The organism is Trinickia terrae (genome assembly GCF_005144415.1).
Taxonomy (GTDB): Bacteria; Pseudomonadota; Gammaproteobacteria; order Burkholderiales; family Burkholderiaceae; genus Trinickia_A; species Trinickia_A terrae.
Genome location: NZ_SWJE01000001.1, coordinates 115343 through 173013 on the forward strand (window position 1 = coordinate 115343; position 57671 = coordinate 173013).

At 60.2% G+C, this 57671-nt stretch carries 47 protein-coding genes and 3 pseudogenes (2 of these 50 running past the window's edge); 34 read left to right on the forward strand and 16 right to left on the reverse strand.

Going from position 1 to position 57671, the window contains the following annotated elements; genetic code table 11:
• The 4 genes from FAZ69_RS00465 to FAZ69_RS00480 form a co-directional block, all read left to right on the forward strand.
• A protein-coding gene (locus FAZ69_RS00465; RefSeq protein ID WP_136891994.1) for a heavy metal translocating P-type ATPase crosses the window boundary here: on the forward strand, nucleotides 1–1473 show its 3' portion. 966 nt of this gene lie to the left of the window's left edge; only the last 1473 of its 2439 coding nucleotides appear in the window; the start codon falls outside the window, past its left edge; it ends in the stop codon at nucleotides 1471–1473.
• A 2-nt stretch (nucleotides 1474–1475) separates the two neighbouring features.
• Complete coding sequence (gene cueR / locus FAZ69_RS00470) at nucleotides 1476–1940, forward strand: Cu(I)-responsive transcriptional regulator (RefSeq protein WP_136891995.1); 465 nt, start codon at nucleotides 1476–1478, stop codon at nucleotides 1938–1940.
• Between the two features lie 129 nt (nucleotides 1941–2069).
• Nucleotides 2070–3596 (forward strand): GMC oxidoreductase, encoded by a 1527-nt coding sequence (locus tag FAZ69_RS00475; RefSeq protein ID WP_136891996.1) that lies wholly within the window; start codon nucleotides 2070–2072, stop codon nucleotides 3594–3596.
• Between the two features lie 447 nt (nucleotides 3597–4043).
• Entirely contained in the window at nucleotides 4044–5180 is a 1137-nt protein-coding gene (locus FAZ69_RS00480) for a branched-chain amino acid ABC transporter substrate-binding protein (protein WP_136892471.1), read from the forward strand.
• Between the two features lie 105 nt (nucleotides 5181–5285).
• Here FAZ69_RS00480 and FAZ69_RS00485 read toward each other — a convergent pair whose 3' ends face one another.
• Nucleotides 5286–5762 carry an Lrp/AsnC family transcriptional regulator gene (locus FAZ69_RS00485; protein ID WP_136891997.1) on the reverse strand — a complete coding sequence of 159 codons (477 nt, stop codon included), beginning with the start codon at nucleotides 5760–5762 and terminating at the stop codon, nucleotides 5286–5288.
• 180 nt (nucleotides 5763–5942) lie between these two features.
• Here FAZ69_RS00485 and FAZ69_RS00490 point away from each other — a divergent pair, with 180 nt between their 5' ends.
• The 3 genes from FAZ69_RS00490 to FAZ69_RS00500 all read left to right on the forward strand — a co-directional run bounded on the left by FAZ69_RS00490 (nucleotide 5943) and on the right by FAZ69_RS00500 (nucleotide 9775).
• Complete coding sequence (locus FAZ69_RS00490) at nucleotides 5943–7172, forward strand: diaminopropionate ammonia-lyase (RefSeq protein WP_136891998.1); 1230 nt, start codon at nucleotides 5943–5945, stop codon at nucleotides 7170–7172.
• Between the two features lie 34 nt (nucleotides 7173–7206).
• Entirely contained in the window at nucleotides 7207–8370 is a 1164-nt protein-coding gene (locus FAZ69_RS00495; RefSeq protein ID WP_136891999.1) for a M20 aminoacylase family protein, read from the forward strand.
• 67 nt (nucleotides 8371–8437) lie between these two features.
• Nucleotides 8438–9775, forward strand: coding sequence for a Zn-dependent hydrolase (locus FAZ69_RS00500; RefSeq protein WP_136892000.1), 1338 nt, complete (start codon nucleotides 8438–8440; stop codon nucleotides 9773–9775).
• Nucleotides 9776–10076: 301 nt separating this feature from the next.
• Here FAZ69_RS00500 and FAZ69_RS00505 read toward each other — a convergent pair whose 3' ends face one another.
• From FAZ69_RS00505 to tehA, 3 genes are all read right to left on the reverse strand, one after another.
• Complete coding sequence (locus FAZ69_RS00505; RefSeq protein WP_136892001.1) at nucleotides 10077–11063, reverse strand: cytochrome d ubiquinol oxidase subunit II; 987 nt, start codon at nucleotides 11061–11063, stop codon at nucleotides 10077–10079.
• A gap of 37 nt (nucleotides 11064–11100) precedes the next feature.
• Nucleotides 11101–12495 carry a cytochrome ubiquinol oxidase subunit I gene (locus FAZ69_RS00510; protein WP_136892002.1) on the reverse strand — a complete coding sequence of 465 codons (1395 nt, stop codon included), beginning with the start codon at nucleotides 12493–12495 and terminating at the stop codon, nucleotides 11101–11103.
• A gap of 311 nt (nucleotides 12496–12806) precedes the next feature.
• Nucleotides 12807–13817 (reverse strand): dicarboxylate transporter/tellurite-resistance protein TehA, encoded by a 1011-nt coding sequence (gene tehA, locus FAZ69_RS00515; protein ID WP_169708515.1) that lies wholly within the window; start codon nucleotides 13815–13817, stop codon nucleotides 12807–12809.
• 436 nt (nucleotides 13818–14253) lie between these two features.
• Between tehA and FAZ69_RS00520 the strand changes: the two genes are divergently transcribed.
• The 4 genes from FAZ69_RS00520 (at nucleotide 14254) to dsbG (ending at nucleotide 17652) form a co-directional block, all read left to right on the forward strand.
• On the forward strand, nucleotides 14254–14511 hold the full coding sequence (locus tag FAZ69_RS00520; protein ID WP_136892003.1) for a heavy-metal-associated domain-containing protein: 258 nt from the start codon (nucleotides 14254–14256) through the stop codon (nucleotides 14509–14511).
• A gap of 148 nt (nucleotides 14512–14659) precedes the next feature.
• Nucleotides 14660–15052 carry a CopM family metallochaperone gene (gene copM, locus FAZ69_RS00525; RefSeq protein WP_136892004.1) on the forward strand — a complete coding sequence of 131 codons (393 nt, stop codon included), beginning with the start codon at nucleotides 14660–14662 and terminating at the stop codon, nucleotides 15050–15052.
• A gap of 487 nt (nucleotides 15053–15539) precedes the next feature.
• Nucleotides 15540–16730, forward strand: coding sequence for an MFS transporter (locus FAZ69_RS00530; RefSeq protein ID WP_136892473.1), 1191 nt, complete (start codon nucleotides 15540–15542; stop codon nucleotides 16728–16730).
• 163 nt (nucleotides 16731–16893) lie between these two features.
• Nucleotides 16894–17652, forward strand: a complete 759-nt coding sequence (dsbG, locus tag FAZ69_RS00535; protein ID WP_136892005.1) for a thiol:disulfide interchange protein DsbG — start codon at nucleotides 16894–16896, stop codon at nucleotides 17650–17652.
• Between the two features lie 14 nt (nucleotides 17653–17666).
• Here dsbG and gcvA read toward each other — a convergent pair whose 3' ends face one another.
• Nucleotides 17667–18581 carry a transcriptional regulator GcvA gene (gcvA, locus tag FAZ69_RS00540; RefSeq protein WP_136892006.1) on the reverse strand — a complete coding sequence of 305 codons (915 nt, stop codon included), beginning with the start codon at nucleotides 18579–18581 and terminating at the stop codon, nucleotides 17667–17669.
• A gap of 227 nt (nucleotides 18582–18808) precedes the next feature.
• Here gcvA and FAZ69_RS00545 point away from each other — a divergent pair, with 227 nt between their 5' ends.
• The 7 genes from FAZ69_RS00545 to FAZ69_RS00575 all read left to right on the forward strand — a co-directional run bounded on the left by FAZ69_RS00545 (nucleotide 18809) and on the right by FAZ69_RS00575 (nucleotide 23901).
• Nucleotides 18809–19330 carry a carboxymuconolactone decarboxylase family protein gene (locus FAZ69_RS00545; protein WP_136892007.1) on the forward strand — a complete coding sequence of 174 codons (522 nt, stop codon included), beginning with the start codon at nucleotides 18809–18811 and terminating at the stop codon, nucleotides 19328–19330.
• 327 nt (nucleotides 19331–19657) lie between these two features.
• Nucleotides 19658–19939 (forward strand): hypothetical protein, encoded by a 282-nt coding sequence (locus FAZ69_RS00550; protein ID WP_136892008.1) that lies wholly within the window; start codon nucleotides 19658–19660, stop codon nucleotides 19937–19939.
• A gap of 60 nt (nucleotides 19940–19999) precedes the next feature.
• The gene (locus FAZ69_RS00555) at nucleotides 20000–20344 is read left to right on the forward strand and encodes a carboxymuconolactone decarboxylase family protein (RefSeq protein WP_136892009.1); all 345 of its coding nucleotides are present in this window, start codon (nucleotides 20000–20002) and stop codon (nucleotides 20342–20344) included.
• Between the two features lie 77 nt (nucleotides 20345–20421).
• Nucleotides 20422–21099 carry a cupin domain-containing protein gene (locus tag FAZ69_RS00560; RefSeq protein WP_136892010.1) on the forward strand — a complete coding sequence of 226 codons (678 nt, stop codon included), beginning with the start codon at nucleotides 20422–20424 and terminating at the stop codon, nucleotides 21097–21099.
• A complete protein-coding gene (locus tag FAZ69_RS00565; RefSeq protein WP_136892011.1) occupies nucleotides 21093–22256 on the forward strand; it encodes a flavin monoamine oxidase family protein in 1164 nt (387 codons plus the stop codon). The genes FAZ69_RS00560 and FAZ69_RS00565 overlap by 7 nt, the downstream gene beginning before the upstream one ends.
• Nucleotides 22257–22278: 22 nt before the next feature.
• On the forward strand, nucleotides 22279–23316 hold the full coding sequence (locus FAZ69_RS00570) for an alcohol dehydrogenase (protein WP_136892012.1): 1038 nt from the start codon (nucleotides 22279–22281) through the stop codon (nucleotides 23314–23316).
• Nucleotides 23317–23475: 159 nt separating this feature from the next.
• The gene (locus tag FAZ69_RS00575; protein WP_136892013.1) at nucleotides 23476–23901 is read left to right on the forward strand and encodes a nuclear transport factor 2 family protein; all 426 of its coding nucleotides are present in this window, start codon (nucleotides 23476–23478) and stop codon (nucleotides 23899–23901) included.
• Between the two features lie 16 nt (nucleotides 23902–23917).
• Here the strand turns inward: FAZ69_RS00575 and FAZ69_RS00580 are convergent, their stop codons facing one another.
• Both FAZ69_RS00580 and FAZ69_RS00585 read right to left on the reverse strand, forming a co-directional pair.
• On the reverse strand, nucleotides 23918–24190 hold the full coding sequence (locus tag FAZ69_RS00580; protein ID WP_136892014.1) for a hypothetical protein: 273 nt from the start codon (nucleotides 24188–24190) through the stop codon (nucleotides 23918–23920).
• A gap of 96 nt (nucleotides 24191–24286) precedes the next feature.
• Nucleotides 24287–25183 carry a LysR family transcriptional regulator gene (locus FAZ69_RS00585; RefSeq protein ID WP_136892015.1) on the reverse strand — a complete coding sequence of 299 codons (897 nt, stop codon included), beginning with the start codon at nucleotides 25181–25183 and terminating at the stop codon, nucleotides 24287–24289.
• A gap of 125 nt (nucleotides 25184–25308) precedes the next feature.
• Here FAZ69_RS00585 and FAZ69_RS00590 point away from each other — a divergent pair, with 125 nt between their 5' ends.
• From FAZ69_RS00590 to FAZ69_RS00630, 9 genes and pseudogenes are all read left to right on the forward strand, one after another.
• Complete coding sequence (locus tag FAZ69_RS00590; protein ID WP_136892016.1) at nucleotides 25309–26547, forward strand: MalY/PatB family protein; 1239 nt, start codon at nucleotides 25309–25311, stop codon at nucleotides 26545–26547.
• Nucleotides 26548–26840: 293 nt separating this feature from the next.
• A complete protein-coding gene (locus tag FAZ69_RS00595) occupies nucleotides 26841–28250 on the forward strand; it encodes an amino acid permease (RefSeq protein WP_136892017.1) in 1410 nt (469 codons plus the stop codon).
• Nucleotides 28251–28402: 152 nt separating this feature from the next.
• A complete protein-coding gene (locus FAZ69_RS00600; protein ID WP_136892018.1) occupies nucleotides 28403–29200 on the forward strand; it encodes a transporter substrate-binding domain-containing protein in 798 nt (265 codons plus the stop codon).
• A 48-nt stretch (nucleotides 29201–29248) separates the two neighbouring features.
• Entirely contained in the window at nucleotides 29249–29908 is a 660-nt protein-coding gene (locus FAZ69_RS00605; protein WP_136892019.1) for an amino acid ABC transporter permease, read from the forward strand.
• Between the two features lie 55 nt (nucleotides 29909–29963).
• Complete coding sequence (locus FAZ69_RS00610) at nucleotides 29964–30689, forward strand: amino acid ABC transporter ATP-binding protein (protein WP_136892020.1); 726 nt, start codon at nucleotides 29964–29966, stop codon at nucleotides 30687–30689.
• A 215-nt stretch (nucleotides 30690–30904) separates the two neighbouring features.
• Nucleotides 30905–32455 carry a GMC oxidoreductase gene (locus FAZ69_RS00615; protein ID WP_136892021.1) on the forward strand — a complete coding sequence of 517 codons (1551 nt, stop codon included), beginning with the start codon at nucleotides 30905–30907 and terminating at the stop codon, nucleotides 32453–32455.
• Nucleotides 32362–33351: pseudogene (gene asd / locus FAZ69_RS00620) on the forward strand (archaetidylserine decarboxylase); the annotation flags it as partial. The gene FAZ69_RS00615 and the pseudogene asd, both read left to right, overlap by 94 nt.
• 44 nt (nucleotides 33352–33395) lie before the next feature.
• Nucleotides 33396–33565, forward strand: a pseudogene (locus FAZ69_RS00625) (transposase); the annotation flags it as partial.
• A gap of 339 nt (nucleotides 33566–33904) precedes the next feature.
• A pseudogene (locus tag FAZ69_RS00630) lies at nucleotides 33905–34249 on the forward strand (protein mobD); the annotation flags it as partial.
• Nucleotides 34250–34988: 739 nt separating this feature from the next.
• Here FAZ69_RS00630 and FAZ69_RS00640 read toward each other — a convergent pair.
• From FAZ69_RS00640 to dapA, 8 genes are all read right to left on the reverse strand, one after another.
• Nucleotides 34989–36539 carry a methyl-accepting chemotaxis protein gene (locus FAZ69_RS00640; RefSeq protein WP_169708516.1) on the reverse strand — a complete coding sequence of 517 codons (1551 nt, stop codon included), beginning with the start codon at nucleotides 36537–36539 and terminating at the stop codon, nucleotides 34989–34991.
• 185 nt (nucleotides 36540–36724) lie between these two features.
• Nucleotides 36725–37414 carry an SDR family NAD(P)-dependent oxidoreductase gene (locus FAZ69_RS00645; RefSeq protein ID WP_136892024.1) on the reverse strand — a complete coding sequence of 230 codons (690 nt, stop codon included), beginning with the start codon at nucleotides 37412–37414 and terminating at the stop codon, nucleotides 36725–36727.
• Nucleotides 37415–37450: 36 nt separating this feature from the next.
• Nucleotides 37451–38236 carry a DeoR/GlpR family DNA-binding transcription regulator gene (locus tag FAZ69_RS00650; protein ID WP_136892025.1) on the reverse strand — a complete coding sequence of 262 codons (786 nt, stop codon included), beginning with the start codon at nucleotides 38234–38236 and terminating at the stop codon, nucleotides 37451–37453.
• A gap of 139 nt (nucleotides 38237–38375) precedes the next feature.
• Nucleotides 38376–39575, reverse strand: coding sequence for a sialidase family protein (locus tag FAZ69_RS00655; RefSeq protein WP_136892026.1), 1200 nt, complete (start codon nucleotides 39573–39575; stop codon nucleotides 38376–38378).
• A 60-nt stretch (nucleotides 39576–39635) separates the two neighbouring features.
• The gene (locus FAZ69_RS00660) at nucleotides 39636–41060 is read right to left on the reverse strand and encodes a sodium:solute symporter family protein (RefSeq protein WP_136892027.1); all 1425 of its coding nucleotides are present in this window, start codon (nucleotides 41058–41060) and stop codon (nucleotides 39636–39638) included.
• 71 nt (nucleotides 41061–41131) lie between these two features.
• On the reverse strand, nucleotides 41132–43450 hold the full coding sequence (gene pdxA, locus FAZ69_RS00665; RefSeq protein WP_136892028.1) for a 4-hydroxythreonine-4-phosphate dehydrogenase PdxA: 2319 nt from the start codon (nucleotides 43448–43450) through the stop codon (nucleotides 41132–41134).
• Nucleotides 43447–44616, reverse strand: a complete 1170-nt coding sequence (locus FAZ69_RS00670) for an iron-containing alcohol dehydrogenase (protein ID WP_136892029.1) — start codon at nucleotides 44614–44616, stop codon at nucleotides 43447–43449. The genes pdxA and FAZ69_RS00670 overlap by 4 nt, the downstream gene beginning before the upstream one ends.
• A 70-nt stretch (nucleotides 44617–44686) precedes the next feature.
• Nucleotides 44687–45574 carry a 4-hydroxy-tetrahydrodipicolinate synthase gene (dapA, locus tag FAZ69_RS00675; RefSeq protein WP_136892030.1) on the reverse strand — a complete coding sequence of 296 codons (888 nt, stop codon included), beginning with the start codon at nucleotides 45572–45574 and terminating at the stop codon, nucleotides 44687–44689.
• A 471-nt stretch (nucleotides 45575–46045) separates the two neighbouring features.
• Between dapA and araD the strand changes: the two genes are divergently transcribed.
• From araD to FAZ69_RS00700, 5 genes are all read left to right on the forward strand, one after another.
• Nucleotides 46046–47860, forward strand: coding sequence for an L-arabinonate dehydratase (gene araD, locus FAZ69_RS00680; protein WP_240702046.1), 1815 nt, complete (start codon nucleotides 46046–46048; stop codon nucleotides 47858–47860).
• Nucleotides 47861–47876: 16 nt separating this feature from the next.
• Nucleotides 47877–48611 (forward strand): ribonuclease activity regulator RraA, encoded by a 735-nt coding sequence (locus FAZ69_RS00685; RefSeq protein ID WP_136892031.1) that lies wholly within the window; start codon nucleotides 47877–47879, stop codon nucleotides 48609–48611.
• Between the two features lie 67 nt (nucleotides 48612–48678).
• Entirely contained in the window at nucleotides 48679–50004 is a 1326-nt protein-coding gene (locus tag FAZ69_RS00690; RefSeq protein ID WP_136892032.1) for an MFS transporter, read from the forward strand.
• Nucleotides 50005–50118: 114 nt separating this feature from the next.
• Nucleotides 50119–51186: a LacI family DNA-binding transcriptional regulator gene (locus FAZ69_RS00695; protein ID WP_136892033.1), complete on the forward strand. Its 1068-nt coding sequence runs from the start codon at nucleotides 50119–50121 to the stop codon at nucleotides 51184–51186.
• Nucleotides 51187–52717: 1531 nt separating this feature from the next.
• The gene (locus tag FAZ69_RS00700) at nucleotides 52718–53977 is read left to right on the forward strand and encodes an MFS transporter (RefSeq protein WP_136892034.1); all 1260 of its coding nucleotides are present in this window, start codon (nucleotides 52718–52720) and stop codon (nucleotides 53975–53977) included.
• Between the two features lie 24 nt (nucleotides 53978–54001).
• Here FAZ69_RS00700 and FAZ69_RS00705 read toward each other — a convergent pair whose 3' ends face one another.
• On the reverse strand, nucleotides 54002–55210 hold the full coding sequence (locus tag FAZ69_RS00705; protein ID WP_240702047.1) for a LacI family DNA-binding transcriptional regulator: 1209 nt from the start codon (nucleotides 55208–55210) through the stop codon (nucleotides 54002–54004).
• A gap of 200 nt (nucleotides 55211–55410) precedes the next feature.
• Between FAZ69_RS00705 and FAZ69_RS00710 the strand changes: the two genes are divergently transcribed.
• Nucleotides 55411–56715 carry an extracellular solute-binding protein gene (locus tag FAZ69_RS00710; RefSeq protein WP_240702048.1) on the forward strand — a complete coding sequence of 435 codons (1305 nt, stop codon included), beginning with the start codon at nucleotides 55411–55413 and terminating at the stop codon, nucleotides 56713–56715.
• Nucleotides 56716–57671, forward strand: partial view of a carbohydrate ABC transporter permease gene (locus FAZ69_RS00715; protein ID WP_240702049.1) — the 5' portion only. Its footprint extends 7 nt past the window's final position; 956 of the gene's 963 nt are visible here — the first part of the coding sequence; its start codon is at nucleotides 56716–56718; its stop codon lies beyond the right edge, outside the window.

Here is a 57671-nt window from a genome sequence, read left to right on the forward strand (position 1 = left end):
CGGATTCCGGTGGATGGCGAAGTCATCGACGGCCGTAGTCACGTCAACGAGTCGCTCATCACCGGCGAAAGTCTGCCGGTGGCCAAGGCAGAGGGCAACAAGGTGACCGGCGGCTCGGTCAACGAGGAAGGTCTGCTGGGGATCCGCACGATGGCCATCGGTGCCGAGACAACGCTCGCTAGGATCATCCGCATGGTGGAGTCGGCGCAGGCGGCGAAGGCTCCTATCCAGCGCATCGTTGACCGGGTGAGCGCCATCTTCGTCCCCGCAGTCCTCGCCGTTGCACTGTTGACCTTCGGTGGCTGGCTTCTGTACAGCGGCGACGGGGAGCAGGCCGTGATCAGTGCGGTGGCGGTGCTCGTCATTGCCTGCCCGTGCGCGCTGGGACTCGCCACGCCAACGGCGATCATGGCCGGCACCGGCGTTGCCGCACGCCAGGGCATCCTGATCAAGGATGCCGAAGCGCTCGAAGTGGCGCACTTGGTCACTGTCGTGGCCTTCGACAAGACGGGCACGCTGACCGAAGGCAAACCGTTGCTCGTCGCGATCGAAGTGGCCGACGGTGGCGATCGGCATGACCTCCTGCAGCTTGCAGCTGCGCTGCAGAAAACCAGTGACCATCCGCTCGCGCATGCGGTGATGGAGAGGGTCGGGAATCAACGCCTTGCTGTGCCGCCGGCGCAGGAGGCGCTGGCGTTGCCTGGCCGCGGAGTGCAGGCCATCGTGCGCGGCCGGCACCTTCTGCTCGGCAGTACGCGGTTGATGAACGAGGCGGGGGCGGACCCGGGCGTGCTGCTGACTATGGCCGAGCAGCTCGAGGCCGAGGGGAGAACCATCTCCTGGCTACTGGAACGGAACGAAAATCAGGCTCGCGTGCTGGGACTTCTGGCCTTTGGCGACACAGTCAAGCCCGCTTCCTACGCCGCCATCGAGAGGCTGCACGAGCTGGGCATCCGGACGGTGATGCTGACGGGCGACAATCAAGGCAGCGCCCATGCCGTGGCACGGGCGCTCGGCATCGACGAAGTCCGCGCGGAGTTGCTCCCGGGCGACAAGGCAGCCATCGTGCAGGAACTGCGCAACGAGGGCAACGTCGTGGCGATGGTCGGCGACGGATTGAACGATGCGCCCTCCCTGGTGGCGGCGGACGTTGGCCTGTCGATGTCGACGGGCACAGATGTCGCGATGGAGGCGGCGGGCATCACACTGATGCGTGGCGATCCACGCCTTGTGGCGGATTCGTTCGACGTCTCGCGTCGTACGTACGCGAAAATCAAACAGGGCCTGTTCTGGGCATTTGCATACAACGTACTGGGCATTCCACTTGCAGCCTTGGGCATGCTGAGCCCGGTCATCGCTGGCGCGGCCATGGCCTTCAGCAGCGTGAGCGTTGTCACCAATGCGCTGATGCTGCGCCGCTGGCGGGGCGCGGCGATCAGCGCTAGCGCAGCACGCCCGATTCAAGGATCTTGACCATGAACATCGGCGAAGCAGCTTCAGCTTCTGGAGTCTCAGCGAAAATGATTCGACACTATGAAGGCGTCGGGCTGCTGCCGCCTGCGAGCCGCACGAGCACTGGCTATCGGCAATACAACGACAAAGACGTGGGTAGGCTGCTATTTATCCGCCACAGCCGGGACCTTGGTTTCTCGCTGGAGCAGATCGGCGAACTGCTTGACCTGTGGCAAAACCGCGGTCGCTCCAGCCGGCAGGTCAAGGCACTTGCCCAGGCGCACATCGCGGAGCTAGACGAAAAACTCAAGGAACTCCAGGAGATGAGAGGTGCGCTTGAATCGCTAGTGCACTGTTGCAATGGCGATGATCGGCCCGACTGCCCAATCATCGAATCGCTCGCATCGGAAGCGGCCGTGCGAAGCCGTGCCACCACGCACGCCCCCCAAAAAATGGGTGCGGCCAAGCGCCGACAGTTCGACCGTTAGTCCAGGGTCTTCATGAATCGGAGCGACTGCGGACGATGATGGCGGGCAAGAATTTTTGTGTGCGCGCCTAATGGCGGAACCGGGGTTGGTTCGAGCGCATGTCCAGAATCATGAGAGATAGGTGTGGCCATGAAAGAACAAGTGGAGATTTTGGTAATAGGAAGTGGTTTTGGCGGCTCCGTTGCGGCGAAGCGCCTTTCGGAAGCGGGGCGGGATGTAGTGATGCTGGAGCGCGGCCCGTGGAGAGATACAGTTCCAATTCGATCTGTGGGAATTGAGGATGTGGCGCCTCTCCCGCAAGGGCGAAAAGCTTTTACTTATGGCTTGCGATCCGTCAGATCCCATTTTTTTAAAGGCGAGATGGTCCTCAATAAAAAAGGATTTGTAGAGGCATATCTCGGCGATGGTGTAAATGTGATTTGCTCTTCAAATGTAGGGGGAGGTAGCCATATATATGCCGCTGTGCTGGGTAGGCCATTCAGTCCAAATTACTGGGATGGCCGCCATCCGGAAATTTCTCAAAAGCACATGGATAAATATTATGACGAAATCCTAGCACTGCTCAATGCGCGGCCCGTATCGCATCATGACATGGTTCCAAACGGCCTTGATCAAACCAACTACAACGGTGAACTATCGAATGCAGGGCTGAGGAATTCGCCTGTTGGAATTTTACTTCCTGAAAAGCCTGGTCAGGCTGTAAAAGTGGTGGATCGGTATGGGGTTGAAAGATGGGAGTGCGACATGCGGAATAATAGCTTCTTGGGATCCCCGTCCGGCGCCAAAACGACTCTGGATTTCACTTGCATTTGGCCAGCAATGCAACATGGCTTAATTGTTCGCGACTTGTGCGAAGTGAAATCAATTCACAAATTGAGAAAGGAAGGTGGGGATAAAATGCGATATGAGGTTCATTATCGCAACCATCGAAGCGGGCAGGATGAACGTGTGCGTGCGGAACACGTTGTCTTGGCTGCAGGCGGTTTGAATACGGTTCGTTTGCTATTGAGAAGCCGAGACGTTGAGCATGGATTGGATGGAATGCCGCGGTTGGGTTTTCGGTTTGGCACGAATGGAGGTTATTTTGGATTTTGGAAAGAAAATAGTTCGAGAGATCTTACTGCTGGGACGCCGCTTTGTGGGCCTTTCAGATCGCGAAACTCGACGAGCAAGTCTGCCCTGATGCTTCGTGCAAGTATCCAGGGCTTGGACGACATACCGATTCCAATGCTGATAAAGAGGTGGTTACGTAAAAACTCGTGCATGGTTGCCTTTGGTGGTGATGGTAGCAATGGATCCATGACAATGGAGCACGGTAAGTTCAAGGTGCGATACAGGAAAAATGAGAACAGTGTTTACATGGAAATCGCCGAGGAAATAAAAAATATCGAAACGGCAACTCATACAAAGGTGTATTCCCTTGCTGCTCCCGTGACGGTTCAGCCAATCGGGGGTGCCTGTTTGAGTACGTCGAATCTGAATGGTGTGATCGGTGCAAATGGAGAGATCTTTGATAATCCTGGGTTATACGTGGCAGACGCCTCCGCGCTCCCGGAGTCTCCCGGAGCGCCACCGAGTCTCTCGATAGCTGCATGGTCCGCTAATGTCGCCGACAGGCTACTGGAATCACTGGGTTGCCATGGTGTCCGCCCGTGAGGGCGACCTAAGAAAGAGGCCGCCATGGTGTGCAGAAGATTTATTTCGTATAACAAATGGAAGTCTAGTCTGCTTCAGTGAAGCTTAGTCTGTCTGTAAAGCCAGGTTGCGGCCATCATCGCACCGTGACCGATGCAGCCTTATGCTGGGCGTCAGACATGACGTTCTATTAGAACGGGGTAGCCAGCACAAGACTGCGCCCGGCGATAACGAATCGAACGCGCCGGGTTTGCGGCTACGCAGCTATAGACATCGCTCGGTACCGTCTCGATAAAAACTATCGCAAATCGTTCATTTTTCGACCGGTTTTTGCAGCCAGTCCTGCATTACCGATATTGTCTACAGTCGCGTGCGAATACGATGTTGTCAGGCTTGCGCAATTTGCAAGGCCTTGCCTGGGGGAGTTTTCCGCCCCGGATTTCCAGCCAACTCATCGTGCGTACCGCCATGCAAATTTCTCGACTATTGGTAGGCTTCTCGTTCCTGACGCTCGCGATGCAGCCCCTCGCGGCTCACGCAGATCTCACGGTAAAAATTGGGCAGATCTCTCCGCTAACGGGCGAACTGGCCCATATCGGTAAGGATGACGAAAATGGTGTGCGGCTCGCCATCGAGGATTTGAACAGCAAGACGCTCCGCATTGGTGGACAGTCCGTCACATTCGTTCTGGATTCACAGGACGATGCCGCGGACCCACGGACGGCAGTCACTATGGCGCAGAAGTTGGTCGACGACCATGTGGCGGGAGTTGTCGGACACGCGAATTCAGGAACATCCATTCCGGCGTCAAAGATTTATTCGGACGCAGGCATTCCGATGATCACCGAGTCGGCAACGAATCCGTTGCTGACGGAGCAGGGATTCAAGAACGTCTTTCGAATGGTTGCCAATGACGTAAGGCAGGGCTCGGTCATCGGTACCTATCTGGTGCATGACCTCAAAGCCCGCAAGGTAGCAATCGTCGATGACCGCACCGCCTATGGCCAAGGCCTCGCCGACCAGATCGACAAGGCCGTCAAGGCAGCCGGCGGAACCGTTGTCGCGCGCGAATTCGGCACCGACAAGACGACTGACTGGAAAGCCGTTCTGACGACCATCAAGAGCCGTCAACCGGACGCCATCGCGTTCACGGGCGGCGATACGCAAGCCGCGGCGTTTGTCCAGCAGATGCGAAGACTGGGCCTGACCGCCACGTTCATCGCAGGCGACGAGTCATGCACGCCTCAGTTCATCAGCCTTGCCGGCTCTTCGATGAACAACAACACTTACTGCACGCTGGCGGGCGTTCCGCCTGCGGATATGCCGCAGGGTCCGGCGTTCTTCAAGCGCTTTCAGCAGCGGTTTGGCGCGGAGGTCCAGCTTTACGCGCCCTATGCCTACGATGCTGTGATGGCGATGGCAGCCGCCATGCAGTCCGCGGACTCGACGGACCCGAAGATCTACCTGCCCAAGCTCCAGGCCGTCAGCGTGGACGGCGTAACGGGGTCGATCAGGTTTGACGAGAAGGGCGATATCCGCAACGGGGCGATTACTGTTCGGCAGTATGGTCAGGGCGTCTGGAAGGACAAGACGGTTGTCCGGTAGCGCAGACAGCGGCTTCGTGCGAATGTCGTCGTCATGTCTCGAGCGCGGCACTGCGTGAGCAGTCGGCCAGACTTGAAGCCGTCTCGCTTCCCACACACAACATTGTCATTCGTCGAGGTCGACCGGCACACCCAGGCCGACCTTGACGCGGTCCATGCTGACTAGCGTCTTGAAGCGCTTCACGTTGTTGTTCGAAAAGAAGAGCTGGCGCGTGAGCTCGTTGTACTGATCCATATCCTTCACCGTCAGGACGAGTGCAAAGTCCCACTCCCCGGCAAGGTAGTAACACTGCTGAACCAGGGGGCACTGCGCAAAGGTGCGTTTCATTGCGTCGAGTTGATCGATCTGCTCGCTTTCCACCTCAACCATGGTGATGATCGTCAGGCTATAACCAACTTTCTCAGGTGCGACGATCGCAGCGTAGCGGTCAATGACGCCAAGTTCCGCCATCCGGCGCAGCCGTCGATTCACTGCGGCCGTGGATAGATTGACGCGCACACCCAGTTCGTTTTGAGGGGTGTGGGCATCGCGTTGGACTTCTGCCAGGAGCTTCCGATCGAAGCTATCTAGTTCCGGATGCATGGTTATCGCAAACTCCCGCCAGAAAGATATTTTTTTGCAGATTGACCGCGAAATCAGGGATCAAATTGATGCGATCGCGCAATATTATTTTGCTCGACAAGGATTGCTGAGACAAGCGATTCGTTCAATGGATTGAATCTGCGGACGGGTATCCGTCCGCCTAACGGGAGCAACATCGACATGCTGATCGCCAACCCTCGATCTTGCCGTGCATCCTATCCAGAGGAATTGCGAGGCATCCTCAACATCAAGTCGGCGCACGAAAGCGGCGCCTGGCTATCTAGCTGGGACCAGATCAGCCGGTCCGCGACGCCGTTGTGGGACCTGCCGGATGCTGCGGCGAGGTTGGGCGTCGCTCAATTGAGCCTCAAGGATGAGTCCTTCCGGTCACCGCTTGGAAGCTTCAAGGCACTCGGGGCGCCCATCGCGTTGATGCGTCTCATCATGCGTCAGTGGCACGCACACGGCATCGACCCGAAAGCACTGGTCACGGGGCAATACGCGCAGATGCTGCCGAATCTGACGGTCATCAGCGCGACCGATGGGAACCACGGGAAGTCCTTGGCGGCAGCGGCCCGGGCTATCGGGTGCTATTGCGTGATCGTGCTTCATGCGAATGTGAGCATCGAGCGCGAAGAGGCCATCGCTGAGTATGGCGCGGAGATCGTTCGCATCAACGGCAACTACGACGAGTCCGTCCAGTATGCTGCCCGGCTAGCTGCGAAGAACGGCTGGCATGTCGTTTCGGACACCTCGTACGAAGGGTACGAAACTATTCCCCGCGACGTCATGCAAGGCTACGGCGTCATCCCGGCAGAAGTGCTCGCACAACTGAACGAGGAACATTCTCGCCCGGCTTTCACACATGTGTTTCTGCAAGGCGGGGTTGGCGGCTTGGCTGCCGGCGTCGCAAGCTATCTATGGGAGCACTACGGTGCCGAACGGCCGAAGTTCATCGTGGTCGAGCCGCAACAGGCCGATTGCCTATACCAGAGCGCGATCGCAGGGCGCGCCTCGAAGGCTACGGGGTCCGTCGATTCGATCATGGCCGGGCTCGCGTGTGGAGAGGCGTCCCCTTTGGCGTGGAAGATTCTCGAACAGTGCGTCGACTATTTCATGACGATCGACGACGAGGATGCTATTGCGGCGATGTGCTCGCTCGCGAAGGGCTCGGATCGGGACGCACCGCTGGTAGTGGGCGAGTCGGGCGCCGCGGGATATGCGGGCCTCACAGCAGTGATGAAAAGCTTTGAGCTAGCGCATGCCACCGGGTTAGGGCCGGATTCGCACGTGCTCGTGATCAACACCGAAGGGGCGACTGCGCCCTCCGTCTACCGACACCTGGTGGGCGAATCCGCTGAGGCGGTCATTGCCCGCCAAGGCGCATGGAAACAGCGTGTCGTTCAATAGGCAACGTAAAACGACAAACGGCGAGGAGTGCACCATGGAACGCTCACTGCAAGAGCAATTGACGAGTTGGCGTCACCGGCTCCATCAGGATCCGGAAACGGGATTCGAGGAGGTCCGGACATCGGACTACATAGCGAACATTCTGAAGACGCTCGGGATGGAGGTCCATCGCGGTATCGGCGGGACCGGGCTTGTCGCAAACTTGAAGATCGGCGAAGGAACCCGGGCGATCGGGCTGCGAGCCGATATGGACGCGCTGAATATTGCCGAACGCGCGCCCGGACGGCCATATGCGTCCTGCAGTCCGGGGAAAATGCATGCCTGTGGCCACGATGGACATATGGCGATGATTCTCGGGGCGGCCCGCCTGCTTGCCGAGCAACGCAATTTCAACGGCACGGTCCGATTCATTTTCCAGCCAGCGGAGGAGCACGGCCGTGGCGCGAAGGCGATGATGAAGGACGGCTTGTTCGAACGCTTTCCGGTGGATGCGATCTTTGGCGCACACAACATGCCGGGCATGCCGGCTGGCAGTTTTTCGACGCGGCCAGGCGGCATCATGGCGAGTGAAGACAATTTCGTCATTCGCATCAAGGCTCGAGGCACGCATGCCGCCCGTCCGCACATGGGCGTCGATCCAATCGTGATCGCATCGCAGATCGTGCTCGCACTGCAGACGATCATCTCACGCAACCTCGATCCCAGCCTGCCGGCCGTGATCTCCTGCACGGAGATCATCACTGATGGATTGCGCAATGTGATCCCTTCCAATGTGACCATCAAGGGCGATACGCGCAGCTATTCGCCGGAAGTCCAGCAGCTTCTGGAGACCCGTATGCGCGAGGTGAGCGAGGGAATCTGCCGGATGCATGGTGTGGAATGCGAGTTCGAATACACGCACGAATTCGCACCGACGGTGAACACGCCGCAGTACGTCGAGGCCGCCGTTGCCGCTGCCGCTTATGTCGTGGGCGCCCAGAATGTCGATGCGAATGTTCAGCCGATGATGATTTCGGAAGACTTCGGTGCATTTCTTCAGGTCGTACCGGGCAACTTCATCTTCATCGGGAATGGCGTCGCGAACGACAAAGGTGGTGTGCCCCTCCACAATGCGACCTACGATTTCAACGACGAGATCTTGCTTACCGGCGCGAAATATTTCGCGGAGCTCGCTCGTCTCACCTTGCCGGCTGACTGAGACGACGGCATTTGCAGTGCCACCGCCCTTTGTCAGCGGACCTTTATCTCAAGCATCGAGAAAGCAAATGAATACTTCTCACGACCCGATAACACCGCTGCAACTGGACGCGGCGCTCATGATTGACCAGTTGCGCGAACTCGGGGAAATCGGCGTCGACGTCGAAGCGGGAGGCCGCACACGCATCGCACTGTCTGACGAGGAGCGAGCGGGGCGCGATCTCGTCGTCAAGTGGATGCGTGAACTGGATCTCGATGTGCAAATCGATCGAATCGGCAACGTGTTCGGTACGCTGCGTTCGGCGTCCGACGGCGGCAGTCAGCGTCCGTTGATGATGGGCTCGCACATCGATACGGTAACGAATGCCGGTGCGCTGGATGGCTGTTATGGTGTGCTGGCGGCGCTTGCCGTGGTACGTGCGTTCCGGCGGGCGGGTGTCATACCGCAGCGATCGATCACGGTTGCCGCGTTCACGAACGAGGAGGGGATTCGCTACCAGCCAGATATGATGGGATCGCTCGTCTATGCGGGCGGGTTACCCGTCGATACGGCGCTGAACACGATCGGTGTCGATGGCACTCGTCTGGGCGATGAACTCGGCCGCATCGGGTATGCCGGCGAACTGGAGCCTGGCGCGATCATCCCCCACGAATATCTCGAACTCCATATCGAGCAGGGGCCGATTCTTGAAGCGGAAAATGTCCGTATTGGCGTGGTCGAGAATCTCCAAGGCATCTCGTGGCAGCAGATCACGGTGCAGGGAAATGCCAATCACGCGGGAACGACACCCATGCAATTGCGTCACGACGCGGGTTGGGTTGCCGCCACAGTTGCAACGTTCCTGCGCGAGCTTGCGGCAGCAACAGGCATGACGCTGGCAACCATTGGCATGTTGCGAATGGAGCCGAATGTTATCAACGTTATTCCGCGCAAGGCCGTGTTCTCGGTCGATCTTCGCGATCCAAATGAACAGCGCCTGCAGGAGGCGGAACGGCACCTCGCGGAATTCTTGACGCAGGCGGCCGAGAAGGAAGGCGTCGCGATCACCACAGAGCGCCTCGCGCGTTTCGAACCCGTCGTATTCGATTCCGGGCTTGTTGACGCAATCGAAGCATCCGCCAAGCGGTTCGGCTTCACGCATCGCCGGATGACTTCTGGCGCCGGCCACGATGCTCAGATGATCGCGCGCATCGCTCCGGCCGCGATGATATTCGTGCCGAGCCGTGGCGGGATCAGCCACAATCCGCGCGAACACACAGACGACGATCAACTCATCGATGGGGCGAACCTTCTACTGGATGTTGTGCTCCGGCGTATTACGGAGATCTCCGACGATCCTTCATTCCCGGCGACAGTCTGTGCCCGCCTGATCGAAGGCGAGGACGACACGCACGCCCAGATCTGATCGGGCAGCAACCCTACATGCAACGGCCGTCCCGCCCCTGTTCCTGTCTGCCGCCTGTACGGCGGTTTCCGCCTCATCAGCTCCCGTTCAGATGGTGTTCGCCAAGGATCAACCGCTTCCGGTAGTCGCCCACGGCGACTGCAGAATCTGGCGCGTTGAACACAGAACCGCTTGGTCTGTCGATCGACTCGCACTTGGCGTAAGCGCAGAACTTCGGGGAAGAATTCAGCGTTGAAATCAACTTCCCGATCATCGAGAATCTGTCGATGAAAGTGATACGCACCCGACTTCCGCACGCGGCTTAGTGCTCAATAGGTACAACCTTGCCGCGGAACGAGTAATACTGATACAGGTTATAGCCAACCATAATTGGGAACGCGAAACCGATTCCGATCATCATGAACACCAATGTCGGGCCGCTGGATGCGGTCTCGGCGATGGAGAGGCGCCCCGGCACAATATCTGGAAACACACTGAGGGCAAGTCCCGCGAATGACGCGAGGAACATGACAATGGATGCCACAAAGGGTTGATAGTCATGCTTCGCTCGAAGCGAATACAGGATCGAGCAAAACGCGAGTGCCGCAATGACGCTCAACGTGACAAGCAAATGGAACACACCCGGTTGCGACCAACGGCCATCCGCCACGGGACTGGCCACCAACGTGCCGATTGACAACAAGACGGCTGCAAGAATCGTGATGATCACGGCGATGATGGCATCGTGCCGGGCACGAGTCTGCACTCTGCCGACGGTCTTTTTCACCAACCAGGTGGCGCCGAGCAACGCATATCCGGACACCACGCCTATCGCCGACGTGACAACAAAGCCGAGACTCAGCGCCCCCGGCAAGAGGCCGGTGATTACCTTACCGAGGATCACCCCCTGGCTGGTCGCTGCCAGCAGACTGCCGACGCCGAACACACGCTCCCATACCGTCTTGCTCGTCGTGGCCGCGTGACGAAACTCAATGGCCGCGCCTCGCATGATCAGACCAGCGAGCATCGCCATCACCGGTATGTAAAGCTCGGAGAGCAGCGTCGCGTAAGCACGCGGAAATGCACCGAACAGTGCGCCCGCCAATGCCACGAGCCACGTCTCGTTCGCATCCCATACGTGACCGATCGACTGGATCATCGGCTCACGATCCGAGGCCGCGGACCTGAAAAGCGTGAGAATACCGACACCGAGATCGAAGCCGTCGGTAACGACATATAGAGCGAGCATCAGCCCAATAAGCGCGAACCAAGCCTGGCTCAGCATATCCTGTGCGGAAAGCGGATTCATTTAGATACCTGCATGGGGGAATCAGGAAGAAAAGTCATCAGTATTCGATTGCCGAATGAGCGACATGGCGCTCCTGCTCGACAGGTGGCAGTAGGGCCAGGTCCGGGCCGCGTTTAAGAAGACGCCATGCGAACACACCGAACGACGTGATCAGCACCGTGTAGAAAATGGCGAACATTGCAGTGCTCGCGCTGACGGTGGAGGCCGGAATAGCTGACACGGCGTCCCGTGTACGCAGCAGGCCATAAACCACCCACGGCTGCCGCCCGACCTCGCGCACGATCCAGCCACACTCGACGGCAAGGTATGGAAGCGGAATTGCAAGCACCCAGGCGGTGAGCAGGCAGCGGCGAGAGAGCAGCTCGTCGAGCTTGTGGAGTGCCTTGCGCAACGCATATACGGTCCAAAGCGCAAGCACCAGAAACAGGAAGCCGATGCCGGCCATCACGCGAAACGCGTAATAGAGCAATGGGAGCATGGGTGGCTGGTCAGCTACCGGAGTGTCCGCTAGGCCCTTGACCTGACCGTGCAGGCTATGAGTACCAAGCAGGCTCAGTAATCCAGGGATTTCAACCGACCAATCGTTATCCTGCTTGGCTTGATCCGGCCATGCAAGCAATGACCATGATGCCCCCGTGCCGGGCTCGTTCGTGTGCCAGTGACCTTCGATGGCCGCCCCTTTCGCGGGCTGCGTTTCGAATACGTCCACACCACTTGAATCACCAAGCCAGATCTGCACCGGAGCAACGAATGCCAGCAGCACAAGCGCAAGTTTGAACGAACGCACAAAGAACTCGGGGTGACGGCGGCGCAGCATGTACCACGCAGAAATGCCGGCGACAACAACAAGCCCCGTCTCGATTGCGGCGAACCACATGTGGGACACGGCCCAGACCATATCGGCGTTGAAAATGGCCTTCACGTAGTCAAAGACAACTAATTTGCCGTCGACAAGCGCGACACCTGCTGGAGTCTGCATCCACGAATTGGCGACCATGATCCAGAAGGCGGAGAGCGTGGAGCCTAGGGCAACCATTCCAGTTGCAAACAAGTGCACGCCCTTTGGCACACGTCCCCACCCGAACATCATGATGCCGACAAATCCAGCTTCGAGCATGAAGGCCATTGCCCCCTCGAAGCCAAGAATGTTGCCAAAAAATTCGCCCGCATAAATCGAAAAAGGTCCCCAGTTAGTCCCGAACTGGAATTCCATCGGGATTCCACTCACGACACCGACTGCGAAGTTCAGCAGCAGGAGCCTGCTCCAGAAGCGCAGATGCTGGTACCAAACGACCTCGCGAGTTCGAATCCATAGGATCTCAACCACGAACAGAAATGCAGAAAGGCTGATTGTGAGTATCGGCCAAAGAATGTGAAACACTGCTGTCATCGCGAACTGGCCGCGTGCTGCTTGTAGGGCATCTAAGAACATATCTTTCCCTGATGAAATAGGCGCAGGTCCACGACCGACAGTGCATGGCCGGAAGGAACCAACACTGAACTTACGAGCGCAATGTCTTCTCTGACTTCGTCGTCGTCACGGCTGGACCAAGAGGATGGCATCGCCAAAAGGAGGTGGGTATATATGCCGCTCGCTGCAGGCGGGCCGATCGCGTTCCTTGCTGCCTTGGGGTTGCGGAAAGTCGGCCTGCCGATGTCACATTCCGTCATAAAGGATCCGAGCAGGTCAGGCGCATAGGCTTAGGTAAAAAACACCGACTCAAACGTTGATGTGCCCACGCGTTAGTCCTGCAGGGGAGGGGATAACCGCCGTGGCGACGACCACCTTGTGACGAGCAGATGAACCGTACGTATGGCGAGGTATCCAATGAACAGGTTGGCGCCGACGAATACTGGCAGCGCTAGTACTTGCGCCGAGCTGACGCCTGCCTGCGCTAACTTCAGACTGCAGACCGTCGCGGCGCCAACGCCGAACGTGTAGGCCCAGTAGGCAGGGCTGAAGGGTTGCGCGCTCAGCCAGGGCCCGAGGCGTAGGCCAAGCGCTAATTGAAAAAGACCGTAGCCCCATAGCATGAGCAGCCAGTGGTCAGGGCGGCCCGGGGACAACACCAACCAAGCCATGGCGCAAACGACGGGCGGGGAGAACTGAATGCCGATCAAGGGGCGTTGAGGCGGGGGTAACGCTGTCGAATGCCATAGTCGCTGTATGATCAGCGATTCGAGGGCCAACCATGAAAACAACCCAGCCCCGAGGAATGGCCAGCCCCAGTCGGGGCAGCCTAACGAACCAAGTGCCGCCGCGCTGAGGAAGTTGCCGCCAACGGTCGGCAAGTACAAGGTCGGTACCGCATCTATCGACTTCTTCCCGCCTTGCCATAGCGTGCCTGTGTGCCATAGGCCGAAGCCCACGTGCCACGCAATGCCTCCAATGGCCAGAAACCACGCCGCGGCAATCGAATATGGAAGGACTGCCATGGCGACAAGCAAGGTAGAGACTGCCATCAATGCAGGTGTACCGCCCTGGACAGGATGCAGAAACTCAGCTCGTACCACCTCGAAGTTCCGGATTGCTTGCCATGAGTAGCCGGTGACGAGTACGACCCAGACCAGCCCGGCGATCGCCATGACAGCTTCGCCTACCGACGGCGGCAGGTGCCATAGATGTGCCGCCGAGCGCCACGCTTGCCCGAGGCCGGTGAGGCCTAGAACTATCCCAAAGTACGACGCTGGAATTGTCGCCTGTCTTATGCGCATGACATGTATCCTCGACAATGCCTCCTCCTTCCAGCGCATGCAGATCCGGGCCACCGTATGAAGTCGCTCACGAATCACCACCTAATGCTGATATTGAACTTTGGCATGATTCTTCTATGCTCCGATCCCGTCGACAAACGAGATAAAGTGTCTTCTGTTGAAAGGAAATCTTTAGCGCAACACTAACGGTGGCGCAAATACTGTGATCAGGGCGAACATGCGACGATGCAAGGTAGCTAGTCTCATTGCTTGGAGCCGTAGCAACGCGTGGCCCGATCAGATGGCCGAGTTATCTCTCCATTTCGTTGGTCCTTCGACAGATATCAGCTTGATCCTTATCATCATTGGAAGGTCAAGCGGACCGCGAAGAACTTTCAGTTGAGTCACGATATTTCCAGCACACCTATTGACATTCCGATGGTGGGAAGGCCGATATTTGCAACGTCTCATCGACCAACCCGGTAGGAGAAATCTCATGATTGCCTTTGAAGTTAATGACATGACCTGCGGCCACTGCGTCAGCACGATTACCAAGGCGCTGAAGTCTGTGGACAACCATGCGCGGTTCACCATCGACCAGACTAAGCGTCTGGTGACGATTGAATCGGCCGATGCCGATCCGAAGGTGCTTCAGGATGCCATTGCAGATGCAGGCTACACGCCCACGCGAATCGAGGAAGGGACTATCGAGGCACCTGATCGGACGAAGAGTTGCTGCGGAGATAGGCAATGAAATCGCGGGTATGTTCAGACCGTCTGGCGATCCGTGGCTCCATGCCCAATCGATAGTCAAAAGCGTCCCGCGCGATAGCTCCGGCCGGACATCGCCTCGTTCCGACGAACGAGGCACGCAGATCATTCGTAAACCTGGAAAGACGAACATGAAGAAAGCGAAATTGGTTTCGCTGCTGTTTTCCTGCGCCTTAACTGGTGCGACTTTCGCCTCCGCAGCTCGTGCGGATGGCATGCAGGACATATCCGGTATGCAGATGGGCAGCACGCTCACGAACAAGGACGCATCGACCCATGCGTATAAGGATGCCGATGCGACGATGATGCGCGAAATGGACGCACCGCCGTATACCGGCAATGCCGACCGAGATTTCGTCGCGCACATGATTCCGCACCATCAGGGCGCAATCGACATGGCTGAGGTCGAGCTGAAGTACGGTAAGGATCCGGCAATCCGCAAGCTTGCGGCGGACATCGTCAAGGCGCAGCGTGGCGAAATCGCATTCATGAAACGCTGGCAGGCTACACACGGCAGCATGTGAATTTTGTGTGAGCGTGTCTCGATTGAGGCGCGCTCTTGCGTCAAACACGTGGGTATGCTTAGCGCTTTTCAAGGTCCATCAGCTTGGAGGCAAGGAAAACTCGCAATGGTTCGTATAGGGGAAGGCGGTTAACATCGCCGGGCTTGGCGTCGGTCGTCTCGCGCGTAGGCAATATGATTATTTCGGATGACCTACGGCAACTTGCTGCACGTATTCCCAATGCGTGCCGTGGGGCTGGCGCTGTCGTGCGGCGGTAAGTGTGACCTGAGCAAAGTTTCTCTTTCAATACCGAATATCTTATCTTCCTTGTCGTCGGCTGCGAAGCCGACGACACTACCTGCAGCGCGGCGCTCGACATGTACCTATGCCGCAGATTCACGCTTGACTCGCAGAGAATGCAATCGCGAGTAGCGTTCCTTCCAGGGCTTCTCACTATGGCCGATGTCATTTGTCGGGCACCCAATGCATCCTCGCGAAATCCACGCTGATGTCCATCCAGAAAATCAATATTCATATCCTGCGCCTCGCGACCGCGCAGGCACTCGCGGGAGCCAATTCGACTGTCGTATACGCCACAGGAGCCATCATTGGCAATATGCTGTCGCCGTGCCCGGAACTGGCCACCATGCCGATCTCCGTGTTCGTCGTCGGTATGACCGTGGCGACGCTGCCGGTCGGCGCGCTGACGCGGCGTAATGGTCGGCAGGCAGCTTTCCTGTCCGGCAATCTGTGCGGCGTCATTGCGGGACTTCTTGGCGCGCTGGCGCTTGTTGTCCAGTCTTTCACGCTGTTTTGTTTTGCGATGCTCTTCGGGGGGGCATATGCCGCGGTTGTGCTCACCTTCCGCTTTGCTGCGGCTGAGTGCGTACGCCACGAAGATCGGGCACGGGCACTCTCTACAGTCATGGCGGGCGGTGTCCTCGCCGGTGTGTTCGGGCCGCAACTGGTAACAGTCACGATGAATCTCTGGTCGCCGCATGCTTATGCGGTTACCTACCTCGCCGCCGCCATCGCAGCCGCGCTTTCAGCCATCGTCCTGCTGGGAGTGAAATTCGAGCACCGCCCCCAAACCACACGCCACGCCTTTGGCCGTCCGATTTCCGAAATTCTGCAGCAGCCTCGCTTCGTCGTCGCGATGCTCTGCGGTGTCGTGAGTTACATGATGATGAACTTCATGATGACCTCGGCGCCGCTCGCTATGGAATTGTGTGGGATTTCGCGCGTGCATGCCAACTACGGCATCGAGATGCACGTCGTCGCGATGTATGCGCCGAGCTTTTTTACGGGGCGCCTGATCTCCCGCTTCGGTGCGACCACGATCACACTCACTGGATTAGCGTTGATCGCATTGGCAGCAGTCGCAGGCTTAAGCGGCTTGAGCATAAATCATTTCTGGGGTGCGCTCGTACTCCTTGGGATCGGCTGGAACTTCGGATTCCTGGGGGCATCGGCCTTGGTACTTAGCTGCCATACGCCAGAGGAGGGAGTTCGTATTCAGTCGATCAACGATTTTGTTGTTTTCGGCGCAATGGTCATCGGTTCGTTTGTATCCGGAGGCCTGTTGAGTGCATTCGGATGGTCCACAGTATCGGGCCTGCTCTTGCCGCCCGTCTTACTTGCGACCATGGGCATGCTGTGGTTGCAAGGGTCACGGCACAAGATACTCGAACAACGATGACGAGGAAGCCCGCAATGGCAGAGTTCATCGTCGAGCTATCGAAGACGAACGCGGACATCTGATTGCGTACACGGTGAACATGACTGTCTGCGCCGCCATTCGGCTTGCGGGTTTGTTACGCGTACGCGAAAGCACAACCATGAAGGGTGTTTAGGAAATACACATGAATCGAACTGCGGCTGCCCTTTTTGGAATTGTGCTTTTGTCGACTTCCGTAGCCTGTGCGGGAGATAACGGCAGTCCTCCCGTAATCAAAGCGCTCGAGTCGAGAGGGGTCACCGGCCTGCACGAATTTAAGGTCAGTGACGAACTGCGTGGTTTTGCCGGGGTCGCTGGAAGCAGTCCCATTGCAGTTTATGTAACCCGGGATGGCAATGCGATATTGGGAACCCGCGTCGATCGCAATGGAACTCCCTTGGATATCCATACCGTTGAAGACCTCGTGGCCGCCCCGATGGGCGACGCCACATGGAAGCAACTTGAGTCAGCGAAGTGGATTCGTGACGGCCGCCAGGACGCACCCCGCACGGTCTATGTAATCAGTGATCCTGATTGCCCATACTGTCATCGTTTCTGGGAAGCCTCTCGTCCCTGGGTGCGGTCGGGCAAGGTACAACTTCGTGAATTGCTAGTAGGCATCATCCGGGCCGATAGCGAAGGCAAGGCGGCGGCAATCCTGAGTTCCAAGGACCCGTCGGCTGCTCTTGAGAGGAACGAGCGGGATTTTGACAAGGGGGGTATTCCGCCAGCTAGTACCGTGTCCGATGACGCGAAACACACGCTGGAAACCAACCTCCAGCTCATGCCGGCATTGGGGTTACAGGGGACGCCGGGCTTGATCTACAAGTCTGTCGACGGAAAAGTAAAGCTCCTTGACGGCCTACCTCAAGGTGAGCAACTTCAAGCCGTGATGGGGCCGTGACGACATAGCCGTGGTCAACACGGTGTCGCTTCCTGCATCAACCATTCGCGAAATGCCACGAGTTTCGGCTGCGATGCACACTCTGCGCGGTAGACGACGTAGTAAGCCAGCTCCGCCGCCAGCTTTACCTCAGGAAATAGCGGGACAAGCCGGCCCGCTGCCACATCATCACAGGCCATAACGCTTCGTGCCAGAGCAACTCCGTGCCCATCAATGGCCGCTTGCAAGACTGCAGCGGAATTGTTGACCTGCATTCCGCGGCTGGTATCAACCTCGGGCGCGCCTGCGCGAAGCAACCAGTCCCCCCAGGAGGCGAATCCAAGGTGGGTGTCCACGGACAGATCGTGTATCAACGCCTTTCCAGCCAGGTCATGGGGGGTTGTCAGGCCGCCGGTCCGAGCGAGCCACGCTGGCGAGCACACCGGATAGATTTGCTCATCCATCAGTTTTTCGGCCACCAGGCCCACCCAGCTTCCACGACCGTATCGCACGCCCACGTCAATGCCTTGTGCGGCGAAGTCCACCAGCTTGAGATTCGTATCGAGCCGGACATCGGTTTCGGGGCATAGCGCATGAAATTTTTCGATCCGCGGTAGCAACCATTTGGCCGCGAACGCAGGACTGGCTGCAACTGTCAACACACCGCCGCGCGATGCTTCCCGCAACCGGCTTAATCCTAGAAAAAGCCGATCGAAGCCAGCCCGGATATCCGGTAGCGCCCGCTCTGCCGTTTCGGTCGGAATCAAGCGGGCACGGCCGCTTGCCCCGCGATGAAACAGTGGTGTGTCGAGCCATTCTTCCAGTGACCGGACGAGCTGCCCCACCGCTGCGGGCGTCACGTTCAGTTCTGCTGCCGCAGATGAAAAACTCTGGTGACGGGCGCTGGCTTCAAAGGCGCGAAGTGCATTGAGGAATACGGGCGCTTTCATGAGAAAGTTTTTCTTTGTCGATTGCGAAGAATATAGCATTTGCCGGCCTGATTCGCCATGGCAATAATGGCTTACGTCAGACGCAAATTTCGATGCCGGGCGACCGCTATACCCTCGGTGGGGTCACGGCGCAGTTGGCAGGAAAGAAAGATTTCCTATTAGTGCTCTGGCGTGGACTCACCCGCCGACACCTGCATGAGTGATGGTTTTCGACGAAGGAACCCAGTGTGAGTAGTGTACGAGTTGCCCCGTGGGAAGACGGCGAATTCGCCCCCTCTGAATTGCTTGCCGGCATGCAGGCTCGTCGGCCCAATGGTGAGCTGATCGGCATTGATCGTGTGCTGTTGAGGAGTGTTCCGCTCGCAACAGGTTGGAACGAGTTACTGCGCCGGGTTCGCGCAGAATTCAGCCTGGAGTTGGAATACCGTGAACTGATTATGTTGCGGGTGGCGGTGCTGAACCGCGCCGACTTTGAGTGGGGTGTCCATTACCCCGCGTACCTGCTGGCGGGCGGCACTGAGGAAAAGTGCCTCGCGCTTAAAGCGCAAAGCGTAAGCAACAATATCTTCGGCGAGAAAGAGCGTGCCTTGATCGCGCTTACCGACCAGTCCACGAAACAGGTTGACGTGGATGCCGAAGTCATCGAGGCACTGAAGCACCTCTTCGGCGAAACCAAGACAGTAGAGGCGGTCGCCACGGTCGCGGCCTACAACATGGTCTCCCGCTTTCTAGTGGCGCTGGCGATCTGAAATTCAGCGTGACCCAGGACGGCAGCAGGTTGAGGTGTTCGCGCTGGAGCCGCTATGCAAGGCAATTCAGACGCACGAGGTGCCCGATAAAGAATTGCTTTCCATCACGGATACTTTATCTCGGTTGTGACCAGATTCTTAGAGGCAGAGAATGGGTTCAACGGGTGGAGAGGGAATTTGCTATAGCTGATAAGGCTGGCTGCGCGCGATAACGGCCAGGATTATCAATGAAACAAAACTCAATTTCGAAGTCCGAATCGTTATTCGGCTGACGACGGCCAGATGGTCGGGCGTCAGGTTTAATCTCCCCTCACCACGGTGTTGAACATGGTTTATCTGCAAATCAATCTGAAAATCGACCCTGCCAACCGGACGGCTGCGGCCGGTGTCTATCAGCAATACAAGGCGCCTTTCCTCAATACGATCGCGGGTGCGAAATCGAAGGAACTGCTGGTGCGCGACGAGGACGTGCAGGTGTTACATGGCTTCGACAGTGTGCAGAACGCCAGGGCTTACCTGGAAAGTGACCTGTTCACCGCCGATGTGGTCGTTGAACTCAAACCGTTGCTGGCTGATGCGCCCGACGTGCGCATCTACGAGGTCGTGTAACACCGTTCTTTGCCGAGGCGACGAATGTCCCGGCTTCTTACCCCACTGGAGCTAATTACCATGATGCAGGATTGGAACGCTTACCGTAACGCATTGCAGGCTCGTGTCGGCGATTTTGCACAACTGAATCCCGACGTGATGAACGGCATGGCAACGATCAGCGGCGCCGCCGAGAAGGGTGGCAAGCTGGAGCCCAAGATCCACGAACTGATCGCCCTCGCAGTGGCGGTCACCACCCGATGCGACGGCTGCATCTCGGTCCATACCCAGAAAGCGGCCGAGCTGGGTGCGACGCAGGAAGAAATCGCCGAAGCACTGGGCGTCGCGATTGCGCTGAATGCCGGTGCTGCGCTGGTCTACTCGGCTCGCGTCCTCGACACCTACGCAACGTTGCCGAACAAGTAATCAGAACCGGGACTGGCCGCTGACGTCTCGCGGACGACAAGCTGGCCAGTCTCCTGTTCGACTCCGGAAAAATGGTCATGCTTGTCAATGCAGACTTCTCGCGCCGAGCGGTTGTCGCAACTCATCAGTATCAATGGACCGCCTCACCGCAGACGGGTGTTGAGCGCGTCATGCTCGACCGGCTGGGCGGCGAGCGGGCACGGGCCACAAGTATCGTGCGATACGCGCCGGGCTCGTCGTTCTCCCGCCATCAGCATCCTGGCGGCGAGGAAATTTTCGTCTTGTCGGGAACATTTTCGGATGGTGACGGACATTACCCGGCAGGGTGGTACCTGCGGAATCCCCCTGGATCGTCCCATCAACCGTTCAGCAATGATGGGACCCTCATCTTCGTCAAGCTCTGGCAGATGTCGCCCGGTGAAGTTCGCGCGGTGCGCATCGACACGCGCGAAGCCGCGGCATGGCGACGCCGACATGGTCGGGATGTCTGCCCGTTGTTCGAGGGCGATAGCGAACGAGTCGTTCTGGAACGGCTTGATCCGAATGTGCCGCTTTTTGCTGGTCAGGTCGAGAGTGCCGAACTGCTTGTGCTGGCCGGTGAACTGCGGGCTGACGGGCAGCCATACCTCCGTGGTAGCTGGATACGCCTGCCTGCAGGCCAATACCCCAATGTTGTCGCTGGTCACGCCGGTGCCGCAGTCTATTTGAAGACCGGCCACCTTATTGACGTTGCGGAGCGAGGGTATTCATGGTGACTGCCAGGATCGCGATCGTCGGAGGTGGCCTTGCTGGTCTGTATGCGGCATTCGTCCTCGAGCGGCAAGGCATCGAGGACTATGTGCTTTTGGAGGCACGCCGTACGTATGGAGGTCGCATCGAGTCCGTGTCTTCGAACGGTACCCTGGTTTCTGGGCCGGGTAGTTCGCAGAATGGCCTGGATCGCTTCGATCTTGGTCCGACGTGGTTTTGGCCCGCACATCAACCCCAACTGGATCGTCTAATCCGGGAACTCGGCCTGGAGCGTTTCGAGCAGTACGAAACAGGGCACATGGTGGTTGAGCGATCGCCGAATCAGCCCCCCGTGCAGATGCGTGGCTATGCTACGTCGCCACAGTCGATGCGCCTGATCGGCGGCATGGGTGCGCTGGTCGAAACGCTATACCGGAATCTGACATCCACACGGCTCAAAAATGATCAGCAAGTGCGACACATACGCCGCACAGGCCATGGTGTTGAACTGGATGCCGAGGATTCGCACGGACAGCTCACGTCCTATTCCGTTGAGCACGTATTGCTGGCGATTCCGCCGCGTCTTGCCGTCGCGACGATCGACTTTCAGCCCGCACTACCAGATAAGTTGGTGCGTGAATGGCGCGATGCGGCAACCTGGATGGCGCCACACGCAAAGTATCTCGCGATCTACGACACCCCATTTTGGCGCGAGCGCCAGCTTTCCGGCGAAGCCAGAAGTGCCTATGGTCCTCTCGTCGAAATCCATGACGCGTCGATGCCGGGCGCTAGTGCAGGGTTATTTGGATTCATAGGAGTGCCGGCCCTCGCACGCAGGAAAATATCGCCGATCGTGTTGCGCGCACATTGTCGCGCACAACTTGAGCGGATGTTCGGTCCGCAAGCAGCCGAACCCAGGGCCGAAGTCATCAAGGACTGGGCCGCGGATGCGCTCACCGCCACGGAAGCCGATCTGGATGGCACCAATCGCCAGCATGGGGCCGCGCCTGCGGCATCGCCTGCGTCGGGCGATTGGCGCGGGCGGGTCGTCGGCATTGCCAGCGAATGGTCCCCCAATTTTTCAGGCTACCTTGCAGGTGCCATCGAGGCGGCAGACTTCGGCGTTCAGACACTGGTTGAAGGACTGCGTAACGAGGAACTCAAGCCAAGCATCGTTGAATAGTAACGACATCGGGAATACGACTATGAAAAGTACCTATAGGGCCATGCAGGTGGCGAAGCCGGGCGCTCTTGAGCTGGTCGAGCGCAACGTACCGATCCCTGGACCGGGCGAAGTTCTGATCGACGTTGAAGCGTGCGGGATTTGTGGCGCCGATGCCGCCGATATAGAGCGAGCCGATCCTACACTGCATCCGCCACGCGTTCCGGGCCATGAAGTCATCGGCCGAATCGCCTCGATAGGCGCTGGGGCGCCCGCGATCTGGAAAGTAGGGCAGCGAGTCGGCGTTGGCCGTTTTGGCGGTCATTGCAACGAATGCGACCAATGCCGGCGCGGGCAGTTCCAGCTTTGCCGTAATCAGCCAGTGGTCGGCGCCACGTGTGATGGCGGCTACGCGGAAATGATGGTGGCGCGCTGCACCGGGCTGGTTTCCATTCCGGACGAACTGAATGCCGAGGAGGCAGCGCCGATCTTGTGCGCTGGATTGGCCACCTTCAATGCACTCAAGAAGTCGGGTGCACAGGCCGGAGATCTGGTCGCGGTGCTGGGCATTGGTGGGCTCGGGCACATGGCGCTGCAATACGCTCGCAGGATGGGTTTCAAGGTCGTTGCGGTCGGCCGTGGCCAAGACATTGAGAGGGACGCGTTGGCTCTGGGCGCGCATGTCTATATCGACACCGACCTGCATGACGCCGCCGCCAAACTCACGGATATGGGCGGTGCGCAAGCCATCTTGACGACGATCGGCAATGCGGCCACGGTGTCTACAGTGATTGGCGGCCTCGCACCGCAAGGGCGACTGATTGTGCTTGGTATCGCCAAAGATGCATTGGCGGTATCGACCCGTCAGCTTGTCAGCGGCGAGCGCAGCATCGCGGGATCGGTCACGGGCTCGCCCTATGAGAGCGAAAGGACGCTCGACTTCAGTGTGCTGAGTGGCGTGCGGCCGATGATCGAGACGATGCCTCTAGAGAACGCGTTTGCAGCCTACCAGCGAGTGAAGCGCGGTGACGTCAAATTCCGAATGGTCCTGGTGATGGGAAAGACGCATAGCGCATCATAACGACAATCTTTTCGGCCGTGATCGATCCATCGCTTTGTCCATTCGCGCCAGAAACGGTGCGGTGTCTTGAGCGTCGCTGTCGTAACCATGTGCCGGCGCACGGAATACGGCGACCCCGTCTATTTGATCCCCTTACTAGTCCTCTTGCGGAGAACCACAATGAAAAAGCTCGCTCTGGCTGTCACCCTCGCGGTTGCATCGACCGCGGCGCTGGCCGACCTGCCGTCAGCCGACGCGAACCAGCACTTCCAGGCCATTGCGTCGGGAGACGTCGCACTGCTGATGCGCGGCTACGCTGACAACGCGCAGTTCAATTGGGTCGGCGGCCCGCTGGACGGCACATACACGGGTGTCGATGCCATTCGCGGCGTCTGGGAAAAATTCACGAAGGCCCAAGGACCGATGAAGGTATCGGTAGATGGAATCGAGGAGGCTTCGAATCCGAAGGGGGCCAGCGTTACGGCCAATGTCGTGTTCGAAGGCAAGCAGCCGATCCGCGTTCGCTATGTGCTGACCTATCGCGACGCCCGGGTCGTCAGCGAAACGTGGCAGATCGATGCGAAACCGGCGAAGAGCGACTACTGAATTCGGCAGGCTGGTTTTAGCTGACGAGCTGTGGCCCAGTCAGACCGGCGAAGACGCCGTCAGCCATAACGAACGACAGCGTGCGCGAGCGGCGGTCCGGCTGCACGCAATCCGCGGCCGCAAAACCGGAAAGATAAGACTGGCTTAACCTGATCTTGCTTGGCGTCGGATGGAGCGCGGTGCTCTGGGTATCATTCGTTCCACTTGCAATGGCGATCTTAGTCTTGACCGTCTCGGCCGAGGCGCGCAGCAGAGAAATTGCGACCTGACGGACGAGGGATACTTCCATGTTTATAGTGGGAAAGGGGGGCGACCGGCCGCATTATCGCTGCTGGTCGACGGTAAGCTTTGCTTCTCCCTTCGGCGGCTTCAATCGCATTTCGCATCACGATCGACTGACACCCATCTCTCGCGCGATCGTCACAAAGCCGGCGATATATGCGATTTCCTCTTCGCCGCGGCGGATACCTAGATTGATGCTCTTGTTGATGCCGCGCTTGCCAAGCCGCACTGCGCGAATCGGCAGATCGGCCCCCTCTTCATGAACGAGCCAATCGGGTAGGACTGAGACTCCGCGTCCTGCGGCGACGAGCTGCAGCACTAGATCGGTCGCTTCCGCGGTTCTATGGTTCTTTGGTTTGCAATGAGCCGGGATAAGGAAGCGCGTATAGATGTCCAGCCTGTCTTCGGTGACGGGAACGGTGATCAGTTCTTCGCCGAGCAGGTCACGAGGTTGAGCGAATGCGCGCGCAGCCAACGGATGGGCTTCATGCACAACCAGGACAAGCTCGTAGTCGATGACAGGCGTAAAGCGGATGTCCGGTAAGTCAATGGGATCAGGTGTAACGAGCAAGTCGATTTCATGACCCTCAAGTGCCGCAACGCCGTCGAAGCGGAATGCCGTACGCACGTCGAAATTTACGTCCGGCCAGGCGGCAAGGTACCGAGGTGTAAGCCTTGAGAGCCACTTTTGGCATGGGTGGCACTCCATGCCGATGCGCAGCGCGCCGCGCCTACCTTCCGCGAAATCGACGAGCATCCGCTCGGCGTGATCGATCTGCGGCAACACACGCTGCGCCAAAGCGAGCAGATATTCCCCGGCCTGCGTAAAGCGGAGCGTACGCCCGCTCTTTGTCCAAATCTTGACGCCATGCCGCTCTTCCATCTTTCGGACCATGTGCGAAAGCGCCGACTGTGTGACGTTGAGTCGTTCCGCGGCTGCGGTGACACTACCTAGCCGATCGAATTCCAGCAGGATGGCAAGCTGTTGGCGGTCTAGCATCCATGATCTCCGTTCATTGTTCCATGAAAACATACCATTTCCGCTCATGGAAGAGCGTTGCTATTCTGACCGAAATTCAAGACCGCGTCCCGTGCGCGCCGTCATATTGAAACAAGGAAGAAATAGTGAAGGCATGCTCCGCAGAGATAAGAAACGACGCTTCGACCGCAAACTTTGCTTGCGTATTCGATCAGGTGGCCGATCGGAAGAATTCGAACTCCATGAAATGGGCGATTGCTGAAAAGCTTCTTTCAGCAGATGAATCCGCTGTGAACCCGTTGCCCATGTGGGTTGCAGATATGGATTTCCGCGCCCCCCAACCCGTGATCGACGCACTTCACGAGGCGGTGGAGCACGGCATCTTCGGCTACCCCGGTGGTGCGACCGACAGCTATGTGGATGCGGTCGTCGGCTGGCAAACCAAGCGGTTCGGCTGGGACGTCGCCAAAGAATGGGTGGTGCAGACTTCGGGCATCATCACCACACTGAAGACTACCGTCCAGGCTTTCTCCTCGCCCGGCGATACGGTGCTGATTCAGCCTCCGGTCTATGCGCACTTCCACAACGACGTTCTGATGAACGGACGTCATCTGGCCTTCGCTCCGCTCGAACGAACGGAGACGGGCTATCGCTTCAACGAACAGATGTTCGAAGCGGCGATCCGGGATAACACGAAGCTTTTCATCCTCAGCCATCCCCACAATCCGACCGGCAACGTGTGGTCCGAGGACGAGCTGCGCGCGATGGGGGAGATCTGTCTGCGGCATGGCGTGATCGTCATCTCGGACGAGATCCATCAGGACCTGATCATCAACCCTGCGAAGAAGCACATTCCGTTCGCTTCGCTTGGAGAGGCATTCGCGCAGAACAGCATTACCTGCACAGCGCCTAGCAAGACGTTCAACCTGCCTGGTCTGCAAAGCGCGAATGCGTTCGTGCCGAACCGGCATCTGCGCGAAGAACTGCTCCGGCAGTACGACAGAAATATGTTCCCGCTGGTGAACACGCTCGGCATGGTCGCCGCCGAGGCTGCCTATGCGCACGGCGAGCCGTGGCTCGAACAGATGCTGAGCTATCTGCGCGTGAACCACGCCCACTTGCGCAACGCCGTCAACGAGATGACTTCGAAGATAAAGGTGCTGCCGGCAGACTCGCTTTATCTGGCCTGGATGGATTGCCGTGGGTTGGGGATGGATGCGGAGGCACTCAACAAATTCATGCTGACCAAGGCGCGGCTTTGGCTCGACAAAGGACAGAAGTTCGGTATCGAAGGGCATGGCTATATGCGCGTCAATCTCGGCTGCCCCCGCTCCACAGTCGACGAAGCCATTAGCCGCCTCTCGGCTGCGGTGGCGGAGATCTGAGGCGTAGCTGGGGACTGCTTAATGGCAGAGCGCATGAATAGCGATGGGCGGGGAGTTTCAGTCGAATGGAAGAAACGGCCACACCCAGCGCTTAGTTTTGCGCGAGATAGGGAGACACGCGCTACGAACGAAAGGCAAAGAAATTCCGTATAAGTTAAGAATGGTAAATAATTTTAGCGAATACGGATTACACGGAGACGGATTGGTGTATGCGCCGGACTCGGGCAAGTCTGGGCGGCGCGCCTGGAGGTTGTTGGTGGGCGCGAGAAGGGTGCTCCATAGGAGGAGGCAAGGTGAGCAACGAGAATCAAATACAGGCGTACGAACGGGAAGATCTCAAAAGAGACCTGAAAAATCGCCATATCCAGATGATTGCGATCGGCGGCGCGATCGGTACCGGTCTCTTTTACGGGTCTTCGTGGGCTATCAGAACGGCCGGTCCCGCGATATTGCTGATGTATTTCATCGCAGCGATCGCGATTTACTTCGTTATGAGAGCGCTCGGCGAGATGGCTGTCGAGGAGCCCGTGTCGGGATCCTATGTCTCCTACTCGAATCGCTACATCCACCGATTCGTCGGTTTCTTGAACGGATGGAATGCGTTCATTTTTCTGCTTGCTACGAGCGCAGCCGACTTGAATGCCTTGGGAAACTACGTTCACTTCTGGTTTCCCGGGGTCCCGATCTGGGTGACGGCTTTGGCGGCCGTATCGATGATGTTTGTAATTAATATTGTCGGTGTGAAGTTTTACGGTGAAGCCGAATTCTGGTTTGCGCTCGTCAAGGTCGTAGCCATCGTGGCGATGATCCTCTTCGGCGCAGGCATGATCTTCTTCGGGTTCGGCAACCATGGAGAGCCGATCGGCTTCCATCATCTGGTCGACCATGGCGGTTTCTTTGCGAAGGGATTGAGCGGAGCAGTCTTGTCCATCGTCATGGTTGCCTTTGCATTCGGTGGAGTTGAAAACCTCGGTTTGGCGGCCGGCGAAGCGAAGGATGTCAAGGCCACGATGCCGAAGGCCGTGAACGCTACCTTTTGGCGACTGCTGATTTTCTACGTCGGTGCGATTGCGGTGCTGCTCACGATCTTCCCGTGGACATCGTTGACTACCAAGGGTAGCCCGTTCGTCGAGGTCTTCACGAGAATCGGCGTTCCGGCCGCGGCGGGAATCATGAACTTGGTTGTCGTTACGGCAGTCTTGTCGGCGGTGAACGCGAGTGTCTTCACGAACAGCCGCACTTTCTACAACCTTTCTTTGCAAAAGAACGCTCCGGCGTTCCTAAGCGTGGTCAACAGCCGCAAAGTGCCTTCGCGTGCCGTGATGCTGGTGTTCGCGGCGATGTTCGTGGGTGTGATTCTGAACTACATCATGCCGGAACGTGCTTTCGAACTGTTCTCTTCGGTGACCGTGTTCGGACTGATCTGTGCCTGGGCGTCGATCCTGATTAGCCATCTGAACTTCAGAAAGTCGAGGGTCAAGAATGGTCAAGAACGCAATATCACCTACAAGATGCCCTTCTACCCGTATAGCAACTACCTCGCGCTGGCATTTATGGCTGCCGTGATGATTTGCATCGCCGTGCTGCCGGATATGCGCATGTCTCTAGTTGTTTCGGGGGTGTGGGTCGTTGTCGTGTTCATTGCCTACAAATTCTATACGAGGAGTGAAACCGCACCTGCTGAAGTGGTCGTGAATTCGTAACGAAAGGAGTGTCGTCGGAAGGTGAGCGCTCGTGGTGCATCGATTAGATTCATGAGCGTTTTATGTGGTGTTTGTAGTACCCGCCTATGGATTGATGAATTCTATTGATCGTCCGTCCATGGCGCTATTCATATAACGTTGGAGACAAAATCGTGAAGATCCGGAAAGCAATTCTTTTTGCAGCCCTCTCGGTATCAGCGGCCTGCGCGTCTTTCGGTGCGTACGCGGAAGACCTGCTCGACGCCGTCAAAGCTCGAGGCACGTTGATGATCGGTATGGAGGGAACTTATCCCCCGTTCGATTATCGCGACTCGCAGGGAGCGCTACAGGGCTTTGACGTCGATGTCGCCAGGGCGCTAGCTGCAAAGCTTGGCGTCAAGCCGGACTTCTATACCGGAGAGTGGTCAGGGCTGATCGGCGGTCTGCAGGCCGGGAAATTCGATGTAGTGGTGAACCAAGTGACCATCACGGAGAAGCGACGTCAATCTCTCGACTTCAGCCCGCCATACGCTTACTCGGCCGTCCAGGTCCTGGAGAAAAAGGACGACAAGAACGAGTATCAAAGTCTCGACGAACTGAAGGGTAAGCGCGTTGCAGTCACGCTTGGTTCGAACTTCGCGGACCTGGCCAAGTCGGTTCCGGGCATCATCGTGCAGACCTACCCTGGAATGTCGGAAGCGCTCAGCGACCTCGTAGGCGGTAGAGCCGACGCGTATCTGAATGACCGGTTGTTCGTGCCTTATCTCATCAAGACCTCAAACGTGCCCATTCGTGGGGGCGGCCTTTTGAAGAACACCAGCGATGAAATCGGTATTCCATTTCGAAAGGGAAATCCGAAGTTCTCGGCTGCGGTGAACGAAGCGCTGACTTCCATGCGGAACGACGGCACGCTCGCCGCGATCTCGAAGAAGTGGTTCGGCGTGGATGTCAGTCATCCGGTCGCTAATTAGCGAATTGCTGGGCAGCCAGAGGCGCGTCGTACGCTGGAGAGTGATGAGATGGATCGATTCGATTTGGTGGTCAATTCGGCCCCTGTGTTATTGATGGGTGCGCTGTTGACTGTGAAGTTCGCGGTCGCAGCGATGGCCTTCGGGCTCGTGGTCGGTGCGCTCACCGCGGTGTTGAGAATCAGCGGCAATCGTGGTCTGGATCGAGTTGCGCAAGCCTACGTCAGTGTCATGCGCGGCACGCCGCTGCTGGTTCAGATGTTCGTCGTGTACTACGGATTGCCCGATGTCGGGGTCTCGCTGTCGCCAACGACAGCGGGGATTCTGACGCTGACGTTGAATGCCGGGGCTTATCTTTCCGAGAGCATGCGTGGCGCGATTCTAGGCATCCCGCGCGGCCAATGGAGCGCATCGCACAGCTTGGGGCTGACCTATTTCCAAACCTTGCGATACGTGGTTGGCCCACAGGCCCTGCGTCTTGCGGTGCCGTCCATGGGCAACACGCTCATCAGTTTGATCAAGGATACATCGCTTGTTTCCGTGATTACGGTGACGGAGTTGCTTCGTTCCGCGCAGGAGGTTATTGCCACGACATTTCAGCCGTTGCCGTTGTACCTCGCAGCGGCAGCGCTGTATTGGGTGCTGAGCTCGCTGTTGGCGGTTGTTCAGAATCGCTTGGAAGGGCGGCTTGCTTTGCAGAGCCGTCACTAGGCGGCGCGAGTATCGCTGTCTGCCTCGAGCAACTTTTCAGATCGGGTAACGCAACATGATCGACATCGATAACGTTTCAAAGTGGTACGGGCAACATCGTGTACTGGATAGCTGCACGACGGTCGTTCAGAAAGGCGAGGTAGTGGTCGTCTGTGGACCTTCGGGATCGGGAAAGTCGACACTCATCAAGACCATCAATGGACTGGAAGGTTTTCAGCAAGGTTCCATAACGGTCGACGGAGTTAGCGTGGGCCACTCGAAAGCGGACCTCACATCGCTGCGCACTCGAGTCGGGATGGTCTTTCAGCATTTCGAGCTGTTCCCACATATGAGCATTCTCCAGAACCTCACGTTGGCGCAGATGAAGGTACTCCGCCGGCCTCGTGAAGGAGCTGACGCGAAGGCGATGATGCTGCTCGATCGGGTGGGGCTCAAATCACATGCGCACAAGTATCCGGGGCAAATGTCGGGCGGGCAGCAGCAGCGTGTCGCTATCGCGCGTGCATTATCGATGGACCCGACGGCGATTCTCTTCGACGAACCGACGTCGGCGCTCGATCCCGAGATGATCAACGAAGTGTTGGATGTAATGATCGAGCTTGCGCAAGAAGGAATGACAATGGTCTGTGTGACGCATGAGATGGGCTTTGCACGCAAGGTCGCGGATCGTGTCCTTTTCATGGATGCGGGCGTTATCGTGGAGGACTGCGTCAAGGACAGCTTTTTCGATACGCCTCGATCGGAGCGCGCGCGGGATTTTCTCGCGAAGGTTCTGCATTGACGCCGACAGTGACTGCGGAAAAGGGCGGCGGGCCCTCGGCGCTACTCGGCAACACGGAAAGTCAAGTGCGCACGCCAATGGGCTGTCAGCGTCAGGGCATCCAGTTTACGATACCCCGCCGATAATCAATGACGATTGGCGTTTTCCAGGGATACCTGAACGCCGAGCCGCCATGGCTTTTATGCATATTCAGAGCTAGATTAATAAATATCACCATGAATACTGAAGTGGAAGTTTTGGTAATAGGAAGCGGCTTTGGTGGATCTGTCGCCGCAAAACGAATTGCCGAAGCAGGTCGCGATGTTCTCATGCTTGAGCGCGGCCCCTGGAGAGACACCGTTCCCAACCGGTCGATGGGAATTAAAGATCTGGTGTCTCTACCGCAGGGCGCCAAAGCCTTCACCCATGGCATACGATCCTTTAGTTCCCATTTATTCAAACGCGATATGGTTCTGAATAAGAAAGGGTTCATCGAAGCTTATTTCGGCGATGGCATCAGCATTGTTTGCTCGTCCAATGTGGGCGGTGGTAGCCATGTTTACGCGGGCTTCCTTGATAAACCGCTGGCTCCAAACTACTGGGATAACCATCACCCGGAAATCTCGCAGGCCGGCATGGAGCGCTATTACAACGAAATACTTGAAGCCCTTGATGCTCGCGCTCTCACACCACAGGATCAAGTGCCCAACCGGATAGAGGAGGCAAACTATAACGGCCTGCTAACATGCCTGGGCAACCCACCGGTCGCAATGCTTATTCCAAAAAGGCCAGGATTTCCTTCCAAGGTTGTAGATAGGAATGGAATCGAGCGGTGGGAATGTGACATGAAGAACAATAGCTTCTTGGGCTCTCCTTCAGGCGCAAAGACCACTTTGGATTTCTCGTTCATCCGGCCGGCCATGCAACAGGGCCTGATCGTCAGAGATATGTGCGAAGCCTTGTCAATACGCCGATTGGCGCAACAAGGTCATGGCGAAATGCGCTATGAGGTCCGCTACCGCGATCATCGAAGCGGGAAAGAAGAAAGTGTCCAAGCGGAGCATGTCATTCTGGCCGCGGGCGGCTTGGGCACCGTTCGGCTACTGCTCAAGAGCCGTGACGTCGAAAAGGGCTTGGCAGGGATGCCAAGGCTCGGCCTCGAATTCGGGGGGAATGGCGATTTCTTCGGAGTCTGGAAGGAAAATAGCAAATCAGATCTTTCAAAAGGCATGCCTATAGCCTCACCGTTCAGGCTCAAGGACTCGAAGAACAAGCGCGTCATTGTCCTGCGCGCGAGCATTCAAGGCCTGGATGATGTACCGGCACCTTCCTTTATCAAGCGTTGGCTACGGAAGCAATCCGTCATTATCGCTTTTGGCGGCGACAATAATAACGGAACCATGGAAATTAAACGTGGCAGATTAAAGATAAAATACAAGTCAAAAGACAACGATATCTATGGTGAGATTGATGATGAACTGAAGAACATCCAAACCATCACCCAGACAAAGGTTTACGCGCCTCGGAATCCCGTCACGGTACATCCCATTGGAGGTGCCTGCCTGGGCACCTCCAACGCAGACGGCGTGGTAGGTGCTAATGGAGAGGTATTCGATAATCCTGGATTGTACGTCGCCGATGCCTCCGCTCTTCCGATGTCCCCCGGAGGTGCCCCCAGTCTGACCATAGCTGCATGGTCCGCCAACGTCGCAGACCGATTGATCGCAGAATTGGAAAATCGCGGCGCACCAAGCGAGGACAGGCGGACGGTGCTGAAAGCTACCTGACGCCCCTCGCAGCGCTGTCAACTTTTCACGTGGTGCGCGAGCGTATTTGGCAATCCCCCCGTCTCAGGGCATCCAACGCGGCGACCTGTCGAATTAGCCATGCTTTATGTTTCAAGCCACTTGTGTCCGAGCGCCTATTCGTCCAATTGCAGCATCTGCTGCCCAAGCTTCTCATCACACGCGTGCTCGGCTTTCTGGCGCAACGGCGCGCCGGTGCCTTGACGCAGTGGGCGATACGCCGCTTCATCGCCCACTACAATGTCGACTTGACGGAAGCCCTGCAGAGGGAACCCGGCGCCTACGCCACGTTCAACGACTTTTTCACCCGTGCGTTGCTGCCCGGCGTGCGTCCTCTGGCGACAGCGCGACTCGTTTGTCCAGTGGACGGCGCGATCAGCCAGTCTGGTCGCATTGAGCGCGACCAGATCTTCCAGGCCAAGGGCAAATCCTTCAGCAGCAGAGCGTTGCTGGCCGGTAATGAGGAGCTGGCACGTCAATTCGATGACGGCCTATTTGCCACCCTCTATCTCAGCCCGCGCGACTACCACCGCATCCATATGCCATGTGACGGCCGCCTGATGTCAATGAGCTATGTACCAGGCGAGTTGTACTCGGTGAGCCCGGCCACCGCGCGCGGCGTCGATGCGCTGTTCGCGCGCAACGAACGTGTGGTGTGCCACTTCGACTCGCCGCACTGCCCGTTCGCCCTAGTGCTGGTGGGCGCCGCCATCGTCGGCAGCATCGCGACGGCGTGGCACGGCGTAGTCAACCCGCCGCGCAGCCACAGCGTGCGTCACTGGGATTATCGCGACAGGAATATCATCCTGATGCAGGGCGAGGAAATGGGGCGCTTCCTTCTAGGCTCGACCGTGGTCGTGCTGTTTCCGCAGGGGCCGCTGCAGCTCAATCCCGACTGGGCGCCGACGCGCGCGGTGTACTTGGGGGAGGCGATGGCGGACTGAGCGTTGGCCAGTCGAGCGTTCGATTGCATGGCTTCACTCGTTTCGATGCCTGAAGACTCGCTACGAACGCTATGCTCATGTCCACGAAGCCTTCCTATCTTTGTTCATTTGCGGTGCACACATGGCCAAACGCACGCTCGGCCAGTGACTTGTGGCCGCTCGAGAATGCGCAGGAGCGTCGAGAAAGGGAAGAACGAGCGCGTCGCCGAGCTGAAGTCAATCAAGGATATCGATCGCTTGTTTCTGATGAATGCGGCCGTGCTCTTGTCGCGGTGACAATCGAGTGGGATATGTCAAGAACGTGGGCTTGAGATGATCGGTTCTTGTGGTGTTTAACGGTCCGATAGGAAGCCTGACCACGAAATTCGACATCGAACCGCGCGCAAATGCAGGGAATTTTTCTCGGGGCAACTCTATTTCGTGAATGGAGCCTCGCCTTGCCTGTCAAGGGATTGCCGCCGATATTCGATTGCCACCGGGGCAACCTAACGGGCAACGTGACAGTTTAGAGTTGCTGCACATCTTCGGGCAGACGTTCCCCGATGCCGTGACGCACGTCGTCCGCAACGGTTACTTCGGCACGCCGGATAAATTCGCGCTGTATCAGGAATCGCAGCTTCGCAAATCGATCGAGATGAAGGGGCGGTCGCTGGACTTCCCCGATCTTGCGGATCGCGTTGCCGATGAGCTGCGCAGTCAGCGTATCTCTATCCGCAAGGCGGCCGAAAATATGCAGATCGGGCTGCGTGCGGAACTCTTTCGCTGGCGCGAGCTGTGCGACGCCATGTTCTCGAAGGTGATCAGCACCGATGGGCCAGACCATGAGCAATAGGCGGTCAAGGCCGGTCGACCCGCTCATCCGCCTATTTCGCGAAGTGTCGGGCGATGTTCCAAACGAAGCCAGCCTTGCTCGCATGCGCCGGGTGTCCGGTGCTCTAGACCTACGTGACAACGACGCGCTATGGGCGATGATTGCCGTGCTCGAATACTACGCACGCCTGTACGAGGCTATGCCCGAACGTATCCGATGGGCAAGCGAGGGAAGCCTCGAAGCCGCGCGCCGGGAAGTTGGCGGTGCGACCGATGCATTGATGCAGCAGCATCAGGATGCGCTTGAACGATGCAAGGCGACGATTCAACTGGCGGAAAATCTGATGCAGGAACATGAGGCGCGGTATCGGGCAGCGCTGGCGAACGTGAATGAGACGGCGATGACGACCTTGATCGAACGCATGACGAATCGGGTGTCGCGCGCGGCAGGTAACCGGCAGATCGGTGCGGCTGCAACTTCGGCACGCGAGCAACGTAGGCGATTGGACGACACCATCAGCATATTCGAGCGGGCAGTCGAGGCGTCGGCGGCGCGTTCTATCGCGCCAAGTAGGCCGGGTGCAACAACGGGCAGTTCTACACACGCGACATCATGGACCGCGCCGCCGATGGTTCCTTCGCAATATTTCGGTGAACACTTGTTCGAGCGTGTCGGACAGCAGGTCGGCCAGTGCCTCGCTGAACACCATCAGCGGGCGAATCTTCAGGATGCCAGCCTCGGGTCCGGTGGTGCTGCCTGCTTAGCTCAGCCGAAATCGCGCGGCGGCGCTCGCCAACTCGACCGACTGCTGCTTCAGCGATTGCGCGGCCGCCGCCGCTTCTTCGACGAGCGCGGCGTTGCGCTGCGTGTCGTGGTCCATGCGTGCAATCGCCGAGTTCACGTGAGCGATACCCGTGGCCTGTTCCTCGCTCGCTTCTGCAATCTGGGCGACGATTGCCGCGACCCGCTGTACGCTGGCTACCACGTCCCGCATGGCGGTTCCCGCGCGCTCCGCGAGCTCGGACCCGGCTTGCGCTTTGCTGACCGACTCGTCGATCATCGTCTTAATCTCCTTCGCCGCGGTGCCCGCGCGCTGGGCGAGGCTGCGCACTTCGCCTGCTACCACAGCGAAGCCACGTCCTTGTTCGCCGGCCCGCGCGGCCTCGACCGCCGCATTCAGTGCGAGGATGTTGGTCTGGAACGCAATGCCATCGATCAAGCCGATGATTTCGACAATCCGGTTCGACGCGCCGTTGATCGACGCCATCGTATCAACCACGGACGCCACGATCTCGCCACTTTTCGACGCGACGCCGGACGCCGATTGCACGGCATGGTTCGCTTCCTTGACGTTGGCGGCGTTTTGCTGGACCGTCGACGTGAGTTGTTCCATGACAGCAGCGGTTTCTTCCAGCGACGCCGCCTGCGACTCGGTACGCTCCGACAAATCGAGGTTGCCCGCGGCGATTTCGTTCGAACTGGTCGCGATCGCATCGGCGCCGCTGCGCATCAGGCCGATCGTATCGACGAGCCCGTTGCGCATGCCGGCCAATGCGCGCAGCATCGCGCCGAATTCATCGCGGCGATGCACGTCGACCCGCGCGGTGAGATCGCCGACGGCGATGCGCGAGAAATGCTGCTGCGCTTCGTGCAGCGGCGCGGAAATCGACCGGTTCAGCCACCACCAGGCCCATGCCGCGCTCAGTAGCGCGACGGCGAGCGCGAGCGCCGTGCCGATCGTGGAGAGCCAGACCGTTTCCGTCGTCTCTCGGTAGCGGGCTTCGCCAAGCGTGTTCTGGTAGTTGTTGAGCGCCGTGTTGGCGTCGTTCATTTTGAGCAGCAATGCGCCGATTCTGCGCAGCTTCGTCTTGTCGACCGGATTGCCGTCGCGGGCCGACAGTGCGGCGATGGCCGGCCGCAATCCCTCGTTCTCGAGCGCGGCGCGCTGCGCGTGCGTTTCGTCGGCAAGCTGTGCTTCGTGTTCGTCGCTCTTCGGCAACGCCGCATATCGGTTCCACCAGTCGTTCGAGCTTTTGAGGTAGGCCTCGGCGTCCTTCAGCAATTGCCGGGCATTGTCGGCGTCCGGATCGGCGCCGACCTGCTCGGCCGCCAGGGCCGAGCGCACCATCAGAATGCTGGCCTTGCTGATCGCGATCGAAGAGCCCAGGCGGTTGTGGTACGTGTCGTCCTGTGCGTTCCTCGCCTGCATCAGGCCGCTCAATCCCAGCCCGCCAACGACGCCGCTCAGAAGTGCGAGGCACCCCAGCACGATGGCCAGACGTGCCTTGACGGTCAATGCGGTATGTCTCAAAGCGTGTGCTCCGTTGAGTAATATCGACGCGCGTTCATCGAGGCGTGGCGTGTGCAAGGGAGGCCACAAACGGGTTTTACGGCATGCGCGACGGTTTGTTAAGGCCTCTTCAAGCTGATGACTGCATGGCGAGCGATGGCGCCGGTACGGTGAGCGAAGCCCGCATCACATCAAGAGGTACTGCGCTAAAGCGAGCTGCCGCCGCAGATCATGATCTGCTGACCGGTGATGGCACCCCCGTTGTCTCCCAGCAGGTATGCGACCATCGACGCCACTTCGCCGACTGTCACGTACCGGCCGATGGGAGGCGTGACGGGCGCGCTGGAGGTGCGTTGTGGGTCCGCCAGCATGGGCGTCTGAGTGGCGGCCGGCGAGACTACGTTGACCGTGATGCGCCGCGGCGCCAGTTCAATCGCCCACGAGCGGGCCATGCCGACCATCGCCGCCTTGGCGGCGGCGTATTGGCTGCGGCCCGCCGCTCCGCCGGAAACGCGGCTGCCGATCAGCACGATGCGCCCGCCGTCATGCATCGCGGGCACGAGCACATTGGCGAGCGCGGCTGCCGCAGCCACATGAATCCGCCACATCGCCTCGCCGCTCGCGTCGTCTAGCGCGCCGAGCCGGGCGGTCTTCATGAAGCCCGCCGCATGTACGAGTCCGTCGACGGCGCCCAACCGGCGGGCGAGCGGTGCGATGGTGCCGGTGTCGCCGAGGTCGGCGCCGACGTGAGTGAAGCGTTCGTGGACGAGATCCGGCATGCTGCGGCTCATGCCGATTACGGCATGGCCGTCGTCGAGCAGTCGCGCCGCGACGGCGCGGCCGATGCCAGAACTCGCGCCCGTCACCACGATGCGTTTTGTCGAGTGGTCGTCCATTTCTCGCCGAGCTGGCGGGCTCCCGTTATGTGCGATTCAGTTCGCGACGGCGATCGGCAGCACCCGAACCGACTCGACTACCAGTCCCGCGACGTTCTCGAACGCATGCAGGCCGGCGTGCAGCGATGCCGCATCCGTAATCAGCGTCCACGGCTTTTCAATGGGCGCCCAGTGCTGCTGGCTGTCGCGATTCAGCTTGTCGGCGGTGACGAGGACGAAGATGCCGGCAGCCTGCCGTATCACGCACTCCTTCAGGTACGCCTGCTCGGCGCTTGCCTCGCAGAGACCCCGGCCAGGCACGACGCCATCCGCTCCCAGAAACGCCTTGTCGACCGTGATGCGGGTCAACGCAAGCTGCGCGATCGGGCCGAATGTGCTCATGCTCGACTCGCGCACTTCGCCGCCGATCAGCGTCACGGGCACCTTGCCCGCGGCGAGGATCGGGACGGCGAGCAGATTGTTCGTCACCACGTGAATATCCTGCCGGTTCGAGAGCGCGAGTGCGAGCGCCGCCGTTGTCGTGCCGCTGTCGAGAAAGATCGTGTCGCCCGCGGCGACGTGGGCGGCGGCCGCCAGGCCGATGGCATCCTTTTCGGCCTGGAAGCTCTGCCGGCGTTGATCGAGCGACTCTTCCGGCGCGTGCACGCTGACCGATGCCGCGCCGCCGTACGTGCGCAGGATGAGGCGTTCGTCGGCGAGCGCGCGCAGATCGCGGCGCACGGTAGCCTCCGACATGCCGAAGTGTTCGCATAGTTCGGCAACTTCCGTCATGCCTGACAGGACGGCCTTGAGCATGGCCTCTCGGCGGCGGGCAACTTTCATGTTCTGATCGGTATCGGGTTCGAGACGCCGCCTGCCGGCACGGCAGGCGACAGCGCCGGCGGCCGGGCGCGAGCGTAGTTTAACCATTTCCGATTGCGGCATTTGCGCCTGTCTGCGTCGCTGAATCGTCCATGTGCGCTCAGATCGTCGCGAGCGCCGTTGCCCAGTCTTCCGTCACGCAGACGTACTTGATGCGCTGGCGAAAGTACGTGTAGGCGATGTGCAGCCGCCCGTCAGCAGACTGGACGATCGACGGATAGGAAAACTCGCGGTTGAGCTTGTCCGTCGAGTTGTTCGTCATGCAGTAGCCGTCGCCTGTCTCCAGATTGCGTGCGATGGGCCACGTGCGTCCGCCGTCGGTCGAGACGGCGAGCGTCATCGGCGCGCGCGGCGCACCCCAGAATGCCGTGCCGCGCGCCGACGCCGCTTGCGTCGCCAGCGTGCCGCTGTCTTCCGAGTCTTCGATGTCGTCGTAGAGCGACGCGCGGCGGCCTGTGCTCTGCGCCGCGCTGCTGTTGTTGAACACGAGGCCCAGGTGGCCGTTCGCCAGCGCGGCGAACTGGATCGACGAGTTGTTGTTCGGCAGATCGAGCGGCTGCGGCTCGCTCCAGGTGCGCCCGTCGCTCGAACGGCTCACGTGGATGCGATCGGCCCAGCGGCTGCGAAAGAGGGCGAGAAGCGAGCCGTCGAGAAGCGGCTGGATGTTCATGTGCACGCAGCCGACGCTGCCCGGCACTTCGTGCCCGATCCAGCTCTCGCCGTGATCGGTCGAGCGCATGACGACGCTGATGTCGTCGTTGCCCGACCAGCGTTCGCCCGGCGCGACGCGGCACAGGAACACCGGGCACAACCACGCGCCGTCGGGCGCGACGACGAGCGGCTGGCGCACGAAGGTGCCCGGTTTGCCGAACAGCGTGTCGATCGGCCCCCACGTGCGGCCGTGGTCGGCGGAAATACGCCGGCGCACTATCGACGTGTTCTGATGTCCCGACAATTGCGCTGTGTAGACGAGCCACAGTTTGCCGTCGGGTGCGGCGAACAGCACCGGGTTCTGCTCGGAGCGCGTGGGGTCTTCCGAGAGGCGCACGGGATCGGTCCAGGTCGAGCTGCCCTTGGCGAGTCGCGACAGGTAGATCGAGATATCGGGCACGCCTTCCTGGGTGCCGCCGAACCACGCGCACAGCAGGTCTCCGTTGTCGAGCGAGAGCAGATTGGCGGCGTGGTTCTGCACGGTTGCTGCCGGCAGGTACGCGTCGATGCGCGCATCGTCGCCGGCGGCGGGGTGCAACTGGCCCGGCATCGTCGTGGCCTGGGCGGGCAAGGTGGACTGGCTGGTCATGATGAAATCCTGATGCGATGAGGCAAAGCGGGCTGAGCGGCGCCGGCGGTTGCGCGGCAATTACGAATCGGGGTGCGCGATGCGTCCGTGTTCGACTTGTGCGCCGTCGCTACCCGCCGAATGGAACAGCAGCTTGTCGATGAACATCACGACGGCCGGCGTGGCGAGTGCGATGTACATGTTGTCGATGCCGAACGGATTGCCGAGCAGATACCAGACGGTGGTGGCGATCGTCGCGACGGCGAGTGCCCAGATGGCGCCGCGGCTGCTGTTGAAGAACGGCAGGTAGATGCCGATCAGCGCAACCACCGTGACGCTGAGCCGCAAGGCGCGCGTGAAGAACGACAGTGCGAGGATCTGCGGCGCGAACAGCACGAAGACGAGCGGCAGGAAGCCGACCGCGAACGAGATCGCGCGCGTGGCGCGCAGTTCGCGCTCGGGCGTCGGGCGATAGCGCGGCACGTAGAAATCCTTGACGATCAGCGAGGCGATCGCGAGCGCCACGGTGCTCACGCTCACGAAGATCGAGGCGACTAGCGAGACCGTCACGACGCCCGAGAGCAGCGGATTCATGTGCTGCAGGAAGATCGGCAGCGCGTAGAGGCTCTTGATGTGCGGGAACAGAAACTTCGCCGCAACGCCGAGAAAGCCGAGTGCGAGCGCGATGGGAATACACAGCGCGCCGGCGATCAGTGTCGAGTTGCGGGCATCGTCGGCCGACTTCGCGCCCGAGATCGCCTGGATGATGAACTGGGTCGAGAAGATCGCGCCGGCCGTGCCGATGATCCACGCGCCGATCGTGCCGCCGCCGAGCAGCCCGTTCCAGGTGAAGTAGTGCGGGGGCATGGCCTGCGTCATCGGCGCGATGCCGCCCGTCATCGAGAGCGCGACCCACACGAGAATGCCGATGCCGACGAGCTTCACGGCGCTGTGCAGGATCGTCACGTAGGCGACGCTCTTGAGCCCGCCCCAAGCGAAGTAGATCGTGCTGACGATCGCCGTGATGAAGGCCGCCGTCGGCAGGTTCACGCGCATGACGGTCGCGATGGCGGCAGCGCCGCTCACATAGTTGCCCACGTTCACAATGAAGAGCGCGTAGATCATGATGGCCGAGACGACGAGCTTGGCGCGCTTGCCGTACTTCTGCGCGATGAAGCCGGAGATAGTGAATTCGCCGGAGCCGTAAAGGCGCTTCGCCATGAACAGGCCGAAGAGCACGAAGCCGATCGAAGCGGAGAGCACCGACCACGCGGCCGCGATCCCGACGTTGAAGGCTTCCTGCGAGGTGCCGATCGTCGACTTCGCGCCGATGTACTCCGACATCAGCAGGATGGCGATCACGACGGCGGGCGTGGAACGCCCGGCGACCATGAACTGCTCGGTGGTCTTGCTGCGCAGGCGGATACTGATCCAGGCCGTGATGACGATGTAGACGGACACCATCGCGACGATGACGGCCGTGTCCCACGCGGTGAAGCGATTCATTGACGTCTCCGATATGTGTTGTGTGCCAGGCTAGTCGTGCCCGCTCGCTGGCTGCGCGCGGGCATGCGGCGTTACGCCGTCTGCGCGGCGGCGCGTCGCGTTGCGAGGTCTTGCGCCTGCTTGAGCGCTTCGAGCATGCTGCGTTCGTCCGCGATGCCTTGGCCCGCGATGTCGAACGCCGTGCCGTGGTCGACCGAGGTGCGGATCACTGGCAGCCCTACCGTCACGTTCACGCCGGCCTCGAGCCCCATCACCTTGACAGGGCCGTGGCCCTGGTCGTGGTACATCGCGACCACCACGTCGAAGTCGCCGCGGCCGGCGCGAAAGAACAGCGTGTCGGCGGGCAGCGGGCCTTCGACGTTCCAGCCGCGCTCGCGCAGCGCCGCCACGGCCGGCATGATCTTCTCCTCTTCCTCGCCGTAGCCGAACAGGCCGTTCTCGCCCGCGTGCGGATTGATACCGCACACGCCGATGCGCGGCTGCTCGATGCCGGCGCGCGCGAGCGTTTCGTGCGCGCGCTCGATCGTGCGCTGCACGAGGCCCGGCTCGATCTTGCGGATCGCGTCGAGCAGGCCGATGTGCGTCGTCACGTGGATCACGCGCAGCTTCGGCGCGACGAGCATCATCGAGACTTCGGGAATGCCCGTGAGGTGCGCGAGCATCTCGGTATGGCCGGGGAAAATGTGGCCGCCCGCGTGCAGCGCCTCCTTGTTGAGCGGCGCCGTGCAGATGGCGTCGAGCTCGCCAGCCGAAGTCAGCTCGACGGTGCGCGCGATGTACTGGTACGCGGCGTCGCCCGCGACGGGCGACAACTTTCCATAGGGAAGCGTGCCGGGAATCAGGCCGAGATCGATGCAGTCGACCACGCCGAACTGGAAGCGCGCGTCGGCCGGGGCGGCGATGGCGCGTACCGCGAGCGAGACGCCCGCGCGGCGGCCCGCATCGGCGAGCCGTCTGGCGTCGCCGATCACGAGCGGGCGGCAGCCGTCGTAGACCGATTCGTGCGCGAGACTCTTCATGATGATCTCCGGCCCCACGCCGGCGGCATCGCCCATCGTGATGCCGATTACGGGACGATATGTCATGGCTTCCTCTTTGCTGGATGGATGCGGCGCCTGGGCATCCGCTTGCGTCGCGGCGGCAAGCCGCCGCCAGGCGCGATACAGGGTGTCGGGCCGGCCGAAGCCGCCCGCCTTGGTGACTACCGGCAGCGCGTGCGCCGCGTGGGTGGCGGCGAGAAGCGGCACGCCGTCTTCGATCTCCTCGAGCACGCGCAGCGTCGTCACGCCCATCGCGGCAAGCAGCATGCGGGCGGTCTCGCCACCTGTGGCGATCAGAGCTGCTGCGTGTTCGGCCGCCGGCGCGAGTCGTTCGGCGAGTTGGCGAGCGAGCAGGGCGCCGTCCGCGACCGGAAGGCGTCCGCTTTGGCTCAGCGCGACGACGGCGTGGCGGCCGCACATCAGCGTGTGCGTGACGCGCGCGCCGAGCGTGAGCGAGACCGGATTGACCGGATCGAGCAGTGAGGCGGCGTCGACTTCGAATAGATCGAGCGAGGCGCCGGTCTCGGCGCGCAGTGTCGCGACCTGCTCGCGCGACACGCTCGACATGCTGCCGGCCACCACCAGCACGCCGCGCGGGTGCCGCGTGGCGGCGAGCGCCGCGGGGCGTTCGGGCGGGCGCGGCGCGACACCGCGGGTCAGTTCGGCGACAAGCGGCTCGGCAAGACCCGCCGACCCGGCCCAAAACACACCGTCGAGCGGCGCCGACGCCGCCGCGATGGCGGCGAGGTCGGCGTCGGTCTCGCTGTCGCAGACCACGGCCTGCGCTGCGCCCCGGCACGCGGCGAGCCGCGCGCGCAGCGCGGCGACGCCTGCGCGCACGGCGCGCAGATCGAGATGGGCGACGCGTAGACCCGCGCGCTCGAGCATGACGCTTACGTCGGCCGTGCCGCCGATGCCTTCGTTGCGCCAGACCTCCGTGTCTTCGACTGGCGTGCCGAACACGAACTGGCGGCCGTCCTGCGTGGTCCGGCCGGCCGCGGGCAGGGCGGGGGCGACGATCGCCATGCCCGCACAGCCGGCGAGGGCGGCCACTTCGGCGGCGACGTTGCCGCGCAGCGTCGAGTCAATCTTCTTGTAGAGCCGGCGGCCTTGCGCGTGAGCGCGCCATGCCTGCGCATTCGCGCGCGCCGCCTCGGCGGGCGCTGCGCGGCGCGTGTCGGTGTCGATCGCCAGCACCTCCAGGTCGCTAGCGGCCTCCGCCTGCCCGGCATCGAGGCACACGATGCTTTCGAGGCCAAGGCGCGTGCACTTCACGGCGCAGTCGGCTGTGCCCGAGAGGTCGTCGCCGAGTATCAGCAGGCGCGGGCGGTGGTTTTGCTGGACATTCATGGCAGCAGGCGGCTGTAGATTGTCTTGATGTCGTCGAGGTTGAGCGGCTTCGGGTTGTTGCCGAGCAGGCGTTTGACCTTGGCAGCGGCGACGGCGAGCGCGTCGAGATGCGTCTCGTCCACGCCGAACGCCCGCAAGTCCTGCGGGATGGCGAGCGCCGCGGTCCATTCCCGCAGGCGTGCGAGGAACTTGTCCGCAGCGGCCTCGTCGCTGTCGCCGTGCCCCGCGATGCCCAGCGCGTGGGCGACCGTGGCGAGCCGGCCGGCGACCGCGTCGAGATTGAAGGCCATCACATGCGGCAGCAGCATCGAGTTGGCGACGCCGTGCGTGATGTCGAACATGCCGCCGAGCGGATAGGCGAGCGCATGCACGGCCGCCGTGCCGGCAGCGGTCAGCGCGAGCCCGCCGTACATCGAGCCGAGCAGCATCGCTTCGCGCGCCCTCAGCGAATGGCCCTGCTCGTACGCTTCGAGAATGTTCGCGCCGATGAGCCGCATCGATTCCATCGCGAACATGTCGCTGATGGGGTTCGCTTTGGTCGAGATATACGATTCGAGCGCGTGAATGAAGGCGTCCATGCCGGTCGCGGCCGTGATCGGCTGCGGTAGGTCCAGCGTGAGCGCGGCATCGAGAATCACGAGCTGCGGCAGCAGATGGCGGCTCACGATGCCGACCTTCAGCGCCTCGTCGGGCAGCGTGACGATCGCGTTGGGCGTGACCTCGGAGCCGGTGCCGGCTGTCGTCGGGACGAGGATCAGCGGCACGCCGGGCGACCGGATGAGATCGATGCCGAGCCAATCGCGCAGCGGCTGCGGGTTGGTGAGCCGGACCGCGAACAGCTTGGCCGCGTCGAGCACGCTGCCGCCGCCGATCGACAGCACGGCATCGGGCGCGAACGGTTCGATCTGGCTGCGAAACACCGTCTCCACGTTTTCGATCGTGGGTTCGGGCTGCACGTCGCGCACGATCAGCGTCTCGACATCCTTCGCCTCGAGGGCGGCGACGACCCGGCCAGCCACGCCATTCCTCTCCATTACCGGTTGGGTGATGAACGCGATGCGGCGCACCGGCCGGTCGAGGAGCGCGAGCTTGTCCGGCAGCTGATCGAGGCTGTGAGGGCCATGCACGACGTGCTTGACGGTCTGGAAGTGATAGATGGGGTTCATGTCGCGGGTCTCTGCTCTTGTCTCTGTTTCGGTCGGGCTGGGGCGCGGGGCGAGCGTCGCGCGGGACGCGTCAGGCCACGCGCGGGTAGATTTCCAGCGCTTTGATGAGGCGCTCGCGAGCGCCGGCGTCGAGCGGCTGGGCAGGCGAGCGCGCCGGGCCGGCAGGCATGCCGAGCAGCGCAGCGGCCGTCTTGAGCACGACCGGCATGGTGCCGAGCGCGAACGCGTCGCGCAACGCTCGCAGCGATTCCTGCGCGCGGCGGGCCGCGTCGACGTCGCCGGCCTGGAAGCTGTTCCAGATCGACATGACGACGCCGGGCACCGCGTTCGTCGTAGCGGCGACCGCGCCGTCGCCGCCGGCGATCAGGGTCCAGAGAATCATCGAATCGGTGCCGGTGAAGACGGCGAAGTCGTCGCGGCGCAGGTTGATGAGTTGCAGCAGACGGTCGAAATCGCCGCCGCTGTCCTTGATGCCGCGAATGTTCGGGATCTCGGCGAGGCGGCGCACGGTGTCGACCGTCAGCGTCACGCCGGCCTTGGCCGGGATCGTGTAGAGCATCACGGGCAGCGAGGTGGCGCGCGCGATACGCTCGTAGTGCGTGTACAGCTCCTGCTGCGACGCGCCGTTGAAGTACGGCGTGATGACGGAGACGGCGTCGACGCCCGCGTCCTGCATCTTCTGATTGAGCGCGATCACGTCCCGCGTGGCGTAGGCGCCGGTGCCCGCGATCACCGGCACGCGCGATCGCGCCTGGTCGACCGCGATGCGCGCGACGCGCAGCTTCTCCGCTTCGGAAAGCGCGATGAACTCGCCATTGGTGCCGAGCACGAAAAGCGCATGCACGCCGGCGTCGATCAGACGGTCGACGAGGGTTCGCAGCCCGGCTTCGTCGATTTCCTCGCCGGCGGTCATGGGGGTGATGAGGGCAGGGACAATGCCCTTGAATGTGACTGACATGCTCGATCTCCGTCAGGTACACGTCGGTGCGCTTGGACAGGGGGTATTCGCTGCCGATGTTGACCTTGTTGTCGTTAGCGTCGCCCTTGCCGCGACGGCTCGCGGACTCGTACGCTACGCCCGCCGGTAGTGCCAGCGCAGCCCAATTGCGATTGAATCAATCATTTTCATGACGAGCCCGTTGCTGCCTCTGCAAAATCCGCTCAATTCGACAAAGGATAAATGATTGAATCGATCAAAATAAGCGAGTGTAAACCCTTGCTTGTGACTGATTCAATCGTTCTGGGCAATGCAAGGTGTCCGCGGAACAGCGGTGAATAGCGGCCCGATCCTTCTTGAGCGTCCATAGGGCCGGCTATCGTCGCTAAGTGAAATCCCTTGGTGACGTCATCGGATGGTAACGCTACCATTTTGGCCATTGAAGCGCTGGCTACCTGCCTATAGCGCGTACGGCGCGATGGTATCGCTACCATGGAGAGATCAGTGTCATCGAATCGAAAAACACCCGAACAGCTTCGCAGCTATCGCTGGTACGGCGTCAACGACCTCCGCTCGTTCGGTCACCGTTCGCGCACCGCGCAAATGGGCTATCACGCGTCGGATTACATGGGCAAACCGGTGATCGCCGTCGTCAACACGTGGAGCGAGATCAACTCGTGCCACACGCACTTCAAGCAGCGTGTGGAAGAAGTGAAGCGGGGTATTTGGCAGGCTGGCGGTTTTCCGGTCGAGATGCCGGTCATGACGCTCGCGGAGCCGTTTCAAAAGCCGACGACGATGCTCTATCGCAACTTCCTCGCAATGGAGACGGAGGAGTTGCTGAAGTCTTATCCGTTCGACGGTTGTGTCCTGATGGGGGGCTGTGACAAGACCACACCCGGCTTGCTGATGGGTGCGATCAGCATGAATCTGCCATCGATATTCCTGCCCGCCGGCCCGATGCTGCGCGGCAACTGGAACGGCCGCACGCTCGGTAGCGGTTCGGACACGTGGAAGTACTGGGCCGAGCTGCGCGCCGGCAAGATCACGGAAGACGAGTGGAAGGGCATCGAGAGCGGCATCGCCCGCTCGCCTGGCCATTGCATGACAATGGGCACCGCCTCGACGATGACGAGCGCCGCCGAAGCGCTCGGGCTGACCTTGCCGGGCTTCTCGTCGATACCCGCGGTCGACTCGCGGCACGCCCAGTTTGCGTCGCTAACCGGCCAGCGCATCGTCGAGATGGTATGGATCGACCAGAAGCCGTCGGACATCCTGACCGCGAAATCCTTCGACAACGCTGTCACGACCGTGCTGGCAATGTCCGGCTCGACGAACGCGATTGTCCACTTGGTTGCTGTGGCGCGCCGCGCCGGTATCAATCTGACGACCGCACGCTTCGACGAGTTGGCGCGCATCACGCCGGTGCTCGGCAATCTGCGGCCGGCCGGCCAATACCTGATGGAAGACTTTTTCTATGCCGGTGGCCTACGCGCATTGCTGGTCGAACTCGGCGAGCTGATCGACGGCTCGCAGATGACGGTCAACGGCGCGACGCTTGGCGAAAACATCGCGGGCGCCGAGATCCATGACGACGATGTGATCCGCAAGCGCAGTAATCCGCTCGTCGCCAGCGACGGTCTTGCGGTGCTCAGCGGCAATCTCGCGCCGGACGGCGCCGTGATCAAACCCGCGGCAATGGAAGCTCATCTGCTCAAGCATCGCGGTCCCGCCGTCGTTTTCAAGGACTATGCGGATATGGCCGCGCGCATCGATTCGGAACAACTGGAAGTCACCGCCGATTCGGTCATCGTGCTGCAGCATGCCGGTCCAGTCGGTGCGCCGGGCATGCCCGAGTGGGGCCAGCTACCGATTCCGCAAAAGCTGCTGAAGCAAGGGGTGCGCGACATGCTGCGCATTTCCGACGCGCGCATGAGCGGTACCAGCTACGGCGCGTGCGTGCTGCACGTGGCGCCTGAATCGTTCGTCGGCGGACCGCTGGCACTGGTGAAGGACGGCGACATGATCGAACTGGATGTTCATGGCCGCCGCTTGCATCTGGAAGTCAGCGACGCGGAGCTGGCCGCCCGCAAGGCTGCATGGCAAGCCCCGGCGCGTCCGTTCCAGCGCGGCTTCGGCGTGATGCACCAATTGCACGTGACGCAAGCGGACAAAGGCTGTGACTTCGATTTTCTCGAAGAACCCGTGAGCGGAGCCGTGCAGCCGGATCAGACACAAACATCCCAGACGGAACATGCCGTGGGCACGCGACCGGCATCGCAGCGCACCGAGCCTGAAATCCACTAATTCATCCTAGCCCTTCATGACCGCATCCGATATCACCGTCAGCGACGCGACACTCGAATTGCTTCGCCACGTCAGTACTGCGACCTTGACCACGCAGCTCTTCAAGCGCGGCTTGCGCAACGTGTTTCTGCAAGGTGTCGCGCCGCTCGTCAAACCGTTGCCTGGGGCGCCCAACGTCGTCGGCCCGGCATTCACGTTGCGCAACATTCCGGCGCGAGAAGATCTCGACCACGTCGGCGTGTTTCAGAACCCGGATCATCCACAGCGCAAAGCCGTCGAAACGGCGCCGCCGGGCAGCGTGCTGGTGCAGGACTGCCGCGGCGATCGCACGGTCGCATCGGTCGGTTCGATTCTTGCGCTACGTTTGGCGAAGCGGGGCGTCGCAGGCATGGTGTCGGACGGACCAGTGCGCGACAGCGGCACGATTGCGGAATTGGGCTTGCCGATCTGGTGCGCCGGCGCGAGCGCGCCGCTCAATCTGGCAAAACACCATGCAGTCGATATGAATGTACCGATTGCGTGCGGTGGTGTGCCTGTCTACCCGGGCGATATCGTTGTCGCCGACGTGGACGGCGTCGTGATCGTGCCGCGGGAAATGGCCGCCGACGTCGCTCGCGACGCGACCGAACAGGAACAGCTCGAGGTGTTCATCGCGCAGCGCATCGCCGAGGGACGGCCTTTGCGCGGCACGTATCCGCCGAACGAAGAGACGCTGGCTGCCTACGCGCAGTGGCGTGTGCAAAAACAATAGTACGTCGATGCTGTTCCGATCCATCGCATAACAAAGGCTCGCACGCATCGCGAGCGCAGGAGACACAGTGACTATCACGACACCGGCGCTCGACGAATCGCGCCTGATCAACCGACTCGCACTCCGTTTGATTCCTCTGCTCGGACTGATGTATTTGGTCGCTTACATCGACCGCTCGAATATCAGCTTCGCCAAGCTCCAGATGCTCGGCAGCCTGGGGCTGTCCGAAGTGGCGTATGGGCTGGGCGCGTCGCTGTTCTTTATCGGCTATCTGATCTTCGAAGTGCCGAGCAACGTGTTGTTGCACAAGTACGGCGCGCCCCGCTGGATGGCGCGCATCATGTTCACGTGGGGCGTCGTCACGTTGTTGCTCGCCTTCACGCGGAACGCGACGATGTTCTACATCCTGCGCTTCCTGCTCGGCGCATCCGAGGCCGGCCTGTATCCGGGCGTGATCTATTACCTGACCTTGTGGTTTCCTTCGCAGCATCGCGTGCGGATGCTCGGCTACTTCACCGTTGGCAGCAGTCTGGGCAACATGGTCGGCGCGCCGATCTGCGGCTGGCTGCTCGACAAGGGCGGTCTTGCTGGCCTGCAGGGCTGGCAACTCGTGTTTATCGCCACCGGCATGCCATCGATCTTATTGACATGCGTCGTGTTGTTCCTGTTGCCGGCCTCTCCGAAGCAGGCGAAATTCCTCTCGCCGGACGAGAAGCAGTGGCTCACCGTTACGCTCGAGGCGGAACGGGCTCAAACGAAGTTGAACTATCGCGCGGATCAGTCGTTGCTGCTCAGTGTCCTGACTGAGCCGCGCGTGATCGGCATGGCCCTCTACTACATGATGCTGTCGATTTCCGTATATGGCGTGAGCTATTGGCTGCCGACGCTGGTGAAGGGCTTCGGGGTCAGCAACACCACTAACGGCTTGCTGAACATCATTCCCTGGCTGATGGCGACAGTCGCGTTGGCGTGGCTGCCATCGAAGCTGCGCGGTGGCAACCGCGCGATCGTTGCGATGCTGGCGACGGCCTTGCTCGGCGTCGCATGCTTTCTGAGCGCCGTGTTTCTGCCCACCAACACGCTGCGTTTTGCGGCTCTCTGCCTCGGCGCGCCATGCATGTATCTTCTGATCCCGTGCTTTTGGACTTTGCCGCCCAAGTTCCTGTTCGGCGCGCGTGCGGCCGCTGGGATCGCCGCGATTAATTCGCTCGGCAACATCGGCGGGTTCATCGCGCAGAATCTGGTGCCATGGGTCCGGCAGGCCACCGGCAGCGTGAAGACGCCAATGCTGATTCCTGCGGCCTGTCTGTTGCTGTTCGCCTTGATCACCTTGATGATCCTGCGCCGTCAGGGCACGCGAGTCGCGCACAACCGCTTATCCGTTGCCGAATAGCCCCCCTTCGTGCATGCATGCCGGCCGAAGCCGCGTTCGATCCGTTTCGCGCCCCGCCGCCCGAGACCGGCGGCGGAATACAATTGATGCGATACGTTCATTCCAGCCACTGCCATGCCGAATCAGAAGCCGACCGCCGCTGCCATTCCCGATGCGCCGGAATTGGCGGCGCCCGCAAAACGCCTGCGCGGCGGCCCCAAGGGCTTGCGCATCACTGACGTCGCCGCGCTGGCAGGCGTCGCACCGATTACCGTGTCGCGTGTGTTCAATAGCCCCGAGACGGTCGCGCCCGATACGCTCGAACGGGTGCGCCAGGTTGTGCAAAAGCTCGGCTATGTGCCCAACCGTCTCGCGAGCGGCTTGTCATCATCTCGCTCGCGACTGATCGCGGCGATCGTGCCGACCATCGCCCACTCGCTGTTTTCGGAAACGATCCAGGTGTTCAGCGAGACGATGTCCCGCGCGGGATACCAGGTATTGCTCGCGTTGAGCGGCTACAGTGATTCAAGCGAAGAGGCATTGCTCGACGCAGTGCTGAGCCGGCGTCCTGAAGGGGTGCTGCTGACCGGGATCGCGCACACCGACTCCCTGCGCGAGCGGTTGCGCAACGTGGGCATGCCGGTCGTCGAAACGTGGGATATGACCGCCACGCCGATCGACATGCTGGTCGGGTTTTCGCATCATGAGATCGGGGCGGCGGTGGCCGAGCACTTTTTGCAACGGAAAGTGCGTGCGCCGGGTCTGATCTCCGCGAACGACGATCGTGCACTTGCACGTCGCGACGGCTTTCGCGAGCGACTTGCACAGGCGGGTGTTGGCGAGATTGCCGAGGTGCTGGTTCTGCCGCCGAGTTCAATAGCCGTCGGCAAGGCTGCATTGCCGACGTTGCTGGAACAGGCACCGAACTTGGATGCCGTGTTTTGCGGCTCCGACCTACTTGCGATCGGCGTGCTTGGCGCTGCTAAACGCCTGGGTCTGAGCGTGCCTTCCCAGTTGTCGATCTGCGGCTTCGGCGATCTCGAATACGCAACGGAGACCACGCCACAACTGACGACCGTGCGCGTGGACGGCGCCCGAATCGGACTCACTGCCGCTCGATGCCTGCTCGATAGGCTGAGCGGCGTCGAGAAGTCCAAGGTGAACAACGTTGGATTCCATGTCGTTGAACGTGAGACGACTTGACACTCCAGTCGGGCCTTGAAGACCATGTTGGCTCGAGAGATAGAGAAGATGGAGTGTCGGTGCTCCTGCATTCCCTCGTCATCGCGCCTCTGAGATTTTTGTACGCGATTGAATAACGACGCCGCTCAAAGCGACTGGGACTCTTACGCCTTGTATCTTGCTCGACATCTTGGGATGTGACGGGAATCATTGCAAGTTCAGGGATTGTCCTTCCGCTACGGCGTCGATTGCTTTCAGCAAGCCGTCCCGGCCGCCGTGAACATCCATCCATCGCAGAACGCGACAGGCCGCGTCAGCGTAGATCATCCGGTCTTGGCCGGCGCGAGGCACCCACTCGGCAGGACTCAACGGGAGCGGACTGTCGATATCCCGCATGCAACGCTCGGCAGCGCCCGTTCCAGGATTCAGGTACCGATTGTTATTGGAGACAATGACAGCGATGCCTTCGTCGAACCAGGCGGGCATAGCGCCATTGACCAACTTCCACCAACCGATCCGCCGATGTAGCTCTACAAGCGAGAACTCATGCGCCAGGATAGTGCGCGTTTGGCCGTGGGGCGCGAGTGATAATCGCAAAGGGCGTGGTCGTAGTTGAAGCAAGCGCCCCACGCCCTCCCATGCGTCTGTCGCACTCGTCCGTAGAACAGGCAACGATGATCGGCGCGAGATCGAACGTACCGTAGAAATCTTGAACGAGCGACTCGGCTTCCTGCGCGAACGGCATGCGTCGGAACAGCCAAGTGAGGTATCGGTACGGGTCGATCGCGCGGGCCTTTACCGATCATGCCGCGTCCCGGACTATGCCGAGTCGAAGCACACAGGCGCTTGCTGAACGACACACTCTGTTTTTCCATTCGCCATAGTCTGGAGCCCTATCCCGCCAGGTAACGGGAAGGTGCAGCAGACATTGGCACCGAAGCTTACTACCCGGATTCAACTGGTCGTCGCAACACGGCTTCTGTTTGTAGAGCGTAACACCTCATTGAAGGCCTCGGCTGGCGCACGCTACTGCGTGAAGCGAGGCAGATTCTTACCCGGGTTGAACGGGCGCAGGCCCTAGTGCGCCGGGCGAGAACCGTGCAAGAGGCGCAGCTACGGATCAGCCTGGCCGGGACGGCCTCAAGGATCTCGACGACGCTGCCGAGGCCGATCTGGCAGCGATGCTCGAGTTTCAGGCCCGCGAGGCTTCTCACTCCGACGACTTGGTCACCGCGGCCTGCGACTGGTTTCAGCGACTTCGAATTCCACGTCCAGAGCAAGCTCCCAGGCTCAAATACGTCGTGATGTACCGGGAGCCGCACTTCAACTTTTGCGCGCGTCTCAATCACACTCGTTCCATTTTCAAAACGATGTGTTTCAGCGTCATTTTCTGCAAATTTGCCAGTTACGATCTGGTCACCGGGCAGCGAAATCGATTCCCGGTCGCGCTGCCTGGCTTGCCCCGACATGAAACGGCAAAAAGAAGAATACGCAAAAGCGTGGCGTCGAATTGCGTTGCCGCCGGGCTTGGAAAATTCAGAGGAGACTTGAAATGCGAGCGAAAAATAGAGGATACGAAAACCTTCTGTTGGTCCTTTTGTTCTTTACGGTTGGGTCGGTTTTTTTTGACCGACTATCGATCAATTTTCTGTTTCCGTTCATGCGGGAGGATTTCGCATTGACGAACTCCAGAATCGGCATGGTGACGTCTGCCTTGGCGCTCACCTGGGCCGTCTCTGGCGTCCTGCTAGGCGCCTACGCCGACCAGAGCAACCGCCGAAAGCCGGTCTTGATCGCCACCGTGATCGTGTTTTCTCTGTGCTCGTTCTTCTCAGGACTGGCAGGCACCTTTGCCGCGCTCGTTATGGCACGCGCGTTGATGGGATTGGCGGAAGGCCCGATCTTGCCGGTCAGCCAATCATTGATGGCTTTTGCCTCGAGCGAATCGCGGCGGGGCTTCAACATGGGGTTCATCCAAGCTTCTGCGGTCGGTTTGCTCGGAGCGGTGCTGGCGCCGGCCGTGATCGTGCCGCTGGCGAGCACACACGGATGGCGTTTCGCGTTTTACTGCGCGGGCATACCGGGGCTCGTACTCGCCATACTGCTTGCGATGTACATACGTGAACCGGCCGTCGACGAGAAAAGGGAGTTTGCTCCCTTGATGGCTCAACGCGAAATGCCGTTCACGCGTGTATTGATGAGCAGAAATATCGTGATCTGCATCATCATGAGTTGTCTGTTCATCACGTGGTTTCTTGCCATTGCCGCCTTCGGTCCGGCCTACCTCATCGAGAGACGGCACTTTTCCCCGGCGCAGATGAGCATCTTCATGACCGTGCTTGGCATTTCGAGCGTGATAGCCGGATTCGCCGTGCCGGCCTTGTCCGATCGGATCGGGCGCAAGCCGACGTTGATTGCGTTCTCCGCCGTCGCTGTATGCGCACCGCTCGTCATCGGCTATTTCCAAGGCACGTTCGTTATCCTTTGCGTCGCCATTTTCGTCGCATACCTTGGCTACGGTTGTTCCGCGATCTTTATCGCAACGATTCCTGCAGAGAGCGTGCCTCGATATTTTATCGGCAGAACTGTTGCGACGGTCATCGGTACGGGCGAGGTGCTTGGCGGATTCATTTCTCCGATGTTTGCCGGGTTCTCGGCCGACAAATTCGGCCCAGCTGCGCCGTTCGTGATCGCGGCGGCTTCTGCCGCCCTTGCAGTGTTTGCGTCGTGCTTTTTACGCGAAACGGCGCCTCGCAAAGATCGCCTTGTCGTACCGGTGCCGACGGTCGCAAGTGATCCTGCGGTCGGCTGATGATCGAATGAACCGCTCGCTTCGCTACGCTTGCTTGCGAACCTCGCGCACTGCTTTCGGCGAGCGGCCGGTGGCCTTTTTCCGCGCATCGGACACCGGCCCGGCCGAAGCTCGAACGACAAGTTCGGCCGGGAGGGTGATGCGCGCTGCTGGCGCTTCTGTGCCGGCGATGCTCGCGAGGAGCGTGTTGACGGCCGCCCTCGCCATTTGCTGGAACGGTTGGCGGACCGTAGTCAAGGCGGGGTGAACTTGCGCCGCCATCGGTATGTCGTCAAAGCCTATGACGGAGACGTCATCGGGAACGCGCAAGCCCGCCTCGCGCACCGCGGCGATGACGCCGAACGCGCTGAGATCGTTGGCGGCGAAGATCGCCGTCGGCGGCTCGGCCAGGCACAGCAGATCGGATGCGGCTTCAAAGGCTCTCATTTGGGATAGGTCGCCTGCCACCACGAGATTCGGATCTTGGGGCAGGCCGAGCCGGCCAAGCGTATCGCTGTACGCTCTTCGACGATCTCTGACACCTTCAATGGTTTCGTCGCCCGATATGAAGGCGATGCGGCGATGCCCGAGCTCCGCGAGATGTTCGACGGCGAGGCACGCTCCGCCATAACTGTCGACCGAAATCGACGGAAAATTCGTCAATGAGCCACGTTGGTCGATCAGCACGACCGGCACGTGCGCTGCCGCCAGGGTATCGAACCACGCGGACTCCCGCGGCAGAATCGCGACGACGCCGTCCGCGAACTGGGGCAGCAGGCCGAGCAGGCTTCGGTGCGCGTCGCGGTCTTCGTCGAAGACCGTATAGACGAGGGTCTCGTAGCCAACCGCGCGAGCGGCGCGGCCAACGCCGAGAATCAGCTCGCTCGCGAACTGGTTGTCGAGCATGGGCGTGATGATGCCGATGATGCCGTTGCGTCCGCCCGAAAGCTTTTGCGCGCTGCGATTCACGACGTAGCCGATGTCGGCGGCGATCCTGAGCACTTCATCGCGTGTCTCCCGTGACACGCCGGGGCGGTCGTTGAGTGCTCGCGATGCGGTCATCTGCGAGACGCCGGCAATCTTCGCGACTTGCGCGAGGGTGGGAATTTGCTTGCTCATGGCCGATGAGATCCGGAAAGACGCTGGCGGTCGTAGGTTCGAGTTGGTGTCCGATTTCAGGGCGGAATTTGCCGACAGTAACGTTACCGCTACCGAACGTAGTCGACATTTTACCAGCGGGTTTCTGGCACACAAGCCCCTCCTAGCAGCAGCTTCGTTTTTGTCTGCCGTCCTTTTCGCACGGCGGTGGGAGCGCGCACTTCCCATTATCGGCGGGGTATGACGAACATTTTGGGTAAACCCGCATAGCGCCGCCTGCTACGTCAACCTAACATGAATTAACGTTATCGATAACGTTCTAGCGAAGCTGGCTCGCGTGAGAGGAGGAGACAAAGATGAAGTGGCTGACACGCTGCAAACCAGCGTCCATTCGGAACATGGCGGCGATTTTGCTTGCCGCTGGAGCGGCATGGTCCGCTTCCGGATATGCAGGACCCTCGAAGACGATTACGGAGTGGGATCACCAAACCGACGGCAATGGGCCCAAGGTCGTGCGAGAAGCCGCGGACCGCTTCGAGAAACAGAATCCGCTTTACAAGATCGAGGATTCGCACGTGCTCAACGACGCGTACAAGGCGAAGCTGAACGTCGCGTTCGGTGCGGGACAGCCGCCGTGCGTGTTCGATACTTGGGGCGGGGGGCCGCTGCGCGAGTACGTGAAAGCGGGGCAGGTCGTCGACCTGACGCCTTATCTTCAGAAGGACCCGGCTTATCGCGACCGCTTTCTGCCGACGGCCTGGCGAGCTGTCACGTATGACAACAAGATCTACGGAATCCCGACCGAGAACGTATCGGCGGCGGTGATTTTCTACAACAAGGATCTGTTCAAGCAGTACAACCTGAATCCGCCTGCAACGTGGAACGACTTGCTGAACGTGATCAAGACGCTTCAGGCCCACGGCATCGCACCGTTTGCGCTGGCGAACAAGAACAAGTGGACGGGCTCGATGTACTACATGTACCTCGTCGACCGCATCGGCGGGCCCGACGTATTCCGCAAGGCGGCCGATCGTGCGCCGGGCGGCAGCTTCGCCGATCCCGCTTTCATCGAGGCAGGCCGGTACATTCAGCAACTCGTCAAGGCCGGTGCATTCGCCCAGGGTTTCAACGGACTCGACTACGACATCGGCGCATCGCGCCGTCTGCTTTATTCGGGTCGGGCGGCAATGGAGCTGATGGGCGGATGGGAGGCCTCAACGATCCAGAAGGAAAACCCTGGCTTTTACAAAAAGCTCGACGTTTTCCCGTTTCCGGCAATCCCGGGGGGCAAGGGTGATCCGCACGACGTGATCGGCACCGTCGGCGACAGCTTTACGAGCATCTCGACGCAATGCGCGGATCGCGATGCCGCGTTCAGCCTGATCAAGACGATGACCGACGACGCGTCGATGCAGGCGCGCATCGCCGATGCGCGAATTCCGCCGGTCAAGAACGCACGCTTGACGGACCCGTTTCTGCAGCGACTGCAGGCATTGGTTGCGCAGGCGCCGAACGTGCAGCTCTGGTACGACCAGGAACTGCCGCCCAAACTCGGCGAGCTGCACAAGGATACGACGCAGGCGTTGTTCGGCTTGTCGCTGAGTCCGGAAGCTGCGGCGCAGCAGATGGAAGCGGCGGCCAAGGCCGACGCGGGCAAGTAAATGCGCAACCACGAGTCCGGGTACATGACGGGCGAGGAGACAACTGTGGGCATCGCCATTCCGCTCGAATCCGCGAGACCTCGACGCGAGCAGTCGAAATGGATTGTCATCGCGGTCTTGCTTGCACCGTCGATGGTGCTGCTTTCGGTCTTTCTCATCTATCCGTTGCTTTCGAGCTTTCAGCTGTCGACGCTCGACTGGAACGGCCTTGGCAGCAACGCGCGTTTTGTGGGCCTCGCCAACTGGGAGCATCTGCTTCACGACGACATCTTTCGGAAAGCGCTCGGCAACAATCTGCTGCTTGCGATCTTCTCGATTCTCATCCAGCTGCCCGTCGCACTGGCGCTTGCGGTGCTGCTCGACAAGGCTGGGCGAGGCTCGCGCACGTTGAAGATTCTGTATTTCTTGCCGCTCCTGATGTCGAGCGTGGCGATCGGCGTGCTGTTCAAGAACGTCTATGACCCGAACTTCGGCCCCTTGAATGCCGCGCTGCATGCGTTCGGTCTGGACGGGCTCGCGAAGGACTGGCTCGGCGATACGCGCTACGCGCTTGCTTCCACGATTGCCGTCATCTGCTGGCAGAACATCCCGTTCTACATGATTCTGTTTCTCGCAGGGTTGTCATCGTTTCCGGCGGAGCTGGCGGAAGCGGCATGTCTCGACGGCGCATCGGAGTGGACCGTTTTATGGCGCATCAAGCTTCCTCATCTTCAAGGGACGATCCGTACTGCCGCACTGCTGTCGATCATCGGATCGCTGCGCTACTTCGACCTGATCTTCGTGATGACGGGCGGAGGGCCCGAAAGCTCGTCCGAGCTCATGGCCACGTACATGTATCGCACCGTGTTCAGCTCGTTTCAGCTCGGCTACGGCAGCACGATAGCCTCTGCGATGTTCGTCATCGTGACGCTGGTTGCCGCCGTCGCCCTGCGTGTCACGCGCCGCTACGAAACGGA

Coding starts and splice junctions, on each gene's coding strand:
- cueR (WP_136891995.1), top strand. CDS start 1,476: ATGAACATCGGCGAAGCAGCTTCAGCTTCTGGAGTCTCAGCGAAAATG.
- FAZ69_RS00475 (WP_136891996.1), top strand. CDS start 2,070: ATGAAAGAACAAGTGGAGATTTTGGTAATAGGAAGTGGTTTTGGCGGC.
- FAZ69_RS00480 (WP_136892471.1), top strand. CDS start 4,044: ATGCAAATTTCTCGACTATTGGTAGGCTTCTCGTTCCTGACGCTCGCG.
- FAZ69_RS00485 (WP_136891997.1), bottom strand. CDS start 5,762: ATGCATCCGGAACTAGATAGCTTCGATCGGAAGCTCCTGGCAGAAGTC.
- FAZ69_RS00490 (WP_136891998.1), top strand. CDS start 5,943: ATGCTGATCGCCAACCCTCGATCTTGCCGTGCATCCTATCCAGAGGAA.
- FAZ69_RS00495 (WP_136891999.1), top strand. CDS start 7,207: ATGGAACGCTCACTGCAAGAGCAATTGACGAGTTGGCGTCACCGGCTC.
- FAZ69_RS00500 (WP_136892000.1), top strand. CDS start 8,438: ATGAATACTTCTCACGACCCGATAACACCGCTGCAACTGGACGCGGCG.
- FAZ69_RS00505 (WP_136892001.1), bottom strand. CDS start 11,063: ATGAATCCGCTTTCCGCACAGGATATGCTGAGCCAGGCTTGGTTCGCG.
- FAZ69_RS00510 (WP_136892002.1), bottom strand. CDS start 12,495: ATGTTCTTAGATGCCCTACAAGCAGCACGCGGCCAGTTCGCGATGACA.
- tehA (WP_169708515.1), bottom strand. CDS start 13,817: ATGCGCTGGAAGGAGGAGGCATTGTCGAGGATACATGTCATGCGCATA.
- FAZ69_RS00520 (WP_136892003.1), top strand. CDS start 14,254: ATGATTGCCTTTGAAGTTAATGACATGACCTGCGGCCACTGCGTCAGC.
- copM (WP_136892004.1), top strand. CDS start 14,660: ATGAAGAAAGCGAAATTGGTTTCGCTGCTGTTTTCCTGCGCCTTAACT.
- FAZ69_RS00530 (WP_136892473.1), top strand. CDS start 15,540: ATGTCCATCCAGAAAATCAATATTCATATCCTGCGCCTCGCGACCGCG.
- dsbG (WP_136892005.1), top strand. CDS start 16,894: ATGAATCGAACTGCGGCTGCCCTTTTTGGAATTGTGCTTTTGTCGACT.
- gcvA (WP_136892006.1), bottom strand. CDS start 18,581: ATGAAAGCGCCCGTATTCCTCAATGCACTTCGCGCCTTTGAAGCCAGC.
- FAZ69_RS00550 (WP_136892008.1), top strand. CDS start 19,658: ATGGTTTATCTGCAAATCAATCTGAAAATCGACCCTGCCAACCGGACG.
- FAZ69_RS00555 (WP_136892009.1), top strand. CDS start 20,000: ATGATGCAGGATTGGAACGCTTACCGTAACGCATTGCAGGCTCGTGTC.
- FAZ69_RS00560 (WP_136892010.1), top strand. CDS start 20,422: ATGCTTGTCAATGCAGACTTCTCGCGCCGAGCGGTTGTCGCAACTCAT.
- FAZ69_RS00565 (WP_136892011.1), top strand. CDS start 21,093: ATGGTGACTGCCAGGATCGCGATCGTCGGAGGTGGCCTTGCTGGTCTG.
- FAZ69_RS00570 (WP_136892012.1), top strand. CDS start 22,279: ATGAAAAGTACCTATAGGGCCATGCAGGTGGCGAAGCCGGGCGCTCTT.
- FAZ69_RS00575 (WP_136892013.1), top strand. CDS start 23,476: ATGAAAAAGCTCGCTCTGGCTGTCACCCTCGCGGTTGCATCGACCGCG.
- FAZ69_RS00580 (WP_136892014.1), bottom strand. CDS start 24,190: ATGGAAGTATCCCTCGTCCGTCAGGTCGCAATTTCTCTGCTGCGCGCC.
- FAZ69_RS00585 (WP_136892015.1), bottom strand. CDS start 25,183: ATGCTAGACCGCCAACAGCTTGCCATCCTGCTGGAATTCGATCGGCTA.
- FAZ69_RS00605 (WP_136892019.1), top strand. CDS start 29,249: ATGGATCGATTCGATTTGGTGGTCAATTCGGCCCCTGTGTTATTGATG.
- FAZ69_RS00610 (WP_136892020.1), top strand. CDS start 29,964: ATGATCGACATCGATAACGTTTCAAAGTGGTACGGGCAACATCGTGTA.
- FAZ69_RS00615 (WP_136892021.1), top strand. CDS start 30,905: ATGAATACTGAAGTGGAAGTTTTGGTAATAGGAAGCGGCTTTGGTGGA.
- FAZ69_RS00645 (WP_136892024.1), bottom strand. CDS start 37,414: ATGGACGACCACTCGACAAAACGCATCGTGGTGACGGGCGCGAGTTCT.
- FAZ69_RS00650 (WP_136892025.1), bottom strand. CDS start 38,236: ATGAAAGTTGCCCGCCGCCGAGAGGCCATGCTCAAGGCCGTCCTGTCA.
- FAZ69_RS00655 (WP_136892026.1), bottom strand. CDS start 39,575: ATGACCAGCCAGTCCACCTTGCCCGCCCAGGCCACGACGATGCCGGGC.
- FAZ69_RS00660 (WP_136892027.1), bottom strand. CDS start 41,060: ATGAATCGCTTCACCGCGTGGGACACGGCCGTCATCGTCGCGATGGTG.
- pdxA (WP_136892028.1), bottom strand. CDS start 43,450: ATGAATGTCCAGCAAAACCACCGCCCGCGCCTGCTGATACTCGGCGAC.
- FAZ69_RS00670 (WP_136892029.1), bottom strand. CDS start 44,616: ATGAACCCCATCTATCACTTCCAGACCGTCAAGCACGTCGTGCATGGC.
- dapA (WP_136892030.1), bottom strand. CDS start 45,574: ATGTCAGTCACATTCAAGGGCATTGTCCCTGCCCTCATCACCCCCATG.
- araD (WP_240702046.1), top strand. CDS start 46,046: ATGGAGAGATCAGTGTCATCGAATCGAAAAACACCCGAACAGCTTCGC.
- FAZ69_RS00685 (WP_136892031.1), top strand. CDS start 47,877: ATGACCGCATCCGATATCACCGTCAGCGACGCGACACTCGAATTGCTT.
- FAZ69_RS00695 (WP_136892033.1), top strand. CDS start 50,119: ATGCCGAATCAGAAGCCGACCGCCGCTGCCATTCCCGATGCGCCGGAA.
- FAZ69_RS00700 (WP_136892034.1), top strand. CDS start 52,718: ATGCGAGCGAAAAATAGAGGATACGAAAACCTTCTGTTGGTCCTTTTG.
- FAZ69_RS00710 (WP_240702048.1), top strand. CDS start 55,411: ATGAAGTGGCTGACACGCTGCAAACCAGCGTCCATTCGGAACATGGCG.